The organism is Massilia oculi, assembly GCF_017582745.1.
GTDB lineage: Bacteria > Pseudomonadota > Gammaproteobacteria > Burkholderiales > Burkholderiaceae_D > Telluria > Telluria oculi_A.
This window is the reverse complement of the sequence record NZ_JAFVIM010000012.1, coordinates 114984-171135: the sequence shown is the minus strand read 5'-3', so window position 1 is coordinate 171135 and position 56152 is coordinate 114984. Positions and strand designations below refer to the sequence as shown.

Genomic DNA, 56152 nt, shown 5'->3' with positions numbered 1-56152 from the left:
GCCAGCAGCACCAGGCATACACCCAGCAGCGCCAGCATCACCTTGCCCTTCGGGTGCTTGGAGCTGGGGAAGCGGATGGTCGACACCATCAGCGCGCCGACGCAGACCATCAGCGCGCACACCAGGAAGGCCGGCGCCACCGCGATGACGGGATCGGGCCAGGCCACCACCACCGAGGCGACGCAGGCCGCGCCGGCGGTGATCGGCATGCCGACGAAGTAGCGCGGGTCGGTGCGGCCATGGCTGATGTTGAAACGCGCCAGGCGCAGCGCGCCGCAGGTGACGAACACGAAGCAGGCCAGGCCGCCCATGCGCTCGAGGGTCGGGTGCACGTCGCCCAGCTGGGTGAAGCCATAGCAGTACAGCAGCAGTCCGGGCGCGCAGCCGAAGTTCATCACGTCGGCGATCGAGTCGAGCTGCACGCCGAAGCTGGACTGGGTATTGGTGGCGCGCGCCACGAAACCGTCGAGCGCGTCGAACACGCCGGCCAGCACCAGCAGGATCGCGGCCAGGCGGAAGTCGTCCGGGTCGCCAATGCGTGCGTTGTCGACCGAGATCACGATGCTGGCGAAACCGCAGGCGATCGACAGCAGCGTCACGGAACTGGGCAGGGCGAACTTGGCGCGCGCGAGGCGTTGCTGGTTAGATAGCTTCAATGGTCGACTCGACATGGAAAATGTTGGCTTATTCTACAGGGTGGCTCCCAAGGGTGTTGCGCGATGGTTGCAGCGTCGGCCGCGATCGTCGTTTTTGGCCTAGAATGATGCCCCACGCTTATGTATTGACAGGAGTTGCAAGATGAGCTATACGCCACGCTGGCGGTCGATCGCCGCGATCCTGGGCGCTGCCCTGGCCATGAGTGCATGCGGCGGCGGCGGCAGCAGCCCGACGCCCCAGGCCGGTGGCGGCCTGGCGGTCGCGCCAAGCCCCGCTGCGCCCGCGCCCGCCCCGGCCGCAAATGCCCCCACCTTGACCGGCAATATCGTCCTCGATGGCCGCAACTGGATTAATTATCGGCGCGCCCAGGCCGGCGTGCCGACGGTGACCCAGAACGCGCAGATCGACAATGCAGCGCTCGGGCACTCCGAATACCTGCGCATCAACAACCTGATGAGCCACGACCAGGAGCCGGGCCGCCAGGGCTTCACCGGCGCCACCCTGGGTGACCGCCTGAACGCGGCCGGCTACACGCTGGATCGGACGCGCGGTTTCGCCTATGGCGAAGTGATCTCCGGCAGCAACAACGGCTCGGGCTTCTTCATGACCGAAGAACTGATCACGGCGATCTATCACCGCTTCGTGATCTTCGAGCCGATGTTCCGCGAGATCGGCACCGGCGCCGCCAGCGCCAGCCGCGGCTACCACTATTTCACTGCCGATTTCGCCAGCCGCAGCGGCTATGGCCCCGGCATCGCGAGCGGCACGATCGTCACCTGGCCCTTCAGCGGCCAGACCGGGGTCGCGCCCAACTTCTTCAGCGACACCGAGGAGCCGGACCCGGTCCCCGACCGCAACGAGGTGGGGTATCCGATCAGCGTGCACACCAATCTCGACTCGACGCTGGCGGTCGGCAGCTTCACGGTGCGCCCGCGCGGCGGCGCCGACCTGCAGGTGCTGCGTGTCGATCCGCTCAGGAACGTGACCGCGGCCTCCATCATCCCCGTGCTCCCGCTGCGCGCGGCAACCACCTACGAGGTCAATTTCACCGGTACGGTCAATGGCGTGGCGGTTGCGCGCGCCTGGTCGTTCACGACGCGGTGAGCGGCGCAGCGGCGGCGCCGCCGCATCGGCCATCGACTTCGCGGCCGGATTGGCGCGGGTGATGGATGACCGCGCGCTGTTCCTGCGCGTGCTGGGACGCTTCGCCGGCGACTACCGCGACCTCGCGGCGCGCCTGCATGCGGCGCTGGATGCCGGCGACGCCGTGCTGGCCCACCGCATCGCCCACACGCTCAAGGGCGCGGCCGGGATGATCGAGGCGAACCGGCTGCGCCAGCTGGCGCTGGAGGTCGAGCTGGCGCTGAAGGCCGGCGGCGCAGCGCCGCTGGCGCTGATCGCGGCGCTGGACGAGGAGCTGGCGCGGGTGCTGGCGGAAGTCGACGCGCTGCTGGCCGCGCCTGAAACGCAGACATTCGCGCCGACGCCGGTGCCGACAAAGTCGCCGGCCGCCCGGGACGACCTGGCGCGCCTGCGCGACATGCTCGATATCGGCGATGGCCGCGCACCGGACCTGGCCGTTCAGCTGCGTCCGCGCCTGCTGGCGAGCATGGGAAGCGAGAAGGTGGCGGCGTTCGACGCGGCGCTCAGGCGCTTCGATTTCGAAAACGCACTGGCGCTGCTGGAGCAGGCCGGCCGGCGCTAGCCGTCAGCGCGTGAACTCGGCTTCTTCGTCGAAGGAATCGGCGCAGGACTTGCCGCAAAAGCGCCGCACGCTGTCGAGCGGCTTTTCGCAGTACCAGCACGAGCCCTTGGCCGGAAGACTGGCGCGGGTCGGCATGCTGCCTGTGGAGGCAACTGAGACGGCCACCGGCGGCTCGGCTGGCAGCCCACTGTCCGGAAGACTCTCGTGTGTCGTTTCCAAGATCCACCCCCTGATACGGCAGCCTTTAGTCAGAGAAAGATTACTTCAGCGGAACTCCGTGCGCATGAGAAAGCGCAAGCCGGGCCGCGACAGGCGAACCCATCACGACTTTCGTTGCGTATCAGTGTGCGCCCAATGCCAGGCGGGTGCAATCCCCTGCTGGCTCACGAGGAGCGATTTGACATGCGTGCAACGTTTGTCGCTGCACGAGCTACAGTGCACCGCCAAAAATCGTAGTGTAATGCCAACTGTCGGCGTGCACGCTTGTGTGCGCATGCTTATTTTGCCGGCTCGAGCGTCACGACCAGGCCGGTGCGCGTGGTCTGGATTCGCGTAGGAACGAACTGCACGCCCGCATAGCGCAGGTCTTTCTGCTCGAAGGTGTAGACCGGCATGTCGCGCGCGACGGTCTCGATCAGGCCGTTGGCGACCCGGGTCAGGTGACGCTCGGCTTCGGGGTTGCCGAGCCGCAGGCTGTCGACGCGCGGCTCGGCCATCATGACGGCGGCGCGGCCCGGGTCGACGTACAGGCGGCCGGAGAACGCGATATTGCCGGTCCAGGCGCGCGCGAACGGCGGCGCGACCGAGGCCTCGACCGCCAGCGCGACCCGGTCCTGGTCCGGCTGGATCGCCAGCTGCGGCCTGGTGAGCTGGACGTCGAACAGCTCCAGCAGGCGCTCGTTGACGGGGAAACGCTTGTCCAGGCCGGCCTGCAACTTGTGCAGCGGCAGCTCGACCTGGCGTGGGCCGATCAGGCTGGAGCAGGAGGCCAGCAGGCTGGCGCCGACCGCGATGGCGGCCAGCCTGAACACCGTACGCCGCATTGGCGCGGAGGAATGAGGTGGCTTGTATTTATCCATGTTCCAAGCCTAGCATGAGCCGGCCAGCAGCTTATTGACCGTTACTTGCCGATACAGAAGCTTGTGAAAAACCTCAAAAGCCAGTATCTATCACATTTCTTTAACTTGAAATTGGCCGCGTGTACCTAAGCGTGTACCTTTAGGCTTAAGCAACCCCATCCACCCTGAGCCACCGTTACAACCCTACGTCCAGAATCGGTCTGCGGCGCAGTAATCGAGTCCCGCAACAGTGCGACCGATGTTAAGAAAGCTCCCAAGTCGCTCCTTAGCATATTTTTCCGCTCTGCAATATTTTGCTATCATGCTCAGACTGCCGCAGGTGCGCGGCAACGGGTGAGCCCCGTCCCCCAGATGACTGTATCGCCCAAAGCCGCTGTTCACATACACAAATTGATGGATCGGATGAGATGAAAAAACAAGTTAGGTTTATTGGATGGGCTGCCGCAACAATTGCTTTGGCGACTCTCGTCGGTTGTGGAAACAAGACCCTTGATTTCCGCAACGCCGAAATCTCGAACGGTAAAATTTACGCAACTGGAGCAAACGATGGATTTTCAGGAACCGTTACCAATCTTCCACTGAGCAAACTGCCGACTGGACAACTTTTTCGGCTTATGAGGCTCATGGATTCGCTTAACATTGGAGCCTACTCCGAATATCAACTAAGAAATGTTTTCATGGGTTCAATGCTCGGTACAAACACGCCCGTGGTCCTATGTGACGTGAAGGTTAAAGATGGGAATCTTGATGGCACTGCGCTGTGCAAGAAAAATCCGGGATCTCTGCCAATATTCTCAATTCCTTATAGGGAAAACGTGATCGATGGCGAATTGACAGTTTTCAGCTACGAGAAGAAGGACCAAGTTATCGCGCTTGCAGAATTTTCCAATGGTCAACTAAACGGAAAATCTGAGATTCGAGGCATGAAGACTGGTAAAGTCGTTCATAACACAAGCTGGAAGAATGGGCTTGGCGATGGACTCGAACAGCAATTTGACGAGACGACCGGCAAACTTATTTTCGAAGGAAATTTGAAGGCTGGCGTGTATGACGGAAAAGTATCGCGCTATTCCCCAGATGGTAAACTGATCCTATCCACCGAATACAAAGATGGAGTTGTACAGACAACGCCTAACGCTGCAGCTGCATCTGCTCCAAATCCCGCCCAATGTGTAGATGCATGGATAGCGGCGTATCATAAAGAACAGGGAGCGGATGCAATGGTTACGAACGACCAAACAGGAGAGTGGGAAGCTTGGTGTAAGGAAGGAAAGCTTCCAAACTGAACCCTTATTCTTTCTTATAAAAAGGCACAGCGGCCGTACAATCCGCTGTGCAGAAGAAGTGGTCCGAAAAATCTAATTTCAACGTTCTATTCTTGGTCGCCCCGCCCCGCACGTTCGCTGCCGGGGCATTTCCCCCCTCCCAAATACTCTATTACTGCCCTTCACTCTGAGGTACTGATCCTTTTTAGCAAGGTATTGAAGCGCCAGCAATAAGTTCTCTCTTTTTGCCACCTCAAAATGGCTAATCATTCCAATACCGCAGCGTTTATATTTCCCTTTGCTCGCATTGCAATTGTGAAATAGTCCTCTTTTATCAGATACAAGATCAACCCAATATTTCCCAATTTTATTACCTAAATAGGCGTCTTTATGCACTGCTGATCCATCGTAAAAAAAGGTAAAATGGAAATGATGACCTTTCTCTTCGCCATACTCAAGCTTCCATACGTACCCCAAAAGCGATGCAAATAATTTATTTGAACGCCTATTGTTCAAAAATTTCTCGCGATCTGCATGGGCTTTCTCTGCAGTAATCTCCTTCGCTGCCTCTAAAGTGTAGCCAAAATCAATTCGCAAGACTAGCAATCTTGAATGTTTTTCAAATAGCTCATTAACGTACTCTTTGACGCTTGCAAAATTTCTTACCGAGTTATACTCTCTAGCATACAGCTTTTTTTTGAAATCCGATCTTGCCGCCGCGCTTCTAATTTGACCCACGAATTCGTTAAATAACTCTTCGCCCTCGAATTTGGAATTTGGCATCAATTGACTTCTTCCTTTGAACACATCAAAGGTCAATCTCATTTCCTGACAAGTGGAAAAAAATAGGTTCACCAATTCGCTGTATACGTATTTTTCGTCGTATTGATTGATATATCCGTTAAAACTCGACATGTAATTCCCTAGCCTCAATGGAGTCGCAATTGGTCTTCCATGCGATTCTTCAACAATTTTAAATGCCACCTCGTCTGTGGAAATTACATCCGAGACAAACCTCTCTATTCTACATAGACAATTTTCGTACTTGCGTCCAAGCACTTCCAAATCCTTGTCCTTGAATATATTTGCATCCATGTCCATTTGCCTATAGACATTTTCCATAGAAAGCTCTAGCAATGCGCTTTCCAATGCTTCCTCATTACGATCCTTATCAATCACTCTTTTATCTTTTAATTTTCCTTAATAATACAAATAACCAATATTCAACCATTCAAGATATTGCGTTATAGGCCAAAAAAAAGGATCGTAACCGACGACAAGAACAGCATTAATAACCCTGTCTGACATGCGTAGTTACGTCACTCTAGATTTTTACAAACACATATCACATTTAAAAAAGCATTAAAGTGCAGTTACGCATATTTGCCTTGGCGCAACCCACCGCCTTTTTGTTCAAAGCTATGTAACTTGTGCCTACTACTTGTAACTTGTATAGTAGAAAATGGAACTTGTGCCGCGTACGATAGGATGCTGGCGCTGATCAACGAGAGGCGCGACTCATTCGGATGCGTGAGGCAATCCACGCGTCCACTTCCGACTCAATCCAGCCAACAGCATCGCGGCTGAGCCTAACTTGGGTCGGGAATGTCGGGTCGTAACGTGGAGAACGTCTGTTGATTTTGTCGTAGATCGTAGAGCGCGAGAGGCCAGTACGGGCCTCAACCTGCTTGCGTCGCAGGATGGTAAGCGGAGTATGGAACGATGCGGTCATTGTTAGCCCTCTTGGGGTTGGGTTGGAATGAACGCATGTTGACGGAATGGAGGACGCGGAAACAGCTCAAACGGTTGAAAACGGTTGAATCCAGCCACTGAGACAGCCCGTTCTTCCCGGCCCCTGTGCCGCGCAGAAATAACTACTTAGGGGGCACGGTGGAGCGCTCTGGGGCGTCCACCTTTCGTAGCGGTCTCAGGTCGTATAATCCCTACACCAGCTTCGGCTAAGTATCCAGGAAACTTATGCTTACTTACAAGCCAGTCAACCATTTCTTTATTTTTTGAATAATAATCAGGGCTATCGATATTTAGCCAGTGCAGATCAGCGCAAGCAATTAAGGCCCCGACATATGGAGCAATTAGTTTTTCCCGCTTCTCCTCCTGATCCCATGCAATATGCGACTGCTTGATAAGCATCGCCCCCTTATTGGCAAGATTTTTCGAGAATTCGTACTTCGATCTCAATTTTCCCGCAATAATTTCGTTAGATGGAAGTTGCCGCCCCTCATTTATTCGATCCTCCCATAGATCAAGAAGCAACCTTCGCAAACCAACTAGTTTCGCAGATATATGCTGGGCGTCTGGAATGGGCAAATCCGCTTCGAAAGCGGATACTAGCGCGGGAGTACGGTTCAGCAGATTAAACAGTGTCGGACGAGTAACATACGTCGAATCAGGTGTTACCTCAATGTCCCGAGGATACGAAAAACGATTTCGATTGACAAGCTTGGGTGAAAAATCTATTTCATAACAAGCAAGCAGCCGAACAAGGCTCTCGCCCTCATCAAGCAAATATCTGTTCTTTTTTTTCTCGGCACATGACGTAGATATCGCTTCAAAATTACCGTCGTCACGAATAACAACTGCTCGGCTAAAAACCGATTGACGAGAAGCACCATTGTTCAGCAGCCCACGACACGTAGTATTGCTAAGTTCCAAAAGTTGAGGCGTGGGAACGCGAAATGGCAAAGGTGGCGCAGTCATCATTGCATGATAAAATGATCCCTCCGAGGGAGGAAAAAGTTCGGAGAAATCGACACTAAACAACACCAGTTGCTCAGGCATTGGCGTGTATAGTGGAATTTCACCTTTAGCGCCCTCCCGCAACAAAAACTCAATCGATTGGAAGGTAAGCTTCGCGGCTTCTTTAAGACTATATATCGCCTTCTTTAGCACTGTAATTGAATCGAGCATTCTACGCTCGCTTAAAAATCGAGGTTACGTTTGAACCTGAAAAGTGGACCTGAACGAAATCTGCCCATGCCTGCAATATGAGTCGCCGCTGATCCGCGTATTCAGCACGGTTATAGACACCTTTGATACCAGAGATTTTATGCGCAAGTGCTCTTTCGATGGCATCCGAGGAATGTCCTTGTTCATGTAAATGTGTTGAAGCCGTGCGTCTAAAGTCGTGGAGCACGAAATGCTGAACATCCAGCGAGAGTGCCCGGACAGCTTGATTCAACGTACTCTTGCTTATCGGACGATCTCCATCCCCACGTGACGAGGGGAATAGAAACGCGGAACGGCCAGAATGCTGTTTAAGCTCTTGGAGAAGTTCAAGCGCTTGGCTAGACAAATAAACCCGATGAGGCTTGTCTTTCTTCATGCGTTCGGCAGGCACATCCCATACCCCCTGCTCAAGATTAAATTCATCCCATCTGGCTTCCGTAAGCTCAGCCTTACGTACCATCGTTATCAACAACAGATGTAGAGCGATCTTTAAAGGGCGACGAATGTCCGACGCGTAGATGGCTCGTAGCACAACGCCAATTTCGCTGGGAGCCAGCACACGCGTTCTGCTTTCTTCCGTTGCGATGAATCGTGCGACGAGAGCGGCGGCGGGATTGGTTGTTGCCAACTGCCGCGCAATCGCAAAATCATACATGCGCCTCAACACGTTCCGGGAGAACAAGGCCATCTTTGGAGAGCCGCGAGACTTGATGTGGTCGCACAACCCCATCACGTCAGCGGGAGTGAGTTCGGCAAGGGGGATACGCCCCAATTTGGGAAAAACATCCTTCCTCAGCACACGCTCCACGTTGCGGCTGTAGCTGTCGGATTTGTCACTCATCTGCTCCCGAAACCACTCCTCAGCAAAAGCCTGAACGGTGTTGAGCTTTTCTGCCTTGGATGCTGCAACAGCCTTCTTTGGCGAATCGCCATGCGCCACCAGTGCAGCCCATTCATCCCGCTGCTTGCGGGCGTCAGCCAGACCAATTTCGGGATAGCTGCCAATAGTTAATGCAGGGTGACGCACGCCATGGAGTTGATAACGGTATCGCCAAATCTTCGATCCGCTCGGCATCACCTCTAGCAGTAACCCGCCTGTGTCGCTCACCCGGTAACGGGTCGGCCTAGACCGCAGGGCTTTGATTTTCGTATCAGTCAGTGGTGTTGCTTGACGCGGCATGGCTCTCTCTTAGGTACACAATCCGAGCATTGTACATGCAGCGTATGCCAAAGTGTGTACCTAAGATTGCAGGATTCATGCGGAAATTTTTGGAACGCTTAAGCACCAAAAATGCGCACCCCATAGGAGAAGAGACCTGATTTCGGCAGCCACCGGAACAGTTCGGAACACATTCTATTTTCCGATACAGAAGCGGCTGAAGATCACGCCCAGCAAATCGTCCGGCGTGAATTGCCCGGTGATGCTCGACAAATGGTCCTGCGCCAACCTCAACTCCTCGGCAAACAGGTCGAGCGACTGGTCGTCCTGCATCGCGTGCTGGCGCGCCAGCTCCAGGTGTTCGCGCGCGGCGCGCAGCGCGATCAGGTGACGCTCGCGCGCCAGGTACAGCGATTCGCCGGTCTGCTGCCAGCCGGCGATACGCAGCAGTTCGGCGCGCAGCAGGTCGATGCCGAGCTTTTCGTGCGCCGACAGGTACAGGTGAACTGCGTCGGCGCTCTCGTCCTTCGACGGCTTGTGCCCCGACAGGTCGATCTTGTTCCAGATGCGCACCACCGGCACGTTTGGCGGGAAGGCCGCGACAATGGCCTCGTCGGCCGCGCTCGGGCCGAGATTCGCGTCCAGCAGGTGCAGGATCACGTCGGCCTTGCCGACCTCTCCCCAGGTGCGCTCGATGCCGATGCGCTCGACCACGTCGATCTCTTCGCTCACTGCGCGGATGCCCGCGGTGTCGATGATGTTCAGCGGGATGCCCTCGATCTGGATCGTCTCGCTCACCTTGTCGCGCGTAGTGCCGGCGATCGGCGTGACGATCGCCACCTCGGCCCCGGCCAACGCGTTCAGGAGTGAGGACTTGCCAACGTTGGGTTGCCCGACCAGCACCACGTTCAGCCCTTCGCGCAGCAGCGCGCCCTGCGCCGCCTGGCGGAACACGTTTTCCAGCGATTCGATGATGCCGGCCAACTGGCCGCGCGCGTTCGATTTTTCCAGGAAGTCGATTTCTTCTTCCGGGAAGTCGAGCGTGGCCTCGACCAGCATGCGCAGATTGATCGTGCCGTCGACCAGGGTGTGCACCACTTGCGAGAAGGCGCCCGACAGCGACTGCGAGGCCGACTTGGCGGCGGCTTCGGTGGAGGCGTCGATCAGGTCGGCCACCGCCTCGGCCTGGGCCAGGTCGAGTTTATCGTTCAGAAAAGCACGGCGCGTAAACTCGCCCGGTTCGGCCAGGCGCAGGCCGGACGGCGCCCCGGCTTCCAGCACGCGCGCCAGCAGCATCTGCAGCACCACCGGGCCGCCGTGGCCCTGCAGTTCGAGCACGTCCTCGCCGGTATAGGAATGCGGTCCCTTGAAGTAGATGGCCAGGCCCTCGTCGATGATGTCGCCATTGGCGGCCTTGAACGGGATATAGGTCGCGTGGCGCGGCGCCAGGGTCACGCCGGGGAACAGCGCGTCGACCAGGAAGGCGAGCGATTTGCCGGAGGCGCGCACGACGCCGATGCCGCCGCGGCCCGGGGCGGTGGCGATGGCGGCGATGGGAGATGTGTCGAGTTTCATGGAGCGATTGTAAGGGATACGGGATCTTCAAAAACAAAAAGCCCGCGCTTTCAAAGCGCGGGCTTTTCACGAGAAGCTGCGGATTACTTGGCCGCGCCGGTCTCGAACTTGCGGGTGATGACCCATTGCTGGGCGATCGACAGGATGTTGTTGACCACCCAGTACAGCACCAGGCCAGATGGGAAGAAGAAGAACACCACCGAGAACGCGATCGGCATGAACAGCATCATCTTGGCCTGCACCGGATCGGTCGGCTGCGGATTCAGCTTGGTCGTGATGTACATCGACACCGCGTAGATCACCGGCAGGATGTAGTACGGGTCGGGCTGGGTCAGGTCCTGGATCCACAGGATCCAAGGCGCGCCGCGCATCTCGACCGAGGCCTGCAGCACCCAGTACAGGGCGAAGAACACCGGCATCTGCACCAGGATCGGCAGGCAGCCGCCCAGCGGGTTGATCTTCTCGGTTTTGTACAGCTCCATGGTGGCCTGCTGCATCTTGGCCGGATCGCTCTTGTAGCGTTCGCGGATCGCCTGCATCTTCGGCGTCACGACGCGCATCTTGGCCATGCTGCGGTAGCCGGCGGCCGACAGCGGGAAGAAGGCCAGCTTGATCAGGATGGTCAGGGCGACGATGGTCCAGCCCCAGTTACCCAGCATCGAGTGCAGCTGGGTCATCACCCAGAAGATCGGCTTGGCGATCACGGTCAGCATGCCGTAGTCCTTCACCAGCTCCAGGCCCGGGGTGATGGTTTCCAGGATCTGCTCGTCCTGCGGACCCGAATACAGGCGGGTGTCGGTCGACACGGTCGCGCCGGGCGCCACGTTGCCCAGCGATTGCACGGTGCCGATCGCGTACAGGTTGTTGGCGATCTTCTTGGTGAAGATGTCGCGCGGCGCCTTGTCGGCCGGGATGAAGGCCGAGACGAAGAAGTGCTGCGAGATCGCGACCCAGCCGTTATCCGCCTTGGTCGAGTGATCGGCCTTGCCCTTTTCGATTTCCTCGAAGGTCAGCTTCTGGTACTTGTCGGCGTCGGTGTACAGGGTCGGGCCGGTGTAGCTCGGCATGAACCACGAATCGGTGGCCGGCTTGTTGCCGTCGTGCTGCAGTTGCAGGTACAGCGACGGCTGGATCGGCGCGGCGCTGATGTTGGTGACGTCATGACGCACGCCGACCAGGTAGTCGCCCTTGCGGAAGGTCAGCGTCTTGGTCAGGCGCACGCCGCCCTGCTCGGCTTCCAGCACGACCTGCGCCTGGTTGTTGCCGCCCAGCGTGGTCTGCGCCGATTTGACGGTGAACGGCGTGGTGTGGTTCGGCAGCACGCCGGCGGCGCTGGTGCCGATCAGGCCGGTCTGGCCCAGGTAGACGTTCGGGCCGTTCACATTGAACAGGACCTGGTTCTTGGTCTTGTCGAAGTGATCCGGATAGTGCAGCAGCTCGAGGCGCTTGATGACGCCGCCGACCGAGTCGATGTCGACTTTCACCACGTCGGTGGTGACGGTGACGATCTGGCTGACTGGCGCGGCAGGAGCAGCCGGAGCGCCCGGAACGGCGGTCGCCGCTGCTGCTGGCGTACCCGGCACGGCATTGCTGCCCGGCTGCGGCGCGGCCGGCACGTCCGCCGGTTTATTCTGCTGAGCGACTTGCGCCGGCGGTTGCGGCGAGAACAGCGACTGCTTGCCGTTAGCCACCATCCAATTGTTCCAGAGAACAATCAGGGAGATGGCGAACACGATCCACAGGACAGTACGTTTATTGAATTCCATTGGAGTCTTCAGGAGTGGTTGCAACCGCAAGCGGCTGAATGGGATTCCTTGGGGCCGTCTTTCGGCGGCACCGGGTCGACGCCACCCGCGTTCCACGGATGGCAGCGGCCCACGCGGCGCGCGGCCAGCCAGGAACCGCGTGCGGCGCCATGGACGCGCAGCGCTTCGATTGCGTAATTGGAACAGCTGGGATAGAACCGGCAACGCGGCCCGAGCATCGGGGACAGCAGCAGCTGGTAGCCGCGAAGCAACCAGACGAGCAGCGTCTTCATGGCGAGCTGGCCCGTGCGGGGCGCGGCTTCTGGGAAGCGAACAGGCGCGCCAGTTCCACCTTCAACTCGGCCTTCAGGGCGCGCGTGGTGGCCGGGCCATCCTTGGCGTTGACGGGACGCGACAGGCGGACGATGCAATCGACCGGCGCCAGGCTGCTCGTACGGAACAGCTCGCGCGTCATGCGCTTGATCGTATTGCGGGTCACGGCGCGCGGCGCGAAACGCTTGGCCGCAACGACGCCCAGCCGCGCATGCGGCAGGTCGTTCGGACGCGTGTAGAGCACGAAGTGCGCCGTTTTTTGCGTCGGCCGCAAACGAAAAACGGATGAAAATTCATCCGTTTTAACGATGCGCCGAGCGCGCGCGAAGTCGTGCGAACCTTCGCCTGTCATCACCGACCGCAATCGATCTGCGGTGCGTGGCTTAGACAGCCAGACGCTTGCGGCCCTTGGCGCGGCGAGCGTTCAGGACTTGACGGCCACCACGGGTAGCCATACGTGCGCGGAAGCCGTGCGTGCGCTTGCGACGGACGACGGAAGGTTGGTAAGTACGTTTCATGGTGGTCTCGCTTAAAGCAAAATAAGATGCAAAATCGGGTCTGACGTCGTGTCAGATTCGGCGCCGATGACAGTTTCGCTCGAGGTTAAACCAGCGTCACGCCACAGCAAGTCTTTCGTCGCCCAACCACCAGCCGCTGAAAAATCACAGCCTGGCATGGCGCACGGACGGGGAACCCTGAATTAGACTCTACTTCGCACCTTCATGTCAAGGCAGCTGTTGTTTCGCCAACCGCCATCCAGTGGGCTTTCCAGCTTGGCAAGAGGTCGACCCGGCTCGCCATTTCGGTGGAAAATATGTGCAGCGCCTGTGGATAACTTCGGCCGAGACAGGTAAAATAGCGTGTTACGAATCAAAAGCGAAGTATGGAAAATTTTTGGCAGTCAGCATCCGCGCAGCTTGAGCTCGAGCTCACGCCGCAGCAATTCAGCGCGTGGATCAAACCGCTGGTGGCCCTCGACTATGAAGACGGCAAGCTGCGCATCGCTGCGCCCAACCGCTTCAAGCTCGACTGGGTCAAGACGCAGTTCGCTACTCGCATCACCGAACTGGCGGCCCAGTACTGGGAAGCGCCGGTCGAGGTGCAGTTCGTGCTCGACCCTAAGAACAATCCTGCCCGCAAGCCGGCAGACACGGGCGCATCCGGCAACTCGGCCACGGTCGACTTCAACGCGCCGCGCCCTGCGCCTGGCGCCGACAACCCGAGCCCGTCCGCCAGCCCGAGCCCGACCCAGAACCTGAACATCGCCAACTCGCCCAAGCGCGAGCAAAGCCGGATCAACACCGAGCTTACTTTTGATAGCTTCGTGACCGGTAAGGCCAACCAGCTGGCGCGCGCCGCCGCGATCCAGGTCGCCAACAACCCGGGCGTGTCGTACAACCCGCTGTTCTTCTACGGCGGCGTCGGCCTCGGTAAGACCCACTTGATCCATGCGATCGGCAACCAGGTCATGGCCGACCAGCCGAACGCGCGCATCCGCTACATCCACGCCGAGCAGTACGTGCGCGACGTCGTCACCGCCTATCAGCGCAAGGGCTTCGACGATTTCAAGCATTACTATCATTCGCTCGATATGCTGCTCATCGATGATATTCAATTCTTCGGTGGCAAGAGCCGCACGCAGGAAGAGTTCTTCTATGCGTTCGAGGCGCTGATCGCGGCCAAGAAGCAGATCATCATCACTTCGGATACGTATCCAAAAGAGATCACGGGCATGGACGACCGCCTGATCTCGCGCTTCGACTCCGGCCTGACGGTGGCGATCGAGCCGCCCGAGCTCGAGATGCGCGTGGCGATTCTCTTGAAAAAAGCACAGTCCGAAGACGTCACCCTGTCGGACGACGTCGCCTTCTTCGTGGCCAAGCACCTGCGCTCCAACGTGCGAGAGCTCGAAGGCGCGCTGCGCAAGATCCTGGCCTATTCGCGCTTCCACGGCAAAGACATCACCATCGATGTCGTCAAGGAAGCACTGAAGGATCTGCTGTCGGTGCAGAACCGTCAAATTTCTGTGGAAAACATCCAGAAGACGGTGGCCGACTTCTTCAACATCAAGGTCGCGGACATGTACTCGAAGCGCCGGCCGGCGAACATCGCCCGTCCGCGCCAGATCGCCATGTACCTGGCAAAAGAACTCACGCAAAAGAGTCTGCCGGAAATCGGCGAATTGTTCGGCGGCCGCGACCACACGACCGTGTTGCACGCGGTGCGCAAGATCGCCGGCGACCGCCAGAAAAATCCAGAGTGCAACCACGAGCTGCACGTGCTGGAACAGACGCTCAAGGGTTGATTTCCTGCCCTTGAGCGGAATTTTTGTGTTTGCCTCAGGCAATGGCACAATATCGCTTTAGTAATACATTCAACAAACAAAACTGAGGATAACTATGCAATTGGTCAAATCCACCCGAGATACGCTTCTCCGGCCACTGCAGATCGTGAGCGGTATTGTCGAGCGTCGGCACACTATGCCGATTCTGGCCAATATCCTCATTCGCAAGAACGGCGAGAGCGTGTCCTTCCTGTCGACCGACACCGAAGTGCAGATCACCACGCACGCCAATATCGGTTCGGGCGACGACGTGACCGGCACCACGGTGGCCGCGCGTAAACTGCTCGACATCCTGCGCGCGCTGCCGGAATCGGGCGACGTCACGATGACCCTGCAGAACAAGCGCCTGGCGGTCCAGAGCGGCAAGTCGCGCTTCGCGCTGCAAACCCTGGCGGCCGAGGAATTCCCGACCGTTTCGGTGGCCGACAGCTACAACGCTTCGGTGACCCTGCCGCAAAAAACGCTGAAGCACCTGTTCAATATGGTGTACTTCTCGATGGCCCAGCAGGACATCCGTTACTACCTGAACGGCCTGCTGCTGGTGCTCGACGGCAGCAACATCATTGCCGTGGCAACGGACGGCCACCGCCTGGCGTTCTGCCAGGTGGAGACCGAGCAGCAGTTCGAGCGCCAGGAAGTGATCATCCCGCGCAAGACCATCATCGAGCTGCAGCGCCTGCTGGAAGAAAGCGACGAAACCGTGCGCCTGGACATCGCGGCCTCGCAGGTGAAACTGACCTTCGCCGACATCGAGCTGGTCTCGAAACTGGTCGAAGGCAAATTCCCTGACTACACCCGCGTGATCCCCAAGGGTTACAAGAACGACTTCACGATCAGCCGCGATGAACTGCTGCGTTCGCTGCAGCGCGCCGCGATCATGACCAGCGACAAGTTCAAGGGCGTGCGCTGCATCGTCGAGCCGGGCGTCATGAAGATCAGCTCGACCAATGCCGACCAGGAAGAAGCGGTCGAAGAACTCGAGATCGACTACGGCGGCGATTCGATCGACATCGGCTTCAACGTCACCTACCTGCTCGACGTGCTGAACAACCTGAAGTGCGACCAGGTGAACATCGCCCTGGGCGACTCGAATTCGTCGGCCCTGATCTCGATTCCCGACAATGGCGACTTCAAGTACGTCGTCATGCCGATGCGCATCTGACGCGTCGCGCGGGCCGCTCCGGCGGCCCGCATGCATTTGCCTGAACTAGATAGTCTTATAGAAAGCAGTCCATGTCCGAGAATATCCCAGCAGAAAAGCCCGCCCCACAGGCGGATGAATACGGCGCGTCCTCGATCCAGATCCTGGAGGGTTTGGAAGCGGTGCGCAAGCGTCCGGGCATGTATATCGGCGACACTTCGGACGGCACCGGCCTGCACCACCTGGTGTTCGAGGTCCTCGACAACTCGATCGACGAAGCGCTGGCCGGCTATTGCACCGAGATCCACGTCACGATCCACTCCGACAACTCGATTTCGATCACCGACAACGGCCGCGGCATCCCGACCGGCGTCAAGATGGACGACAAGCACGAGCCGAAGCGCTCGGCGACCGAGATCGCCCTGACCGAGCTGCACGCCGGCGGCAAGTTCAACCAGAACTCCTATAAGGTGTCGGGCGGCCTGCACGGCGTCGGCGTGTCCTGCGTGAACGCACTGTCGAAGCTGCTGCGCGTGACCGTGCGCCAGAACGGCAAGGTGCACCAGCTGGAATTTACCCGCGGCGTGCCGGTGGATCGCCTGATCGAAGTGGTCGATGGCGTGGAAGTGTCCCCGATGAAGGTGATCGGCGAGACCGACAAGCGCGGCACCGAGGTGCATTTCTGGGCTGACGAAGAAATCTTCACGCTGGTGGAGTTCCACTACGAGATCCTGTCCAAGCGTATCCGCGAACTGTCGTTCCTGAACAATGGCGTCAGCATCAAGCTCTCCGACCAGCGCACCGGCAAGGAAGAGCTGTTCGCCTTCGAAGGCGGCACCCGTGGCTTCGTCGAGTACATCAACAAGTCGAAGAGCGTCCTGCACCCGAGCGTGTTCCAGGCGACCGGCGACCGCATGTCGGACCAGGGCACGAATATCTCGGTGGACGTCTCGATGCAGTGGAACGATTCGTTCAACGAGCAGGTGCTGTGCTTCACCAACAACATCCCGCAGCGCGACGGCGGCACCCACCTGACCGGCCTGCGCGCGGCGATGACGCGCGTGATCAACAAGTACATCGACGAGAACGACTTCGCCAAGAAGGCCAAGGTCGAGATCTCGGGCGACGATATGCGCGAAGGCCTGACCTGCGTGCTGTCCGTGAAAGTGCCCGAGCCGAAATTCTCGTCGCAGACCAAGGATAAACTGGTGTCGTCGGAGGTGCGCGGCCCGGTCGAGGAAATCGTCGCCAAGACGCTCACGGACTTCCTGATGGAAAAGCCGAACGACGCCAAGATCATCTGCGGCAAGATCGTCGAAGCCGCCCGCGCCCGCGAAGCGGCGCGCAAGGCGCGCGACCTGACCCGCCGCAAGGGCGTGATGGACGGCCTGGGCCTGTCGTCGAAGCTGGCTGACTGCCAGGAACGCGACCCGGCGCTGGCCGAGCTGTACATCGTCGAGGGTGACTCGGCAGGTGGTTCGGCCAAGCAGGGCCGCGACCGTAAATTCCAGGCGATCCTGCCGCTGCGCGGCAAGGTGCTGAACGTGGAAAAGGCGCGCTTCGAGAAGATGCTGTCGTCGGAACAGATCACGACCCTGATCGCGACCCTCGGCACCTCGATCGGCCCGGACGAGTTCAACGTCGACAAGCTGCGCTATCACCGCATCATCATCATGACCGACGCGGACGTCGACGGCGCCCACATCCGTACCCTGCTGCTGACGCTGTTCTACCGCCAGATGCCGCAGTTGGTGGAACGTGGCCACATCTATATCGCGCAACCGCCGCTGTACAAGGTCAAGGCCGGCCGCGACGAGCGTTATCTGAAGGATGACGTCGAAGAAGCCAGCTACATGATGACCGTGGCGCTGAACACCGCTTCGCTGATTCCGCGCGAAGGCGCCGACGCGGTGACCGGCGAGGCGCTGGCCGAGCTGGCGCGCAAGTACAACCTGGCCAACGCCATCATGATGCGCCTGGCGCGCGTGATCGATCGCGCTGCGCTGACGGCGATCGTCAGCGGTGGCGTGACGCTGGACCTGACCACGCTGGAAGGCGCGGAAGCGTCGGCCAAGGCGATGGAAGCGGCGATCAACGATCCGGTGGTGAAGGTCAAGGTGAAATCCGACGAGCTGTCCGAGAAGCACGGCCTGCGCATCGAACGCATCTACCACGGCAACGTGCAGGTGACCGCGATCGACGCCGACTTCGTGGCGGGCGCCGACTACACCGTGCTGGCCGATTCGGCCGCCACCTTCCAGGGCCTGATGGGCGAAGGCGCGATCGTGCGCCGCGGTGAAGGCGAGCGCATGAAGGAGTTTGCTGTGCGCGACTTCCACGCGGCGATGGAGTGGCTGCGTGAAGAGGCGGAGCGTGGCGTGAACAAGCAGCGCTACAAGGGTCTGGGCGAGATGAATCCGGAGCAGCTGTGGGAGACCACGATGGATCCGACCGTGCGTCGTTTGTTGAAGGTGCAGATCGAGGATGCTATTGCGGCGGATCAGATCTTTACGACGCTGATGGGGGATGAAGTCGAGCCGCGTCGTAACTTCATCGAGACTAATGCTCTGCGCGCTGGCAATATCGACGTCTGAGCGTATTGCGCTTCAAGTCAAAACGGCCTCTTCGTGAGGCCGTTTTTTATTGCTGCTCAATCCTGCTCGGGTATCGGGCGAACCACCAGGAACTGATAAGACATCGCACCAAGGAAGGCAATGCCGGCGCCCGTCAGCAAGGCCGGCACGAACGACCAGCCCTGTGCGATATAGCCGGTAAAGATCGGCGCCAGCGCGCCGCCGATAAAGCCGCCAAAATTCTGAATCGCCCCAAGCGAAGCGATACGGCTGCGCGGCGCCACCGCCGTCACCAGCGACCACGAACAGGCCGACGCCGCGTTGGCCAGGAAGATCACGACCGAGATGCAGGCAATTGCCGCGGTATTGCTCTCGACCAGCGCGGCAGGAATCGTGAACGCCACCATCCCCAGCATCGACAGCACCACCGCCGTACGCCGCCCGGTGACGACCGATTTCGCACGGCGTGTGATCTGGTCCGACGCCCAGCCGGCCGACAGCGCGCCCAGGAAGCCGCACAGGAAGGGAATCGTCGCCGCCACACCGACATAGGCCACGTCCATATGACGTTCAGTGCGCAGATACCCCGGCAGCCAGGTGAGGAAAACCCAGTTCAGATAGACCGAACCGAAGAAGCCGAGCAGCATGCCCCAGGTGGCGCGCTGGCGGAACAGCGCACTCCAGGACGCGAAGCCCGTCTCCGGCGCGGCCTCCAGGGTCTGACCTTCATCCAGGTAGGCCCGCTCGGCGTCGGTCAACTCTTCGCGCACCGGGTCGCGATACAGCATGACCCAGACGATGGCTGCGACGATGCCCAGCGCGCCCGTGATGAAGAAGGCCCAGTGCCAGCTGGTCGCGGCGATCAGCGGCGACAGGCACAACGGCGCCAGTGCGAACCCCAGCGGCGATGCCGAGTTATAGATGCCGGTCGGCGTGCCGCGCGCACGCAAGGGGAACCAGTTGCTCACCACCCGCGCCGCGGCCGGGAATTGCGGCGCTTCGCCGATGCCCAGCACGACGCGCGCCAGCACGAACCAGCCGAAGGTGGAGACGAGTCCACCTGCAGCCTGGGCCAGCGACCAGATCACCAGTCCCGCACCGAGGAGCCAGCGCGGTCCGATCTTGTCGACCAGGGCGCCAACCGGCAGCTGGCACAGCGCATAACTCCACGAGAAGGCCGACAGCAGCAAGCCCATCTCGCCGAGCGAGAGGCCAAGGTCGGCGCGGATGAATTCATTGGCGACGGCCAGCGTGGCGCGGTCCAGATAATTGATGACGCCGGTGACGACCAGCAGCGTCAGCGCCAGATTCTGGCGGTAGCGGATACGCGCTGTCGCGGTCAGGTGAGTAGAGGTAACGTTCATTTCGGGATGGTACCAAACGGCACCAGCCACCAGTTACGCCTTTTTTGCCATGGCATGTTTGCAACACAGCGACAACAAGACATAAAACTCGTGCTACCATCCGCTCCGGGCTGTGCAGGACGCCCACTCTCGCGAAAGCCAGCGCACCTGCCAACGTCCATGACGTGACCGTTTTCCAGGAGTTCGATCCCTGTTCATTCACAGATGCCGTAGCGAGAGCGGCCAATACCATGTGAAAAGGACTTGGCATGCGCCTCCACCGAAACACCCCTCCAGACACCAATACCGATTTCCTGCGCCGCTACGCCCGCGGCATGCTGCGCAGCGCCCACTCGGACCAGCCAAGCAAAGCCTTGCCGATCTTGCGTCGCGTGCACGCGGCTGGAACGACAGCAGACGCGCGCGTCACGCAGCTCTACCACGCACGCACGACGCTGCAGCTCAAGCACATGTTCCGCACGCTGGCCGCAGAGCTGGGCTACGCGACCTGGGATGCGTGCAAGCGCGATATCGACCGCCGTCCGCCGGAAGTGCTGGACCGCTTCCGGCTCGATCTCGGCGCGTTTGGCGACCATGAGCAGATCTGGTTTGCGGACCAGCCGACCGCCGCGGCCTGGCAGCGCGAACATGGCGGGCGCATGATCGAGTATGGGAAGCAGGCTGTCGTGATGCCAGCCTGATTACTGCGAGGCCGGCACCCGCCGCAACACATCGTCATACGGCGCCAGATCGAGATAGGCCGTCACCTCGGTCGCGCGGCCGCCCTGCATGCGGAAGATCCACAGATAGCTGTTGCGGTATGGCTTGCCATCCTTCGCCACCGCTTCGCCATCCCACTCGATGATGACGTGATCCCCATCGGCCCACAGGTTGCGGATCGTGGGCCGGATCTGGCGTTGCAGGCGGGTCGACAGCGGCGTGACCGCGCCGTCGATCAATTCCTGCTTGCCGCGAAGAACGCGCGCGGTCGGGCTGCTGCCCTTGATGGTCCAGACCACATTCGGCGCCAGCATGTCGTCGAAGAAGGTCTTCCCGCCGGCGGCCCAGGCAGCGAATGCTTTATTAACCGCTTCCTTGTTGGCCTGCGCTTGCGCCGAGCCGCTGTCGGCGCGCGCCGAAGACGCGGACCACACCAGCGCAGCCATCAACACCCAGGCAGCCACCCAGCGTGACGAAGCACCCGAACCCGATCGAGAGAATTCCATATCGCACTCCTTGATGATCGTTGAATGGGAAGGCCATCCCCGGCTCTTCCGCTTCCGGCTAGTGTGCAGCGCACGCGCTGGCGCACGGTAGCTCGATCATCCGGGAAGCTTGCACGATCATCCGAAGATGCGGGTCAGCGCCTACGGCAGCCTGATCTTGACCACCGCATTGCCGGACGTGACATACAGATTGCCTTTGCCGTCCGTGACGATGCCGCGCACGTCAGCCAGGCTGCCCGGCAGGTCGCCGGTGCGCAGGGTCGTCGACCGTGTCGTTCCCGCCACGGTCGTGACCACGCCTTCCGGCGTGATCCTGCGTACCAGGTTGTTGATCGCATCGGCCGCATACACATTGCCGCGCGGGTCGACCGTCAGCGCCACCACCTGCTCGAAGCGCGCGGCGGTGCCGATGCCGTTGATTGACCCCCGTGCATTCGCCGCGCCGGCCAGGAAAATCATGTTGTTAACGCCGATCACGCCGTTCGGGTTCCAGCGGCTGATCTCGCGGTCCAGGTCGAACACGAACAGGTTATTGTTGTTGTCCACCGCCACGCCGCGCGGCTCGAACAGGCTCACACCGGTCAGGTTGTTGACGACGGATTGGCCTTCCAGCATCAGCGTATTGTCCCCTGCAATCCTGCGCGTACTGTAGCTATTGGTGATGAACAGGTTGTCGCTGGCATCGACCGCGATCGCGCCAGGCATCACGGAAGCCATCCGGCCCGCGGCGACATTGCTCCCGATCGGAATCGTGGCCGTCGTGCTGACGCGTCCAGCTGAGGTAATGCTCCGGATGCGCAGATTATCGGCAACATAAATGGTCCCGCGCCGGTTCACCGCCACGGCCACCGGATTGCCGAAGCGGGCATTGCCCGTGTCACCATCGACAAAGCCGCTGGTGCCGGCCGCCCCGGCCACCGTCGTGACCACGCCTGCCGGCGTGATCTTGCGAATGACGAAGTTGCCGGTGTCCGCGACATACAGATTGTCATCGGCATCGATCGCAATGCCTCGCGGCGATTTGAAGCGCGCGGCCGTACCGGTGCCATCCATCGTGCCTTCGATCGTCGGATCGCCCGCCACGATCGACAGCGCGGCCGCCGGCGCTGGCGGCGGTTCACCGCCGTCTTCGTCGTCCTGGCCCTTCGGGATGCCGTCGCCGCAGGCGGAGCACAGCAGCATCAGGGCGGCGGCGCCGCACAGCTTGAGGCGAAGTCGGGCAGTGTCGGTCACGGAACGGCGGGTCATGAATCTCTCCAGAAAGGTCCGTATTCGATGCTACCACGCAGCAAGCTATCGACCGCTTTCCCAGCCATGGTAGCTGCATAAACTGCATCGCCACTCCGCCGCCACGGCGCTGAAGTAACACTTTCGCCGAGCAATCCGCCCTAGCGTCGCAACGAATTTCCCGTACTTTCTTTCCCACAATTGCCAATTGCCCGCTTGACATACGGCCAAGAGTTCCTTAAAGTCGAAATTATGTCTTTCACCCTGCATCTGTCGACCACCCTACCAGCCGCCGGCGCGCTATCGCTGGCTGCCCTGCTACTACGCGCGTAACTCTCCGCCGTACGTCCCGGCTCCGCCGGCCCCAACAGCAGTAGGATTCGCACCGATGTCTACCACGCCATTTTTCGCACCATCGATTTTCCTCACCGGGTTCGTCCTGGCGGCCGGCTTGCGCGCACCGACTCGTGCGCTGCTAAAGCTACCGATCGGTTGCCGGGCCTAGCGTTTTCGTGGCCCGCCCGGCAGCCTGTCGCCACCTCTCAGACCCACAAGGTCGCCCAGTGACCACCCCATCAGGAGCCCCGATCATGCTGAACAACCCCGCCACCAAATACCGTCCCTTCCCCGCCGTCCCCTTGGCCGACCGCCAGTGGCCGAGCCGCAGCATCACCACGCCGCCGATCTGGATGAGCACCGACCTGCGCGACGGTAACCAGGCATTGATCGAGCCGATGAGCGTGGAGAAAAAGCTGCGCTTCTTCAAGATGCTGGTCAAGATCGGCATCAAGGAGATCGAGGTCGGCTTCCCGTCCGCCTCGCAGACCGATTTCGATTTCGTGCGCATGCTGGTGGAAGACAAGCACATTCCGGATGACGTCACCATCATCGTGCTGACCCAGTCGCGCGATGAGCTGATCCGCCGCACGGTGGAATCGGCGGTCGGCGCCAAGCGCGCCATCGTCCACGTCTACAACTCGGTGGCGCCGGTGTTCCGCCGCGTGGTGTTCGGCATGGAGCGCGACGAGATCGTGCAGATCGCGGTCAAGGGCGTCCAGCTGATCAAGGAACTGGTGGCCCAGCATCCGCAGACCCAATGGGGCCTGGAGTATTCGCCGGAATCGTTCTCGACCACCGAACTCGATTTCTCGAAGCAGATCACCGACGCGGTCAGCGCCGTATGGCAGCCGACGCCGGATAACAAGATGATCGTCAACCTGCCGTCGACGGTGGAAGCGGCGACGCCGAACGTCTACGCCGACCAGATCGAATGGATGTGCCGCCACCTGAACAACCGCGAGTCCCTGGTCATCAGCGTCCACCCGCACAATGACCGCGGCACCGCCGTTGCCGCCGCCGAGCTGGCGGTGATGGCCGGCGCCGACCGCGTCGAGGGCTGCCTGTTCGGCAACGGCGAGCGTACCGGCAATGTCGACCTGGTCACCCTGGCGATGAACCTGTACACGCAGGGCGTCAATCCTGGCCTCGACTTCTCGGACATCGACGCCGTGCGCCAGCTGGTCGAGGACTGCAACCAGCTGCCGGTGCATCCGCGCCATCCATATGCGGGCGACCTGGTGTTCACCGCCTTCTCGGGCTCGCACCAGGATGCGATCAAGAAGGGCTTCGCCAAGCAGCAGCCCGACGCGATCTGGGAAGTGCCGTACCTGCCGATCGACCCGGCCGACCTGGGCCGCAGCTACGACGCCGTCATCCGCGTCAACAGCCAGTCGGGCAAGGGCGGCATGGCCTACCTGCTGGAACAGGAATACGGCCTGCAGCTGCCACGTCGCCTGCAGATCGAGTTCTCGCGCGCCGTTCAGCGCGTAGCCGACGAGAGCGGCCGCGAGATCAACGCCGGCGACCTGCATGCGCTGTTCGCGCGCGAATACCTGGAGCAGGACGAGCCGTATCACTACATCTCGCACCGCATGGTCGAGGACAGCGAGCATGAGGTGCAGCTGGACGTGAACGTGGCGCGCCACCATGCACAGCAAGCCTTCGCCGGCACCGGCAACGGTCCGATCGACGCCTTCGTCAATGCGCTGGGCCTGGAGATTCGCCTGATGGACTACCACGAGCACGCGATCGGCTCGGGCGCCGATGCGCGCGCGGCCTGCTACGTCGAACTGCGCGTGGGGAATGGTCCGACATTGTTCGGCGTGGGCATCGACAGCAATATCGTGACGGCGTCGTTCAAGTCGGTGTTGTCGGCGGTGAACCGCCATATGGCTGCAAGCGGAGAGGGTTCGGCCGCGCTCGCGGCCTGACGCCCACAATGGGGCGCGGGGCGCCCTGCCGCCGGCGCTCGATCAGCGGCGGCGCTGCGGCGCGCGGCGCGGGCCGGCCGGTCCGCGCGACTCGAGATGGCGGAACACGATGCGGCCCTTGGTCAGGTCGTAGGGCGACAGCTCGAGCGTGACACGGTCGCCCATCAGGATGCGGATGTGATTCTTCTTCATGCGGCCGGCCGTATAGGCGATCATCTTGTGGCCGTTTTCCAGCTCGACGCGGAAACGCAGTTCGGGCAGCACTTCCGACACGAGGCCGTTCATTTCGATCAGTTCTTCTTTTGCCATGCGGGTTCTCCTCAGGTGTGCGGCGCCGGCGGGAGCCAGGCGTCGTCGATGCGGGGAAGCGTTGGGCCCGGCATGCAGCGCCAGGAGAGAGGGATGAAAAAAAAGCCCGCATCCTGCGGGCTTCGTTTCAAAGCATTACCGATTTATCGCCGCTCCCGCCCATGCTATCTGCGTGGTGCCGGAGCTATGGACGCCCGCGCTATCTGCGTGGTGCGTCCGCTGTACAGGCTGACTGACATACCGAAAATACGTCCTCCGGAAAGTCGCGCACTGCACAGGCGCGGTCACGGATCGGAGGACTTTCGACCGGGCGTGGCCTGATCGAGAAGTCGAGTATAACAGCATTGTTTGTGCGGCGCACAAATTAATATTGTCCACCGTATTAATGCGGCATCGGCTCGTCGCCGTCGTCGCGGTCGGCCATCATGCGTTCGGCGGCGGTCGACGCATCGTCGTCGACCTGGGAAGCGGCAACTGCCTCAGGCGGATCGAGCATGTCGGCTAGCATGGCCTGCAGTTCCGGCGTGTCCCACTCCTTGCCGGCGCGCTGCCGCCGGTGGATGTAGTGCTGGATCTCGCTATGCTGTTCAGGGGTCAAGGGCAAGCCGTGGAACGTGGTGCCCGGGGTCGCTTCGCGCATGCTGCCTCCTGTGCCCCGCCGATGTGGCCGGGTACACCGACTATACGCCGACGCGCACCGGGCGGCGCGCGCTTCACGCCGCGGCCCCAGTCCCGCTCATCCGGTCGAGCATCTGCAGCGAGGCGCGCTCGCTCATCACCAGCACCAGTTTCAGGCGCGCACGCGTCATGCCCACGAAAAGTTTGCGCAGCGCGCGCTCGTCCAGCTCCTCGAAATCGATCTCGGTGAAGATCAGCGCCGGCGCCGACTGTCCCTTGAAGCGGTACACCGACTCCGCCAGCAATCCCCCTTCGCGGAACACCGGGTTGCCGAACAGATCATAGGCGCCGGTGAACGAGCGCAGCGTGTGCGCATCGCTCAGGCGGTCGAGCTTCAGGATCGCCGACTTCTCCCGCCCGCGAAACGCGCAGATCGCGATGTCCTGGCGCCCGAAGCCGGCCGCCAGGCAGGAAGTCACGGCGCGCCGGGTCTGCGCCAGCATCGCTTCCTCATCTCCCTCCGGATAGATCATCTCCTCGATGTCGGCGCCCTTGAACGGGCTGCCCGCCTCCACCGGCTGGCGCGCGGCGCCGATCTTGGTCAGCATGTCGACGATCTGGCGCGGGCTGCGGTAATTGGTGTGCGAATGCAGGGTCACCCAGCCCGGCAGCGGCACCATCGCGCGGCCGTACAGGTTCTGGTCCGGGTCTTCCATCCAGATCGCGCGCCCGCCCGGCTTGAGCATGCGCAGCACGATGTCGCGCCAGGCCACCGAGAAATCCTGGCCCTCGTCGACGATCACCACGTCGAACTGCCAGGTCTCGGGCAGCTCGGCGTCCGTCATCGAGTATTCGATCCGGTCCCAGACGTCGGCCGCGCCGTAGTCGGGCGTGACGTCCTGAGCGCGCAGCCAGGCGTCGGACAGCATGTGGAAGGTGGCCACCCGTCCGCCGGCCGGCACCAGGCGTTCGATGTGGTCGGCCAGCGGCCGGTTAAAGCAGACATAGAGCGGACGCAGGCCGGCGTCGAGCGCGGCCGTGTATTCGGCCAGCGCCAGCTGGGTCTTGCCGCTGCCGGCGGTGCCGATCACGTGCAGGCGGAACGGAGAAAATTCCAGCCGCCGGGCCCAGGTCGCCAGGCCGCCCGACAGCCGCGTCACCATGTTTACCGCGTTGCCGATCATGGCGCTGGGGTCGGGCCGCAGGTTCAGCGTGTCGCCCAAAAAGCGCGTGACCTTGTCGAAGTCGTCGGTGCGGTCCGTTACCGGCAGCGACTCGCGGATCACGCGCGCCAGCTTGGGCTTGTTGGTGGCGTCGATGATGTGGTCGGGGTCGATCCCGGCCAGCTGCTGGTCGCGCACGATGTAGTCGGGGCAGTACAGCAGATAGTCGACCGACAGCGTGCCGTGGTAGCGCTTGGTCAGCCCCTCGATGGTCGCCAGGATCTGGCTGCGGATCTTGCGCGGCTTGCCCTGGTAGTTCTTGACCAGGCCTTCCGGGGTCTCGTTCAGGAAGCCGGCGACCTGCTCGATGACCAGGATGCGGCCGTTCGGGGCGAGCACGATGAAGTCGACGTCGCCATACACCGAGTAACCCTGCTCGACATTGGTCCAGTGCACGCCGTGGTAGATGACATAGGGGGTGTCGGCCAGGCGCTCGTCGAGGTAAGCCAGGGTTTCGATCTCGCGCGCGGCGGCGCCGGTGACGGCCATCTCGCGCCAGCCGGCAGGTTGGATATGGGCCATGGTGTCCGCAAGCGTTAGTAAGGTGGAAACTATTGTAAGTCTGTTTCCATGATAGTCACACACCGTTGTCGGGGGAACGCATTATTGGGACGAAATCCACTTGGATCGTTGCCGAAGTGAAAAACTTATTGTCGCCTGGCGGCAATCCGGTGCACACTTTCGGCCATTACGCATAGCGTCAAGGTTCTCCGTGCACTTACCATTTACCCTTAAGGCAATTTCGCTTCCGGCACTGCGCCTATGGGGGTGGCTGCTGTGTGTCCTGTGCCTGCTACCGGCACCGGCGCTGGCTGGACAGATATATACCTTCGATGGCGGCAAAGTCCGCGGTTGCCAACTCGACGGCAAGGCGTACACCTGCGGCAACCTGCCGTCATCCGCTTGGGACGATTCAATGGCGATCGTCGACGGCTACAGCGTCCATGTCAAATCCACGGTCAGTCCGGGCTGGGACTATGGCTTGTCGATGTCCGGCACTGCGCGCATGACCAGTGACGGTTCCATCAACCTGAACGGAATCAACCCGGCAAAAATCAGCATTTCCGGCGGTTCGTTCGACGCGGCCGGCGAGTTCACCTTGACCAGGCCGATCCGCGTGACCGCAAATGTGACGGCCGGCTCCATGACGCTCGGCGGCGAAGCGGGTTTCCAGATCACCGGCAATATGGTGTCGAAAGGCGCGGTATCGATCGCCACCAGCGCCATCGTCAACGGCTCGGTCAGCGGCACCCAGGTCACCACCGGTTCGTCGGTCAAGATCAGTGGTAGCCTGAACGCGACGGGGGCGGTGTCGATCGGCTCGAGCAGCAGCGTCGGTGCAGGAGTCACCGGCGCATCCATCACCGCCGACTCGTCGGTCAAGATCGGCGGCAGCCTGACCTCAGCGGGGCGGGTAACGATCGGCTCCAGCAGCAGCGTGGGCTCGGATGTCACCGGTACTTCCATCACTCTCGACGCTTCGGTCACGATCACCGGCGCGGTGAAGGCCAGCGACGTCCTGACGGTCGGCTCGCATTCGACGATCCGCGGACCGATTAGCGGCACGACGTCGATCACGCTCAATTCGCCGTCGACCATCGTCGGCACGGTGACCTCGAAAGGGCCGATCACCATCGGATCGCATGCGAACATCGATGGCACGATCAGCGGCACCATTGTCTCCACCGGTTCGCCGGTCACCCTGAAGGGCAATATCGTCGCCACCAGCCGCTTTACGCTGGCCTCGGGCAGCACGGTCAACGGCGACATCACCTCACCCGAGATCGACATGTATGCGTCCAGCAGCGTCGTCACCGGCAATGTCACGGCGTCCAAATACCTCACCATGGGCCACGCCGTGCGCATCAACGGCGACGTCGATACCGGCCAGCTCAAGCTGGAAGCTTCGGACGCGATTGTCAACGGCAATGCGGCCGTGGACTTCGCGACCCTGTACTGGCATGGTCGCGTGAGCGAGAAAATCTTCTGCAAGAAGGGCACGCGGCCGGGATATTGCGACTGCGTCGACAACCAGAGCGATTATCCGGTCAATACCATCAATGGGCCGCGCTGCGAGAGTCCAAAACCCGTAGGGGGCGCGTTCAGCCACTTCCTCATCGAACACGACGGCAACGACGTCGCTACCTGCTCCACCAAAAACGTCACGGTCAGCGCATGCGCCAATGACAACTGCAGCCAGAAGCTCGCCACTTCCACCAAGGTGATCATGCAGCCGGGCGGGGCCAGCGCCAGCTTTACCGGTTCCGGCACGGTCCAGGTATCGAGCGCCCGCAAGGGCGTCAACAAGCTGTCGCTGACGCTCGACGGCGCGGCCACGCAGTTCAAGTGTTACAACACGAAGAGCAAATCGTCCAACTGCGACGTCAACTTCACGGGCGACGTCGGTTTCCGGATTACCGTGCCGAACCACAAGGCCGGCAACTGGGTGACGGCCGAACTGCAGGCGCTCAGGTCGGACGGCTCCCAATGCAAACCGGCCTTCGTCAATGTCAGCAAGCAGGTCCAGTACACCTGCAGCCATAGTGAGCCGACAAGCGGCGACCTGCCGGTCATGCTCGCCCGCACGAAAACGAATCGCGCCAATCCTGTTGAACTGATGTGCTCAGCCTATAAGCTGGTCCTGTGGGACACCACTTTCGACGACTTCGCCAAAGCGGCGATCGACCTGACCTACACCGACGCCGGCCAGGTGACGCTGAGCGCCAAGACCGATGAGATCAGCGGCGCCGGCAAGTTCACGGTCGCACCGGACCATTTCGACATCGTCACGCCGAGCCCCTTGCGCGCTGGCCTGGACTTCGAGGCGAAGCTCACCGCACGTAACGCAAACGGCGCCACGACACCCAACTTCAACAAGGCCGGCTATCCCGCTACCCCCAATGCGACCCTGACCAAGGTCAGCATGAGCTGTCACACAGGCAGCGGTGTCATGTCGTCTGTCGACACCGAGTTCACCGGTGGCGAGGCGAAGGTCGCGCTCAATTTCCCCGAAGCCGGTTGGATCAATCTGCAGGCAGATTTGCAGAAATTCCTTGGTAGCGGCGAGACGACGACCAGCGCCACCGGCAGCAACGCACCCTGCACGCCCAAGGTCGGTCCCTTCGTGCCGATGTATTTCCAGGTCGAGCTGAACGACACGACCCGCATCCTGAGCAAGGATGGCAAGGACCTCACCTATTACTATTCGCGCGAGCCCATACCGCTCAAGATCACCGCCATGAACGCGAAAGGCGAGCCGACCACCAATTATCCGTCCGCATATGGGTTGGATCACGCGTTTTCGTTGAGCGCCGTCGGCGTCGACGGCGCGCCGCTCAAGGCCGGCCTCGGCGCCCTGGCTGGGACGCTCGCCGCCAGCGACTTCGACAAGGGTGTCGCCAAGCCGACGGCTTCCACGAAGTCGCCCCAGGCGACCTTCCAGTTCACGAATGCGCGTACCGCCCCCACGCAGATCCGCCTGCGCGTGGAGAATAAGGCCGCCGCCGGCGCCCTGCCGGCCGGCCATGTGATCAAGTCGGCGGACGACCCGGCATATGCCGGCCTGGCTCCCGAAAAAGCGCGTCCGGAGATTCGCAGCGGGCGCCTGCGCATCGCCAGCCGCTTCGGCCGCGTCGGCGCCCCCCTCGTGCTGCCGGTCACGGCAGAATACTGGACCGGCCAAAGCTGGGTGCTCAACGACCGCGACGGCTTCTCCCTCGTCCCCACTGGCGCCATCGCGCAAACCGCTTTTGCCGACACCAACGGCAATGGCGTCAAGCCCGAGATCCGCGTTCCCGGCAACGTCCAGCTCAGCGGCGGCAAGGCCGACCTGCAGGTAACCGGCAGCGCGGCGGGCTGGATCGACATCGCCTTCAATCTCGGCGCTGGCACCGCGCAAGACCAGTCCTGCCTGAAGGTCACGCCGGTTCCCGCTACCAGCGGCGCCGGCCTGCCCTGGCTGCAATCGACCGCGGGCTGCGTCGATCCGTCGGGACGCGCCACCTTCGGTATCTTTGCCCCAGAAAGCCGGCGCATCATCCACGTGCGCGAGGTGTTCAATTGATGCCATCGGCGTGGCGGCAGGACGGCTTCACGATGGTCGAACTGATCACGGTGATGGTGCTGATCGGCGTGCTGGCCGCGATCGGCATCCCGCGGCTGATGGGCGAGAACAGCATCAATGCCGTCGTCTTCGGCGACCAGGTGGCCAGCGCATTGCGCACGGCGCAGAAGAGCGCGGTGGCCAAGCGCCGCATCGTGTGCGTGACGACCTTTGAACGACGCGTCGAACTGCGCATCAGCACGGCTGCCGGCACGGCCGGTTGCGAACTGCAGCTCGACGGCGCCGGGGACGGCACGTTCGACAGCCAGGATGACAAGGTCAGCATGAACAACCCGCAGCCCGCCCTGTTCTTCCGTCCCGACGGCACCGTCGCCGCCAAGGCCGGCGATGCACCGCTCGCGGGCTTCGACATCACGGTCAGCGATTCCAGTGGCGTACGGCGCACGATCCACGTCGATGGGAGGACCGGCCTTGTCAATTAAGCGCATGGCCGGGATGACCCTGGTCGAGCTGATCATCGCCATCGTGATCGTGGGCACGGCGCTGGCCGGCCTGGTCGCGGTCTACAACCGCGCCAACGTCGCCAGCGCCGACCCGCTGATCACCCAGCAGATGCTGGCGATCGCCGAGACGATGATGGAAGAGGTCATGCTCAAGCCCTATATGACGGACGGCGGCAACGCTGCACAGCCCGCAGACCGTGCCGCCTATACCGAGATCGAACACTACAACGGGTATGCGACCGCCGGCGGCATCGTGGCCGTGGACGGCAGCGCAGTCGCGGGCCTGGACCGCTACGACGTCGCGGTCAGCGTCACACCGACAACGATGACGAACATCGCCGATACCGCCGATGGCCGGCGGATCCAGGTGGTGGTGACGGAACGCGGCGGCCAGCAATTACAGCTCACCGGATGGAGGACCAGGCCATGGCAGCCAACAACACCATGAAGCGCCTGCCTGCGCGCGGCTTCTCGCTGGTCGAGCTGATCGTCGTCATCGTCCTGATCGGCGTCATCGGCGGCGTGCTGGTCCTGCAGCTGCTGCCGGCGATCCGCAGCTATCTGCTGGTCGGGCAGCGCGCGGCGCTGACCAACCAGGCCGACACTGCCCTGCGCAAGATCGTCGGCGAGGTGCGCAGCGCGGTGCCCAATTCGCTGCGGCTCGGGTCGTCCACGTGCATGGAACTGGTGCCGACCAAGGATGGCGGCCGCTATCGCATGGGTCCCGATACCCAAAACAATAACGCGCCCGGCGACTTCCTCGACGATACCGAAACCAGCAACCGCTTCGACGTGCTGACCGGCTCCGTCAATGCGCCCGTGCCGGGCGACGCCATCGTGATCGGCAACCAGAACACGGACGACGTCTACAAGCCGGTGAACGTCGGCATCGTCAATGCATCGGGCGCCCCCACGAACGCCGCCACCGGTGTCTCCAGCATCACCCTCGATGCCCCCATCCGGGTCCCGCCGGGCTACGATGGCGGACGTTTCGTGGTCGTGCCGAAGGACGAAAAAGTCGTCACCTACCTGTGCCTGGGCGCGCAGATGAACACCGACACCAGCACCGGCGCGGGCAAGCTGTATCGCCTCGCCGACGCGGCCTTCCATCCCGACCCGACCTGCCCGGCCGCAGCGCCGGCCGGCGCCGCGCTGGTGGCCGACAAGGTATCGCATTGCGCCTTCATCTATTCCCCCAACCAGGGCGCGACCCAGGAAAGCGGCTTCATCCAGCTGCAGCTGACCCTGAGCGACAAGGGAGAGTCGGTCCCGCTCACCATCGGCGCCCACGTGGACAACGTGCCATGAGCCAACCGCGCCCACAATCCGGCTTCGCCTATATCGCGGCGATCGTGTTCCTGGTGGTGGTCGCCGGGATCGCGGTGGCCCTGCTGCAGCTGACCAATACCCAGCAAACCACCGTCAACCAGGCCCTGCTCGGCGCCCGCGCCGGCCTGGCCGCGCGCGGCGGCATCGAATGGGTTTACCAGGACCTCGGCAGCCGTTGCACGCAGCCGGGCACCATCACCGACCTCGGCGATTTCGTCAACGACACCGGTTTCCGGGTCAGGGTCACCTGCTCCTACCGCATCTTTCGCGAAGGCGAACACGCCGGGGCCAACGGTGAGCCGGAAGCGACCGTCAAGCATATCTACACGATCCAGTCGGTCGCCTGCAATCGCAATGGCCCTGGCGCCTGTCCGGACGACGTAAGCGTCCCACGGGCCGACTACGTGGAACGGAAACGGATCGCCACCGTCTGCATGACTGCCAACAACCAGTTCTGCTACTAGGATTGTTATCCGCACCGAAACAATGATCTCAGTTTCCCGGAAATGATCTTTTCGCGATAACAGCGCATCATGGACTCTTCAACCAACCCGAGGAGCATCCATGACCCCATCCAGAGTTGCCATCGTCACCGGCGCCTCGCGCGGCATCGGCGCCGCCGTCGCCCGCCGCCTGGCCGAAGACGGCTACCGCATCGCCATCAACTATGCCAGCAATACCGGGGAAGCCGAGAACACTGTCGCCACCCTGTGCGCCGCCGGCCACACGGCCATCGCGGTCCAGGCCGACGTCGCCCAACCCGATCAAGTGCGCGCGCTGTTCGACACCACCGAGCGCGAGCTGGGCAAGGTCGACGTCCTGGTCAACAATGCAGGCATCCTCAAGACGGCGCCACTGGCCGACACCTCCGACGAGCTGTTCGCGCGTACCTTCGCCATCAATGTGCAGGGCAGCTTCAACACCATGCGCGAAGCGGCCGCCCGCCTGAACGAAGGCGGCAGCATCGTCAACTTCTCCAGCAGCGTGGTCGGCCTCAAGCCGCCCGGCTACGCGATCTACGGCGCCACCAAGGCGGCGGTCGAGACGATGAGCCAGATCTTCGCCAGGGAGCTGCGCGGCCGCCGCATCCGCGTCAACGTGGTGGCGCCGGGCCCGGTGGCGACCGAGCTGTTCTTCGACGGGAAGACGCCCGAGCAGATCGCCCATTTCGCCGGGCTGCCGCCGCTGGAGCGCCTGGGCGAGCCGGAGGATATTGCAAGTGTCGTCGCCTTCCTGGCCGGTCCCGACGCCGGCTGGGTGAATGGCCAGGTCTTGCGCGCCAACGGCGGCGTGGTCTAGCCAACTCCGGAGGATTGGGCAAGTCTTGCGGAACATCGTACCCGATGAATGAGGTGTAATAGGGGCACCAATCACCACGCCAAGAGGAGGCCGACAATGCAAGCGATCCGTGACCTCGCCAACCTGATCGCCCGCCATGCGCCCGACGAAGGCATGCACCGGAGCCAGGTGCCGGGCATGTGGCTGATCCGCAGCGACCGCACCACCGAACCGCTGCACGTGGTGCATGCGCCGGCGGTCTGCATCATCGCCCAGGGAGCCAAGCTGGTGTCGCTGGCCGGCAGCGATTTTCATTACGATCCGGCCAAGTTCCTGGTGGTGTCGGTGGACCTGCCGGTGACCGGCTGCGTCACCCAGGCCAGCGCAGAAGAACCCTATCTGTGCCTGCGGGTCGACCTCGACCCGCAAATGCTGGCCGCGCTCGACCTCGAACTGCCGGGACGCTCCCTCCCGCGCGCACGCGGAGGGGCATCGTCGCGCGGCCTGTTCCTGAGCGAGACCACGCCCGGCCTGGCCGACGTCGCGGCGCGCCTGGTGCGCCTGCTGGAGGCGCCGCAGGACATCCCGGTCCTGGCCCCGCTGCTGCTGAAGGAGCTCCACTATCGCCTGCTCACCGGCAAACACGCCGACGTGGTGCGCCATATCGCTCGCGGCGAAGGCCGCATGGCCCAGGTGACGCGCGCGATCTGCTGGATCAAGGACAACTTCAACCGCCCGCTGAGCGTGGAGCGCCTGGCGGGCGACGTGGGCATGAGCTCATCGACCCTGCACGAGCACTTCAAGTCGGTGACGTCGATGAGCCCCCTGCAATACCAGAAGCAGCTGCGCCTGCAGGAGGCGCGGCGCCTGATGCTCACCGGCGCCAAGGACGCGGCGCGCGCCGGCCATGCGGTCGGCTACGAGAGCAGTTCGCAGTTCTCGCGGGAATACGCGCGCTTCTTCGGCCTGTCTCCGGGGCGCGACTCGACGCGGTTGCGTCAGTCGCTCGATGGCGCCAGTCTGCTGCAGGCGATGCGCTAGGCAGCCACCGGCGCGCCGCAGACCCGTTCCAGGATGCGCTGCGCGCTGAGCTCCTGGATCAGCAGCTCGCCGCCGTTCGCCTTGATCAGGCTGGCCGCCAGCGCGGCGTCGTCGCCTGCCAGGCCGATCGGGGTCGACGCCGTCGGATCGAAGCGCTGCACCGAATGCACGTCGTCCACCAGCAGGCCGACCGTGGTGGCGCCGTGGCGCACGAGAATCACCTGCCCGTCCGCGCGCGGCGCATGCGGGCGGCTGGAGACCAGGCGCGCCAGGTCGAACACCCACACGAAGCCTGGTCGTCTTCCTTGGCCAGCAGGCTGCCCAGGCTCGGCCTCGACGTCCAGCATGCCGATGCGCGCGCCGTCCGTCGGCGGCGTGCGCTTGACCCGGCAAAAAGGCAGCGCCTCGATCACGGCCGCGGCGTCCAGCGCCATCAGCGCGCCGGCCACCTGGAACAGCGCATAGTCGCGTCCATGCTCGTGCTCCGACCTTACGCGTTCGGCGCCGGCCAGCGCCGCCAGCTCGTTCTCCTCGCGCACCGGCCCGAAGGATTGCAGCAGCACCGACAGCACCGGCTCCTCGCGGCTGGCGCCGGCGCGGAACTCGCGGTAGCCCGCGGCGCGCGCGCAGGCCGCCACGCAGTAGTGGCCGGCATGTTCCACGATGCGGCGCGCGGCGCCGTGCCGCGCCGCCGCGTCCAGCAATGAACGATCGAGCGCCAGCCGCGTCCCGGCCGGCCAGGCCGGGTCGGTGCCGCACAACACGCGGCCGTCGGGGCTGACCAGGAAGGCCTGCATGTCGGCGCGGCCGGCGACGCCGCTGTCGAGCATATTGCGCAGTTCTACCGCGCTGTCGAACACGATGCCGATGCCGCCCACCACCGTCGCGTCGCGCTCCGGATGGCGGATCGCCGCGTGATAGACGAAGGTCGGCCGGCCGTCGTACAGCGCCGATGCGCCGAACGGTTCGACGTAGTGGTCCATCTCGCTGCGCAGGCCGCACACGGCGCCCAGGGTATCGCCGGCGACGTGGCTGCCCACCACCTCCTGCGAACCGGTGGCGGCCACGATGCGGCCGCTGCGGTCGTACACGAACAGGCGGCTGTAGACCGTGTACAGGCCGTTGATGTGGCCCAGCAGCGCGCCGATCGCCTCGGCCTGCCGCGGGTCGTCGCCGTCGGCCAGCGCCTGGCGCAGCTGGCCGGCCAGGGCCCACCAGCGGCAGTCGTTGGCGCGCTCGTACAGGCTGCGGTCCAGCATGTCGACCAGCAGCTGGGCGGTGGCGCCGGCCTCCTGCAGGCTCGACGCCAGCACGGTCTGGTACAGGCCCTGGATCGACTGCGAGAAAGCCTCGTCGCTGCGCTCGCCCGTTTCGGTGATCTGGTCGAGCACCGGATCCAGGCGACCGCTGCTAATACCTGCAGCGGCGCCGCTGCTGGTCACCTTGCCGTTCCAGACGATGCGCTTGATCGCCTGGGTGGCGCCAAGCACCGACGACATCAGCGCATGCAGCGCCGGGCTGAAGGTGTGGGCATGCGACAGCAGTCCCTGCAGCATGCGCGGCGCCAGCTGCGCCGCCGCGTCCGGATGCGCGCCGCGGAAGGCCAGCTCGAGCGGCACCATCACTTGCGCCTTCCAGCCGGGCGGGCCGGGATAGCCCTGGTAGCCCTGCGAGATGCCGGTGGCGACCAGGTATTCGCGGCCGGCGAACAGGCGCGGCGCCAACTCGCCGTCGAGATTGACCGGCACCTGCACGCCGGGCGCGATCCACAGCGGATCGAGGCTCTTGACGACGCGGTCGTCGGCATCGAGCAGCAGCATATTGGCGCGCCGGTCGGCGCCGCCGTAGGCCTTGAAGATCGCGTCCAGCTCGTGTTCGAAAGAAAAACTCAGGCACAGCACGCCGAGGATGGCGCCGCTGTCGGGATCGCGCATGGCCTGCGAGTACAGCAGCGCATGCGGCGCAGCGGGACGCAGGTCGCTGGCGCGGAAGGTCTCCACATAGCCCGATGCCGCCAGGGTGGCCGCTACCAGGGGATCGCTGCTTCGCTCCAGCGTGGCGCCGGCATCGGCCCGCAGCAGCACCGCGCCGTCCGGCGCCAGCAGCACGATGTCGTCGTACACGGTGTACTTGTCGCGATAGGCCACCAGGCGCCGGCGCACCGCCTCGCGGTCCGGCGCCTCGCCGGCGGCCAGGCGCGCCAGGAAGCGGCACAGATCGAGGTCGGCCGCCAGGAAGCCCACGTCGGCCGTGCGTTCGAACAGGTTACGCACCAGCAGGTCGAGCGCGTACTGGGTGCGCGTGGCGGCCTCGCGCATTACCTGGCGCACCTTTTCGGACACCATATTGGCGACCAGGTCGCGCTCCAGCTGCACCAGGCCGGTGCGCGTGGCCAGCACGGCCGGCAACAGCAGGCGCGCCTCGAGCGGGCAATTCATCTTCGCGGACGCCTCGATCAGGCGCCATGTCTGGTGCAGCTCATGCAGCGCCGCCTGGCGCTTCACGACATCCTGCATGTAGGGCAGGAAGTTCTCCACCAGATCGGTATCGGGTTCTTGGTTCATGGGAGGAAGGGTTAAAATCTACTTCCCGTTAAGCAAGACGCATGCCATTCGGTTTCGATGGCGTCGTCCCATGGCCGCCCTCTCCTATAATCGGGCCATGACCACTTTTTCCCGGCTCCCCGCATGAGCTACCGCCTGGCGATCTTCGACTTCGACGGCACGCTGGCCGATTCCTGGCCCTTCTTTTTGAGCGTGTTCAACGATATCGCCGACCAGCATGGTTTCCGGCGCGTCGACGCCGAGCAGGCCGAGCGGTTGCGTCACTACGGTCCGCGCGACGTCATGCGCCACGTCGGCATGCCGGCCTGGAAACTGCCGTTCGCCTCGCGCTCCTTCATCGACCACATGCGCGCCGTCACCGGTTCGGGCCGCATCCCGCTGTTCGACGGCATCGGCCCGACCCTGCACGCGCTCGACCGCGCCGGCGTGCGGCTTGCGGTGGTGTCCTCGAATGCCGAGGAAAACGTGCGCGCCGTGCTCGGCCCCGAGCTGGCGGCCCTGATGCGGCAGTACGAATGCGGCATGTCGATCTTCGGCAAGGCCGCGCGCATCCGCAAGGTGGTACGGCGGGCAAGCACGCCGCCCTCGCAGGCGCTGTACGTGGGCGACCAGACCACGGACGCCGACGCCGCGCGCCGCGCCGGCATCGCCTTCGGCGCGGTCAGCTGGGGCTATGCGCCGATCGAGACGCTGCGCCGGGTGGCGCCGGAGCGCGAGTTCGGCGCGCCGGCCGACCTGCTGTCGCTGGCAAGACGGTAGGTATCGGCCTTCAGCTGCCGAAGTCGGCGTTGCGTTCGACCGCCTTGCGTACCGCCGTGACGAGGCCGGCATAGCTGCCGGCGCGGCACAGGTTGTCGGGCGGCGTGGATGGCGCCGGGTTGCGCTCAAAATCGCGCTCCGGATCGCACACCTCGGCGCGTGGCGCAACCGGCGCGTTGCCGGGACGGGCAGTCAGGCTCTGGTCTTCAGTCATGGACAGGCTCGCTTGTGGAAGATGGGGGCGTTATCCCTTCACGCAGACCACCTGCTTGAGGGTATGGACCACGTCGACCAGCTCGCGCTGGGCGTGCATCACGGCGTCGATGTCCTTGTAGGCCATCGGGATTTCATCGATCACGCCTTCGTCCTTGCGGCACTCGACCCCGCGCGTGGCGCGCTCCTGGTCGGCCACCGTGAAGCGGCGCTTGGCTTCGGTGCGGCTCATCACGCGTCCCGCGCCATGGCTGCAGCTGTTGAAACTTTCTGGATTGCCCTTGCCGCGCACGATGAAGCTGCGCGCGCCCATCGAGCCGGGGATGATGCCCAGCTCGCCTTCGCGCGCCGACACCGCACCTTTGCGCGTGATCAGGACGTCCTTGCCGAAGTGTCGCTCGCGCTGCACATAGTTATGGTGGCAATTGACTGCTTCCACATGCGTCTCGAAAGGCTTCCTGATCACGCTGCGCACCGCGCCGATCAGGTTCTGCATCATGACTTCGCGGTTGATGCGCGCGAACTTCTGGGCCCAGCCGACCGCCTCGACGTAGTCGTCGTAGTGCCGGGTGCCTTCTTCGAGATAGGCCAGGTCCTGGTCCGGCAGGTTGACCATGTGGCGCCGCATGTCCTGGCGCGCCAGCTCGATGAAATGGCTGCCGATCGCATTGCCCACGCCGCGCGAGCCGGAATGCAGCATCAGCCAGACGAAGTTTTCCTCGTCCAGGCAGACCTCGACGAAGTGGTTGCCGCTGCCCAGGGTGCCCAGGTGCTTGTAGTGGTTCGCATGGCGCAGCTTCGGCGTTTTGCGGCAGATCTCGTCGAACTCATCCTTGAGCCTGGCCCAGCCGGCATCGACGGCCGCCGGCGGCTTGTCCCAGGAACCGGTGTCGCGGCCCCTGGCGTTGCGTGTCTTCGGCGACATGCCATGCGGCACCGCCTGCTCGATGGCGCTGCGCAGCTTGCCCAGGTTGTCGGGCAAGTCGTCGGCGCGCAGCGTGGTCTTGGCGGCCATCATGCCGCAGCCGATGTCGACGCCGACCGCGGCCGGGATCACCGCCCCCAGGGTCGGGATCACGCTGCCGATCGTCGATCCCTTGCCAACATGGACGTCGGGCATGACGGCGACGTGGTGGAAGACGAACGGCAGTTGCGCCAGTTTCGACAACTGTTCCTTCGCTTCAGGCTCGACCGGCACACCCCGGGTCCACATCTTGACGGGGCGACCATCCGCGGGGCGCTCCCCTTGGCCAGTGCCGAGCACTTCGTAGTCGTTCTGTTCCATGCGGCGCATGATGGCGCAAAACGCCGATCCATGCTGTCCGCCTGAATTGGCCCCGCCCTTATCGCTATTGCTATACTCGGCACACCACACTGTTGCATGAATGAACAATGACTCTGCCGATGCGTCTTCCCCTCATCCTCCTGGCTCCGCTGCTGCTGACCGGCTGCTTCATCGAGACGGCCACCTATTCCATCGATCCCCTTACCGATCATGCGATCACGCTCAGGGTCGAAAAGGAAAATTTCTGGACCAAGGAAGGAACACTGCGCGTGACCATGTCGCGTCTGCCGGAATGCCAGCGCCAGCTCGAGCTGGGTTCGGTATGGCTGTCGGGTCTGCAGGTCGAGTTGTTCGGCAACGGCAACAACGTGTATACCTTGCGCGCCGACGATCAGGCCTGGCAGATCGACACCACGGACTGCACCGGCCAGGAGGCGCCGGATGCCGACGCCATCACCGGCCTGCCGCTGGGGATTTTCGAACTCGGCGAAGACAACAAACTGACCTTCGAAAAGCCGGAAGCGTCGAGCGGCGAGTAATCAGCTGGTTCCGACAATTCAGGGCCGCAGCCAGCCGCGCCCGATCGGCAGCGCCAGCAACCGGTGATAGACCAGCTCGAGCGCCGGCAGCGCCCGCGCGCAGGCGGCCTGGGCCAGCGGCGTATAGGCCAGCAGCGCGAAGCCGCCCGACACCAGCAGCGCCCCGATCATGTCTTTCGGCCAATGCACGCCGAGATAGACGCGCGACCAGGCCACGATCAGCGACAGCGGCAGCATCACCAGTCCCAGGCTGCGCGCCAGCGGCACGCGGCTGAAGGCCAGCACCAGCGCCACCGAAAAGATGCTGGTCGCGTGGTCGCTGGGGAAGGAGCTGTCGGGAGCATGCAGCAGGAAGGTATGGCCGACCTCGGCCACGAAAGGACGCGGGCTGTACCACAGGTGGCCGATCATGGCGTTCAGGGTCAGCGCACAAGCCGCCGCCAGGAAGGCGCGCAGCGCGACCTCGCGCCGCGGACCCGTTCCGCTGGCCCACAACAGCACCAGGGAAAACGGCACCAGGAAAATCAGCCATTCGGCCGCAAACATAGCCCCCAGCAATTGCCAGCCAGTCAGATCAGCATGGGCATTCAGGACGGAAAACAGGATGAGGTTGACGTGCTCGATCATGGCGCGGGACTATTGATGAAAAATTGATAACTTTTTCCATAGCTTAGCCCATCCATTCCTGCGCACCTTTGGCAAAGTGCAACAGAATGTGACAAAAAGGTGACAGCCTTGAGGCGGTGCCTAGCGTTTGTGCAGCAAGGAGCGTAGTTGGGTGAGTTCGGCCTGCCTTCCCGCTTTCTCCAGCACACTTTCGAGCAGCGACTGGCCGTTCTCGCGCTGCATGGTCCACTGGGTGAAATATTCGTGCACGGTGCGCCAGGGTGGGTAGCCGGGCGGCATCGCGCGCCAGGTGGTGCCGGTGTGCAGGAAGTACAGCACGGCGCAGAACACATCGTACAAATCATGCTTGCGCGGCCGCGTCTTGCGCCGGGCTGCCTCGAGCATGGCGCGTATCGCCTCGAACTGCTCGCGGGGAATATCGCTGGGATAGGCTGGACGATCCATACTGACCTCCAAAACAACTTGGAGGTCCTGATCTGGAACAGGTTCCCGTTGTATTTACAAGGTAACCTATTCCCGGGATCTCAGTCGCGCGCCAGTGCGAGGAACTCGGTGCGCAGCGCCAGGTTCGGTTGCAGCTCGCCCAGCAGGGTCGAGGTGATGGTTTCTTCGCCGATGGCGCGGATGCCGCGGCTTTCCATGCACATATGGCGGCACTTGACGACGACGCCGACGGCCTTCGGTTCCAGCACTTCCATCAGCGCATTGGCGATCTGCATCGTCATGCGTTCCTGCACCTGCAGCCGCTTGGAGAAGATATCGACCAGGCGGGTCAGCTTGGACAGGCCCACGATCTTCCCGTTCGGCAGGTAGCCGACGGTGGCCTTGCCGAAGAACGGCGCCAGGTGGTGTTCGCAGTGGCTGTAGACCGGGATGCCGCGCACCACGATCAGTTCATTGTATTCCTCGGCGCCATCCTCGAACGCCTTGAGCACTTCCACCGGATCCTGGTCATAGCCCGAGGTCCAGTGTTTCCAGGCTTTCGCGACGCGCGCCGGCGTTTCGACCAGGCCCGGACGTTCCGGATTTTCGCCCAGGCTGGTCAGGAGACGACGCCAGTCGTGTTCGGTGAAAGCTTCTTTGTCAGACATGGTGCACCTTAAAAAAACGATTGCCGCAAGTATATAGGGAAGCACTGTCGCCGGCTGGCGGCCGCCCTATTCTTGAGGAAAATTAAATCCGATACGACACAGATCGCTTAGCGTTGAGCGTGGTTCCAGCCTGGGAGAGCGCTATGTTCGGCAGCACGGTTCTGGAAGTCGCCATCGGCCTGGCATTTTGCTACGGCACCCTCGCGCTGGTCGTCACCACGTTGCAGGAGGCATTGGCAGCAAGCTTCCACCTGCGCGCCGGCATGCTGCAGGACGCCGTCAAGCGCATGCTGAACGATCCCCGCTTCGAGGCCACGGCGCGGGTGCTGTACGCGCATCCGCTGGTGAACCCGCGCGCCGGCGGGCTCGATCCCGGTGCGCGCCTGCCCGCCAGGCTCCGCCCATCCTACATCGAACCGGCAAACTTCGCGATCGCGCTGGTCGACGCCATCCGCGGCAGCCAGGGCTCGCTCGAGGCCGACATCGCCGCCGTTCCCGATCCCCAGCTGCGGCGCACCCTGCAGACCCTGTACCAGCAAGCGGGTGGCGACCTGCAGCGCTTCCAGGCGGCCCTTGCCGGCTGGTTCGAAACCGCCATGGAACGCCTGTCCGGCGTCTACAAGCGGCGCCAGCTCTTGATCTCGTTCCTGGTCTCGCTGCTGCTGACGATCCTGTTCAACATCGACAGCATCCACCTGTTCCAGACCCTGTGGCAGCATCCCGCCATGGCAGCCCACATCACCGCCGTGCCCGACGGGCTGGACGCCGAGGTGATGGCGCAGCTGTGGGTACTGCCGATCGGCTGGCAAACCTTTCCGCCGGTGCTCGATGCCGGCTTCGCGCTGCAGGCCTCGGGCTGGCTGGTCACCGCCAGCACCACCCTGTTCGGCGCGCCGTTCTGGTTCGACATCCTGCAGCGCGCGATCAACCTGCGCAGCACCGGCGCCAAGCCGGCTCCGCTCAATGTCGAACAGGCCATGGCGCCCACGCCGGCGCCGGCCGCCGCGCGTGCGCCGGATGGCGTGACCGTGGTGGTGGCGCCGGTCCAGTCCTGAGCGCGCTGCCCTGGATGTGCCGTTCCTTCAAACTTGCGCAAAGCTATTCATAGTTCACTTTGCTGTTGAATTCCTGCTTCACAGGGGCCGGTTTCACCTCGCACTTGACGCGCGAGGCCAGCGCCTGCCCCTCCACAGGCCGATGCGGTGGAACTCACCGCCATGTTTTTCAGGTTGATTGCTGCGTTCACGTCCCGGTCGTGCAGTGCGCCACAGCCGGGACAACGCCAATGGCGAACCGTCAGTGGGAGCACATCCATCCGGTAGTCACAGCACGAGCATGTCTTGCTGCTCGGGTACCAGCGATCCACCACAATGACCTGACCGCCGCGCTGCGCCGCCTTGTATTCCAGCTGGCGGCGCAGTTCACGAAATCCCATGTCAGCGATCGCCCGGGCCAGGCAACGATTTCCGAGCATGCCCTTCACGTTCAGGTCTTCGATACCGATGGTGTGGAAATGGCGGGTGATATACGTGCTCAACTGATGCAGGCCATTGCGCCTCAAATTGGCGATCCGGGCGTATAGCTGGGCAAGCCTGGCTTTCGCCTTCGCACGATTGCGCGATCCTTTAACTTTGCGTGAGACCTCGCGCGACAGGCGTTGCAGCCGGGCGAGCAGTGTGCCCAACGCTTTCGGGCCTGTAAAAAGTTCACCGGTCGATAGCGTGGCCAGCGCCGAGACACCGAAGTCGACTCCCACCGCGCCTTGGGTTTCGGCTGGCGATTGAGGTTGATCCTTGATGTCAACGGTGATGCTCGCGTACCAGTGACCCGCAACCCGGCTGATCGAAGCCGAGATGATGCGCCCGGAGAAACGCAGGGATTCGTGCATGCGGACCCATCCCAGTATTGGAATGTGGATGCGCTTCTCCTCGACACGGAACTGGTCATTGCTTAATGTAAATCGATCGTCACGGCCCTTGCGGCGAAAGGTGGGATAGCGGGCACGACCTTTGAAGAAATTCTTGAATGCTTGACCCAACTGGATGATCGCCATCTGCGGTGCGTTCTTGGTCACCTCCAGCATCCAGGGGAATTGCTCGCGCTTGATCGCGTTGAGCTGGCTCCGCAAGGCCGCCTCGGTTGGCTTGTCCACCGCAGGATCGACCTTGCTGGCCTCGTACTGCCGCTTCCACTGAACCAAGGCCCAGTTATAGGCGAAACGTGCAGTGCCGGCGGCACGCGCCAGGTATGTCGCCTGGACATTGTTCGGATCGAGTCGGATGCGATGGGCTAGGTACATTGCGACTCCTTGACTGCTGCGCGCACGCCATCGATCAGTTTCTGGTTTCGGTGACTTCGGCTTCCATAGAGACGGACCGAGAAGACGGTGATGATCTCGAGTACATCGCTGGCTAGCTCCTCTTCGAAATTGGTGTCCTCGCCCTGATTGATGATGACCACTTCGACCTGCCTTGCCTGGCACAGGGAGAAAATCAGCTCTGCGCCAAAACGCAGCAGCCGGTCCTTGTGCGTCAAGACCAGGCGTCCAACCTCATCTTCGACAATCCCATCGAGCAAACGTTTCAAGCCCTTCTTGCGATAGTTCATGCCCGACCCAAGGTCGGCAATCATATCGAACGCCCATCCATGACTGGCGCAGTACAATTCGAGTACGCGCTTTTGCCGCTCCAGGTCCGCCTTTTGATCATGACTGGACACCCGAGCATAGGCGACAGTCTTGCGCACCGCCGACGCATCGCCTTGCACTACAGGACGCAAGGCGGCCAAGTCATACCGGCGCTGTCCTCCTTCTGTTCGCGCAGGGGTGAGCCGACCGCTGGCCTCCCACCGACGCAAGGTACTGGTCGAGACACCGAGGGCTTGCGCAGCCATGCTGATGGAAACGAACTTGTTCATAATGCATAAGACTGCATAAAATTAAACAAGTTCTCGTCTAACTGTTAAAACCCCGTGAGTTAACGGCCGGGCGGGCGATGGGCGTCCACCAGGACGCTCGAGATCGACATCTGCGGCACCCGCTCCGGCCATTCGTCGTCCGGGCCGAACCAGCGCGCTTCCGCGATCTCGCTGGTGTCGACCCGAATCTCGCCCTCGAGGTAGTCGGCCGTAAAGGCCAGCATCAGCGAATGCGGGAACGGCCACGACTGGCTGGCGAAGTAGCGCAGGTTGTGCACACGCAGGCCCACCTCTTCGAACACCTCGCGGTGGATCGCTTCCTCGATCGACTCGCCCGCTTCCAAAAAGCCGGCCAGCGGCACGAAGCGCTGCGTCGCATGCTGCAGGTGCTTGGCCAGCAGCACCGAGTCGCCCTTGCGGATCAGGACCATCATGGCCGGCGAGATGCGCGGATAAGCCATGTGGCCGCAATTGACACACTTGAAGCAGCGCTCGCCGACGGCCAGCACGGTGCCGCTGCCGCACACGCCGCAGAAGCGGTGGGTGCGCGCCCACTCGGCCACTTGCGCCGCGCGTCCGGCGACGCCCACCAGCGCCTCGTCGATCACCCCGAACAGCGCACGCAGGCCGCGCCAGGCATGGCCTGGCGGCAGCGCGGGTTCCAGGTCGAACCAGCCGGCCTGGCAATACCGCCCATCCAGCAAGCCCAGCGGCTGCAGCGTGTCGGGCGCCACGCCCATGCGCTCCAGCGCCGCCGCGTCCGGCAATGCCGGCCCGTCTTCGCGCACCAGGAGCTGTCCCTTGTGGAACATGAAGTTCAGGGGTTCCGGATCGGGATGCGGCGCGAACAGCGGCGTGAAGGAGGCGGGCGTCTGGAGCATGGTCGGGAGGATGGTGGCCGGGATCCAATGATGATACCGCCTTTCCCGGCAACGTACAGGCGCCGGCCCGGCGCGCTTGGCCGGATTCGCCGCGTGGCCGCGAACTAATCCTGAACGGTCGCGCTCAAAGAATGGCTGACCACCGCATGTCGACCGTTGCATGCCGCCCGCTGCTTGCGATCCGGCATGCGACACCGGCTTTCGCCCCCGGTGTTCAACCCACCGATCCGCCGCTGCGCTAACCAGGAGAAGACGATGGACGATACCCCCGTTGTGCTCGGCATAAACCGCGACCGGCATGCGAGCGTCTGCCTCATGCACGGTTCGCACGTGCAATGGGCCATCCAGAAAGAGCGCCTCACGCGCCACAAGCACCACCCTGGAGAACCGGGCGACATGGACGCGTTCTACCTGCCCCACCTGTCCGGTCTCGAGCGACCGCTCGACGTGCTGGTCGAATGCCATGCATCCAGCGGGATTGCCGACGAGCCGGCCGGCGAGGTGGCCGGCGAGGGGGCCAGCGAGGGGGCCAGCGAGGTGGCCAGCGAGGTGACCAGTGAAACGAGCTGCAGCGACGGCGACCCCGCGCTCGTCTTCGCCCGCGGTGCGCGGCGCGCCCGTATCCCGCAGCATCTGGCGCACGTGGTTGGCGCCTTCCATCCGTCTCCGTTCCGCGAGGCGGCGGTGATGGTCGTGGGCGGCCAGGGCAGCCTGGGGGCCGACGGGCGGCGCGAAGTCGCCTCCTGCCATCGCGTCGACCGCGAACGCATCGCCCCCATCGGCCGGCAACTGAGAGGCGATGGCGACCAGCATGCCGCCGGGCTCGGCATGTTCTACGCCAGGCTCACCCAGGCGCTGTTCCCGGGCCAGGGCAACGAGGGCAAGGTAACCGACCTGGCCCCCTACGGCGATCCGCACGCGCTCGGCCTGCCGCCCCTCGCGGTCGAAGGCATGCAGGTCGCCATCCCGCACGCCTGGCCCGTGCTGCTTCAAGAAGCCGAGCGTTTCCGCTTCGGCTCGCCCAAGGCCAGCTTCACCGATTGCGCCAACCTGGCGGCGGCCGGCCAGCGCGCTTTCGAAGAAGCGCTGCTGGCGCTGGCGCGCTGGCTGCACGGGCGCACCGGCCTGGACGACCTGTGCCTCACCGGCGGCGCCGCCTTCAATGGCGCGGCCAATGCGCGCCTGCTGCGCGAAGGCCCGTTCCGGCGCGTGTTCGTGCCGCCGGCGCCGGGCGCGGCCGGCGCTGCCCTCGGCTGCGCCATCTACGGCCTGCTCGAGCTGGCCAGCCGCAGCGTCGACTTCCGCTGGACCCACGACTATCTCGGTCCGGCGCCCCAACTGGCCGACATCGAGGCGGCGCTCGATGGCGCGAGCGACCTGATCGTCGAGCATCCGCGCGGGCGCGACGCCCTGTGCGCGCGCATGCTCGACCTGCTGTGCTCGGGACGGGTCGTCGGCCTGTACCAGGGCCGCAGCGAATTCGGACCGCGCGGGCTGGGCCATCGCAGCATCCTGGCCGATCCGCGCCGCGAGCGCATGCGCGACTGGATCAATGTCCGCGTCAAGGAACGCGAGTGGTTCCGGCCCTTCGCCCCCATCGTGGCCGAAGAGCGCGCGTCCCAGTATTTCGACCTGCAGGCGCCATCGCCCTTCATGCAGTTCGCGGTCCCGGTGCGCAGCAGCGTGATGCCGCTGCTGGCGGCGGTCACCCACGTCGACGGCAGCGCGCGCCTGCAAACGGTCGGCCCCAGCGACGATCCGGTGCTGCGCGCCCTGCTGGCCGGCTTCGAAGTACGCACCGGGGTGCCGGTGCTGCTCAATGCTTCCTTGTGCGACAGGCACGAGCCCCTGGTCGAGACGCCGCAAGAGGCGGTCGCCACCTTCCGCCGCCTGCCCCTGCACGGCCTGGCCATGCCGCCCTACCTCGTCATGAAGCGCCACGAACCCGGGCTGCCGGCATGATCCGCGGCTATCCACGCCATGCCAGCATCTGGCCCGGCGAACGCCTGCAACTGCACGTGTCGACCGACCGGCCGCGCTTTCGCACCGCACTCTACCGCTGGGGCGACGGCTTCAAGCCCGTCATGCGCAGCGACTGGCTGCCCGGCAAGCATGCCCTCGATGCCGGCCCGGCCGACGACTGGCACTGGCCCCACTACTCACTGGCGCTGGGCCCGCCCCTGCGCTCCGGCGTCTACCTGGCCCAGCTCGAAGACGCCGGCCCACGCCCGCCGCGGCTCGATCAGGATGCCGGCGCGGCCCTGTTCGTGGTGCGGGCAGAACCCGATGCCGTGCCCCCGCCCCCATCCGACGTGCACCTTGCAGGCGCCCCGGACGCCGGCCGCCGCCCCACGCGGCGCCTGTTGTACAAGCTGCCGCTGGCCACCTACCACGCCTACAACCGCAGCGGCGGCGGCTATTACGCGACGGCGGCGCAGCGCGCCGGGATGCCGCTCGGGGCCCGCGTCTCGCTGCGCAGGCCGGGCGGCGGCATCGGCGGCCCGGTCTGGGGCGCCCCCGACCACTACGACTGCCGCTCGCCGCGCCAGACCTTCGCCCACTGGGACGCCCGCTTCGTACGCTGGCTCGAGCGCAGCGGCTACGCGGTCGACTATTGCACCGACCTCGACATCCATGCCGATCCCGCCCTGCTCGGCCGCTACCGGCTGCTGGTCGGCGCCGGCCACGACGAATACTGGACCGAAGCGCGCCGCGACGCCGTCGAAGCCTTCGTCGAAGGCGGCGGCAACGTCGCCTTCTTCGGCGCCAAGCTGTGCTGGTGGCGCATCCACCTGGTCGACGGCGGCACCGCCCTGGTCTGCCGGCAAGACGGACCGCAGGATGCGCATGACCACTGGTGGCAGCCGGACGGCGCCGCCCGGCCAGAAGACAGCCTGAGCGGCGCCAGCTACCGCCACGGCGGCGGCTGGCGCGACGGCCCGCGCCAGACCGGCGGCTTCCGGGTCCAGGATGCCAGCCACTGGGTATTCGCCGGCACCGGCCTGGCGCAGGGCGAGCGCTTCGGGCACGACACCTGGCCGCCCCTTGCCGGCCATGCCTGCGACGGCGCCCCGCTCGCCGCCTTCGACCACGACAGCGGCAAGGCGACCCTGTCCGCCTGGTGCGACCGCGCCGGCACGCCGCACGGCTACCAGGTGCTGGCGGCCTGCCACCTCGACCGCCACTGGCAAGATCTTCCGCCGCGCGAGCGGCACGCCGCCCGCGAAGGCATCCACGCCGCCACCCTGGGCATCTACCAGCGCGGCGGCACCGTGTTCTCGGCCGGGACCACCGACTGGGCGCAAGTCATCGACGGGCCGCGCGACCGCCGCGTCGAACGCATCACGCGCAATGTGCTCGACCGCTTGCTGGCATGAGGCAAGTCCGCTGGCGCAGGCATGGGCCGGCACAGCTAACGCAACAAGATGGAACATCGGCGAACGACAAGAATTCGCGACGATGAAAAACGAGAGTGAGAGGAGAAAACCATGCTCCGGCGACCTTTGCTGCATCGTCTTCCGGTCCAGTCCGTCGTGGTATTCCGCGCGCTGCATCTTGGCGACATGCTGTGTGCGATTCCGGCGCTGCGCGCCCTGCGCACGGCCTTGCCCAAGGCCCATATTTCCCTGGTCGGACTGCCTTGGGCAGCGCAGTTCGTCCACCGGTTTACCGCCTATTTGGACGAATTCCTGCCGTTTCCGGGCCACCCCCTGCTGCCCGAGCAAACCGTCCACCATGACGACCTGCCCCCGTTCTATGCGACGGTGTGCGCGCGCGAATTCAGCCTGGCCGTGCAGCTGCACGGCAGCGGCGACATCGCGAACCACATCGTTTCCGGCTTCGGGGCGACCGCGATGGCGGGCCACAGCCGCGGCAAGCCATTGAGCACCGAAAAGACCGTCCTCGTCCCCTACCCCGAGACGGGCGCCGAGCCGGAACGCCTGCTGCACCTGGTCGGCCATCTCGGGGCGCCGGTGGCCGGCACGCACCTCGAGTTCCCGATCCTGCGCGAAGACGAGGACGAGCTTGCCGCCAGCGGCCTGGCGGCAGGGCTCGAGCCGGGCAGCTATATCTGCGTGCATCCGGGAGCGCGCCAGCGCGACACCTGCTGGCCGCCGGAACGCTTCGCTAGGGTGGCCGACCAGCTTGCCGACGAGTTCGGCATGCGCGTCGTCCTGACCGGATCGGCGGACGAGGCGCCGCTCGCCCAGGCGGTGGCCGATCGCATGCATGCGCCCGCCATCGTCGCCGCCGCCCCGATCTCGATCGGCGCCATGGCGGCCCTGATGAGCCGCGCGCGCCTGCTGATCTGCAACGACACCGGGGTGTCGCACATCGCAGCCGGGCTGGGGCTGAACAGCGTGGTCATTTTCAGCAAGGCCGACATCGCGCGCTGGGCGCCGCTCGACCGCCTGCGTCACCGCTGCATCTGGGATCCCGGCGCCGAGCGCGCCACCGTCGTGCTGCAGCATGCGCGCACCTTGCTCACTGGCGCCGAACCCAGCAGGCAACGGGCGGCGGGGATGTGGCCATATTGGTGAGCGAGGCCGGCTTCGACATGCCCAGACAACAGGTATGGCCAAGCCGCCAACATAGTTATTGAACTGGCTATGAACCGATGTCCTGCCCCATCTGACACCACGCATTGCCTTTTCGGGTTATGTTGCAGGGCTTGCAAGGCATGCCCATCCGTTCACAGGCGTCGCGGGTTGCCCTCCGGTGAACCAAGTCGTTCACTTGTCGAGGAAAACCGGGAATATCAAGGTTGCCAGAAAGCGTTGTATTCGCACCCTGAATCTCACCAATTCCCACACAGCAAACTATTTTTTCGTCCAGAATACCTGAATCAACTCGATATCCTCATCGTCATGGACAAACTGTCATTATTGGTCGGCCGCCATTCGTTCAATGCGCGCATCTTCTATAACGGGATGTTTTGCGACGCCAATCAATTCGCCGAAGACGGCGTATCCGGCCAGCTGCATGTGGTGCGCGCGGGCTCGGTGGACTTTATCCATGACGACGGTACGGTGGTCCGCGTCACCGAGCCCAGCCTGCTGTTCTATCCGCGCGGCACCAGCCACCGGCTGCAGGTGCAGGCAGGCCACAGCGCCAACCTGCTGTGCGCGCACATCGTGTTCCAGGACGGGATGAGCAATCCGCTGGCGCGCATCCTGCCGGAATGCCTGGTGCTGCCGCTGCGCGAGATCGCCGGACTGCAATCGACGCTCGACCTGCTGTTCGACGAGGCCGTCCGCAACGAACCGGGACGCGAAGTGATCCTGGACCGCCTGTGCGACGTCCTCCTGATCCAGGTCATCCGCCGCGAGTTCGATAGTGGCAGGCTGTCGGTGGGCTTGCTGGCCGGGCTGTCCGACCGCCAGTTGTCGCTGGCGCTGGCCGCCATCCACGAGCGTCCCCACGAACCCTGGAGCCTGCAGTCGCTGGCCCAGGTTGCCTGCATGTCGCGCGCCGCCTTCACCGAACGTTTCCGCGACGTGATGGGCATCCCGCCGGGCGAATACCTGACACGCTGGCGCATCGGCGTCGGCAGCCGCCTGCTGCGCCAGGGCATGCCGGTCAAGCAGGTCAGCAGCCGCGCGGGCTACACCAGCCCGTCCACGTTCACGCGCGCCTTCACCATGATGATGGGCGCCTCGCCGCGCGAGTGGCTCAAGCAGGTGGCCGGCTAATAGAAAACGCAGACGCTCCTTGCGGATGCGTCTGCGTCGTGAACTACTACAAGGCGGCCATCGAGGCCGCCCTCTTGCTCACTTCAGCAGGCGGGTGCGGCACGCCACCATGGCGATCACCAGGGACAGGCCACCGACGTAGGCGATGGCTGCCTGCATGCCGATGAAGTGGGCGACGGCGCCGATTGCCGGCGGCCCCATCAGGCTACCGCTGTAGGCCATGCTGGCCACTGCCGCCAGGGCAGCCGGGCCCTGCGCGCCGGCGGCGCTGAACACGAACGGGAACACCAGGGCCAGGCCGACGCCGGCGATCGCGAAGCCGCCCAGGGCGACGTAGGCGTTCGGCGCCAGCACCGCGAAGAACAGGCCCGATGCGGCGACCAGTGCGCCCAGGGTCACCAGGCGCTTGGCGCCGTAGCGTTCCTTCAGCTTGTCGCCGACCATGCGCGACATCAGCATCATCATCGAGAACGAGGACAGTGCCAGCGGCGCCAGGCCGTCCGAGGCGCCGAAGTGCTCTTTCAGGAACACGCCGCTCCAGTCGGCGATGCTGCCTTCGGCCATCGAGCCGAAGAAGCCCAGCAGACCCAGCAGGACCAGCGGACCGCGCGGCAGCGCGAACTTCTTCTTCTCGACCTTCTCGCCGACCTCATCCGCTTCGAGCAGGTTGACGGCGAGCCACAGCACCACGGCCAGCGGACCGGCCAGCATCAGGAAGTGGGTGGCCGGTGCGATCTTCATGCTGGCCATCAGGCTGCCGAGGGTAGCGCCCACCAGGCCACCGGCACAGCACAGGCCATGCAGGCGCGACATTTCCGACTTGCCGCTCTGCTTTTCGCGGCGGGCGGCGGCCGAGTTCATGGCGACGTCGAAGGTGCTGGCCGTGATGCCCAGCATCAGGACCGCCATCATCAGGCGCGACACGTCCGGCGCCATGCCGATCGAGACCAGCACGCACAGCAGGGCCAGGCCCGCGATCATGATGGTCTTGCGCGCGCCGAAGCGGCCCATCAGGAAGGACGAGATCGGGTACGAGATCACGGCGCCGAGGCCGCCGCACAGCAGCACCATCGACAGCGCCGCGTGCGACACGTTGACGCCGGCGGCCAGGGCCGGGATGCGGCCGGCCCACGAGCCCATGATCAGACCGAACAGGGCGAACACGACCGGCAGCGAGAACAGCTGGGCTTGCGCGAGTACGGAAGAAGAACGACGTGGAACGGAAACAGTGGTTTGCATGAAAGCGCGAAATGTTAAATTGTTTGAGGTGTAAATTAATTGCCGGAGTACTGATTACAGCCCGAACGTGTCTGAAATATTTACGTCAGGAAGCTGATGGACGGCAATTCTAACGACCTTTTTTCGCTTTGGTTTTCCGTGCGGAAAAATATTTCGGGACGTTGTATTGCGCTGACGCAAAGAAGACAACTTACTTGGCAGGCATATACGAAAACTTGGCAAGCCGGCATGAAACCAGGAGGCAGAAGTGGACAAATAGCGGAAGATGTAAGCAGTTATTGCTGAGTTTTCTGCGCCCGGCATCGATGCTCGTCTCACCCGCAAATTGATGCGGCGCAGCAATTTCTGAACAAAAAGCGCCCGTTTTATTTAAGGATCAGCAACTCATCAGCGATGGATTCCAGCCCGCGCCATCGCGCGGCGTTTCGTGATTTCCAATGCACTGTTTACGGTCGAGTTCGCTTGAAAACGCTCAGCCAATTGTTAAATCCGCCGAATGACGGCGACACCGAATGAGCGGATCGCCGCGCGTGACGATAAAAAAAGGGCCGCCCTCGGGCGGCCCAAACAGGGAGCAGCAAGCTTACTTGGCCAGGTGTTTCTTCAGTTCGGTGCCGGCCTGCAGCACTTGCGAACGCACACCCGGCACGGTGGCCAGCGGGTTGAGCAGGCCGAAGTCGTGGATCATGCCGTTGTAGCGGGTGACGGTCACGTCGACGCCGGCCTGGTCCAGCTTGCGGCCATAGGCTTCGCCTTCGTCACGCAGCACATCGTTCTCGGCGACCTGGATCAGCGCCGGCGGCAGGCCCTTCAGTTGCGGCAGGGTCGCTTGCAGCGGCGAGGCGTAGGTCTCCTTGCGCTTGGCGGCGTCCTTCGTATAGCTGTCCCAGAACCACTTCATCATATTGCGGGTCAAGAAGTGGCCTTCTGCAAACTGCTTGTACGAACCGGTCTCGAAGTTGGCGTCGGTCACCGGCCACATCAGCACCTGGTAGCGCAGTTTCGGTCCGCCCTTGTCCTTGGCCATCAGGGTCAGCGCGGCCGCCATATTGCCGCCGACGCTATTGCCCGCCACCGCCAGGCGGCTGCCGTCGATATTCAATTCCTTGCCATGTTCCGCCACCCACTTGGTCGCGGCATAGATCTCGTTGATCGCCACACCATAGCCGGCCTCCGGCGAGCGGGTATAGTCGACGAAGACCGCCACCGCACCCGAGCTCTCGACCACGTCGCGCACCAGGCGTTCGTGGGTCGGATAGTCGCCCAGCACCCAGCCGCCGCCGTGGATGAACATGAAGGCGGGAAGCACACCCTTGACGCCGGCCGGACGCACGATCTTCAGCTTGATCTGCTTGCCGTCGACGGTGATCACCTTGTCCGAGACGTCGGCCGCAGGCAGGTTGACCTTGACGCTTTTTTGCGCGCCTTCCAGCACCTTGCGGGCGTCCGCCGGCGACAGCTGTTCGATCGGCTTGCCGCCGCCGGAGTTGAGCGCCTTCAGGAATTCGGCGGTACGGCGTTCCACGGTGGGCTGGATGTCGGCGGCCGCGGCGGCGCCGTAGGTCAGGGCCAGGGATGCGGCGACGAGGGCTTTGCTCAGGGTGTTCATGATGCTTCCTTTCTTGTTGGGTTCGATTGGATCGGGCGGGGGCCGTCTGCCACATTAGCAGCGCGCCGCAAGCCTTGATTGCATAAACGGATCATTCGGTGGTGGCGGTGGACTAGTGATTATATTCACGATTAAATCGCACACTACCTATTCATTCTGGCTACTTGCGTATTAACCTGGTTCCGTCCCCCGGTTTCCCGGGGGAGCGGTGCATCACACCAGTTGCAGGGTCACGTCGATATTGCCGCGGGTCGCGTTCGAGTACGGGCAGACGATGTGGGCGCGGTCGACCAGGGTTTGCGCTTCATCGGCCGGCACGCCCGGCAGGCTGATTTTCAGGGTGACTTCGATGCCGAAGCCGGTCGGGATCGCGCCGATGCCGACGCTGCCTTCCACCGACACGTCCGGGGAGATTTTCAGCTTGTCGCGGGCCGCGACGAATTTCATGGCGCCCAGGAAGCAGGCCGAGTAGCCGGCCGCGAACAGCTGTTCCGGGTTCGTGCCTTCCAGGCCAGCGCCGCCCAGTTCTTTCGGGGTGGTCAGTTTCACGTCAAGCACGCCGTCGGAGGAAACGGCGCGGCCTTCACGGCCACCCGAGGCTTTTGCGCTTGCACGGTAGGGGACTTGTTCGATTGCCATGATGAGACTCCTTGTCTTGGTCGGCGGCGCTTGCCGCCCGATTTCATTAAATCGCTATTTAATAGCGCGCTATTTAAATGGTTTGCTGCCTTGGCCCGCCGACCCGTTTGCTTGTCCGTTCGGCGCTGCCATGGAAAGCATATTACATAGCTCGCGATTTAATTGCAAACGATTTGCTCAGCCAACTTGTTACCAGATGTAACTGCGCGCCCCATGGACTCACAGCAGTCTGACGGATTCCCTCACGATCAGGCTCAGCTGTGGCACCTCGCCTTCCGGCTGCTCGTGCGCCAGCATCGCCAGCATCCGGCGTCCGATGCCGATCCCGGCGTCGTACAGCGGCTGGCGCACCGTGGTCAACGGAGGCGTCGTATACATCGAGCTTTCCAGGTCGTCGAAGCCGACCAGGGAGATGTCTTCCGGCACCCGGATATTGCGCCGGTACAGGGCCAGGCGCGCGCCATACGCCGTCAGGTCGTTGGCTGCGAAGATCGCGGTGAAGCGCAGGTTGGCGGCCAGCAGCCCGTTCAGCGCCAGCAAACCGCCGGATTCGCTGAAGTCGCCCGCCACCACCAGCCGCGGATCGGCCTCGATCCGGTGCCTGGCCAGGGTGTCGTGGTAGCCCGCCAGGCGCGCCCGCGCATCGCGGTGGTCGTCCGGGCCGGCGATGTGGGCGATGCGGCGGTGGCCTTGCGCGATCAGGTATTCCACCGCCTCGCAGGCGCCGCGGTAGTTGTCGAGGCAAAAGCCGTGGGTGCGCGCGCCCTGGACGTCGCGCCCGAAAGCGACGATCGGCACCCGCTTCGAGAAATCGAGGATCTGCTGGTCGCTCATATTCCCGGTCAGGATGGCCACGCCGTCGACCCGGCGCCCGATCAACAGCTCGACCCGCTCGGCTTCTTCGTCGGCATGCCAGTGCCCGCTCATGATCAGGAGCGCATAGCCGGCCGCCTTGACCGCATCCTCGATGCCGACCATGGCGCGGTTGAAGTAGCCGCTCTCGAGCGACTGGGTCAGCACGCCGATCGTGCGGGTGCTGCCGATCTTGAGGCTTTGCGCCAGGCGGTTCGGCTTGTAGTTCAGTTCATCGATGACGCGCTCGATGGTACGGCGCTTGTCCTCGG

52 protein-coding genes and 1 pseudogene (2 of these 53 only partly in view) are annotated in these 56152 nt (G+C 63.3%); 22 read left to right on the top strand and 31 right to left on the bottom strand.

The features are described 5' to 3' along the window. On the bottom strand, positions 1 to 656 hold the 5' portion of the coding sequence (pssA, locus tag J3U95_RS15665) for a CDP-diacylglycerol--serine O-phosphatidyltransferase (protein ID WP_109345945.1). It extends 124 nt beyond the left edge of the window; 656 of the gene's 780 nt are visible here — the first part of the coding sequence; the start codon lies at positions 654 to 656; the stop codon falls past the left edge of the window. A gap of 142 nt (positions 657 to 798) precedes the next feature. Between pssA and J3U95_RS15660 the strand changes: the two genes are divergently transcribed. After that, positions 799 to 1761, top strand: coding sequence for a CAP domain-containing protein (locus tag J3U95_RS15660; RefSeq protein ID WP_208279521.1), 963 nt, complete (start codon positions 799 to 801; stop codon positions 1759 to 1761). Next, positions 1718 to 2362: an Hpt domain-containing protein gene (locus J3U95_RS15655; protein ID WP_229519868.1), complete on the top strand. Its 645-nt coding sequence runs from the start codon at positions 1718 to 1720 to the stop codon at positions 2360 to 2362. Before J3U95_RS15660 ends, J3U95_RS15655 begins: the two co-directional genes overlap by 44 nt. 3 nt (positions 2363 to 2365) lie before the next feature. Here the strand turns inward: J3U95_RS15655 and J3U95_RS15650 are convergent, their stop codons facing one another. Both J3U95_RS15650 and J3U95_RS15645 read right to left on the bottom strand, forming a co-directional pair. Then, positions 2366 to 2581 carry a hypothetical protein gene (locus tag J3U95_RS15650; RefSeq protein WP_109345944.1) on the bottom strand — a complete coding sequence of 72 codons (216 nt, stop codon included), beginning with the start codon at positions 2579 to 2581 and terminating at the stop codon, positions 2366 to 2368. Positions 2582 to 2859: 278 nt separating this feature from the next. Beyond that, the gene (locus J3U95_RS15645; RefSeq protein ID WP_208279520.1) at positions 2860 to 3441 is read right to left on the bottom strand and encodes a DUF1439 domain-containing protein; all 582 of its coding nucleotides are present in this window, start codon (positions 3439 to 3441) and stop codon (positions 2860 to 2862) included. A 407-nt stretch (positions 3442 to 3848) separates the two neighbouring features. On the opposite strand from J3U95_RS15645, the gene J3U95_RS15640 reads away from it, so the two are divergent. Beyond that, complete coding sequence (locus J3U95_RS15640) at positions 3849 to 4727, top strand: toxin-antitoxin system YwqK family antitoxin (RefSeq protein WP_208279519.1); 879 nt, start codon at positions 3849 to 3851, stop codon at positions 4725 to 4727. Positions 4728 to 4805: 78 nt separating this feature from the next. Here J3U95_RS15640 and J3U95_RS28750 read toward each other — a convergent pair whose 3' ends face one another. The 9 genes from J3U95_RS28750 to rpmH all read right to left on the bottom strand — a co-directional run bounded on the left by J3U95_RS28750 (position 4806) and on the right by rpmH (position 13003). Further along, positions 4806 to 5885 carry a YagK/YfjJ domain-containing protein gene (locus J3U95_RS28750; protein ID WP_208279518.1) on the bottom strand — a complete coding sequence of 360 codons (1080 nt, stop codon included), beginning with the start codon at positions 5883 to 5885 and terminating at the stop codon, positions 4806 to 4808. A 322-nt stretch (positions 5886 to 6207) separates the two neighbouring features. Next, a complete protein-coding gene (locus J3U95_RS15630; protein ID WP_208279517.1) occupies positions 6208 to 6438 on the bottom strand; it encodes a helix-turn-helix transcriptional regulator in 231 nt (76 codons plus the stop codon). Positions 6439 to 6584: 146 nt separating this feature from the next. Continuing rightward, positions 6585 to 7634, bottom strand: a complete 1050-nt coding sequence (locus tag J3U95_RS15625; RefSeq protein ID WP_208279516.1) for a hypothetical protein — start codon at positions 7632 to 7634, stop codon at positions 6585 to 6587. 1 nt (position 7635) lies between these two features. Then, positions 7636 to 8853: a tyrosine-type recombinase/integrase gene (locus tag J3U95_RS15620; protein ID WP_208279515.1), complete on the bottom strand. Its 1218-nt coding sequence runs from the start codon at positions 8851 to 8853 to the stop codon at positions 7636 to 7638. A gap of 174 nt (positions 8854 to 9027) precedes the next feature. Beyond that, positions 9028 to 10407 (bottom strand): tRNA uridine-5-carboxymethylaminomethyl(34) synthesis GTPase MnmE, encoded by a 1380-nt coding sequence (mnmE, locus tag J3U95_RS15615; protein WP_208279513.1) that lies wholly within the window; start codon positions 10405 to 10407, stop codon positions 9028 to 9030. An 83-nt stretch (positions 10408 to 10490) separates the two neighbouring features. Continuing rightward, positions 10491 to 12173, bottom strand: a complete 1683-nt coding sequence (gene yidC / locus J3U95_RS15610) for a membrane protein insertase YidC (protein ID WP_208279511.1) — start codon at positions 12171 to 12173, stop codon at positions 10491 to 10493. An 8-nt stretch (positions 12174 to 12181) separates the two neighbouring features. Next, positions 12182 to 12445, bottom strand: coding sequence for a membrane protein insertion efficiency factor YidD (yidD, locus tag J3U95_RS15605; protein WP_123067961.1), 264 nt, complete (start codon positions 12443 to 12445; stop codon positions 12182 to 12184). Further along, positions 12442 to 12837 carry a ribonuclease P protein component gene (gene rnpA, locus J3U95_RS15600; RefSeq protein WP_208279567.1) on the bottom strand — a complete coding sequence of 132 codons (396 nt, stop codon included), beginning with the start codon at positions 12835 to 12837 and terminating at the stop codon, positions 12442 to 12444. Before rnpA ends, yidD begins: the two co-directional genes overlap by 4 nt. Positions 12838 to 12868: 31 nt before the next feature. Then, the gene (gene rpmH / locus J3U95_RS15595) at positions 12869 to 13003 is read right to left on the bottom strand and encodes a 50S ribosomal protein L34 (protein ID WP_040378179.1); all 135 of its coding nucleotides are present in this window, start codon (positions 13001 to 13003) and stop codon (positions 12869 to 12871) included. A 365-nt stretch (positions 13004 to 13368) separates the two neighbouring features. Between rpmH and dnaA the strand changes: the two genes are divergently transcribed. The 3 genes from dnaA to gyrB all read left to right on the top strand — a co-directional run bounded on the left by dnaA (position 13369) and on the right by gyrB (position 18564). Further along, entirely contained in the window at positions 13369 to 14790 is a 1422-nt protein-coding gene (gene dnaA, locus J3U95_RS15590; RefSeq protein ID WP_208279509.1) for a chromosomal replication initiator protein DnaA, read from the top strand. Positions 14791 to 14884: 94 nt separating this feature from the next. Beyond that, positions 14885 to 15991: a DNA polymerase III subunit beta gene (gene dnaN / locus J3U95_RS15585; RefSeq protein WP_208279507.1), complete on the top strand. Its 1107-nt coding sequence runs from the start codon at positions 14885 to 14887 to the stop codon at positions 15989 to 15991. Positions 15992 to 16062: 71 nt separating this feature from the next. Further along, positions 16063 to 18564 (top strand): DNA topoisomerase (ATP-hydrolyzing) subunit B, encoded by a 2502-nt coding sequence (gyrB, locus tag J3U95_RS15580; RefSeq protein ID WP_208279505.1) that lies wholly within the window; start codon positions 16063 to 16065, stop codon positions 18562 to 18564. A gap of 56 nt (positions 18565 to 18620) precedes the next feature. Here gyrB and J3U95_RS15575 read toward each other — a convergent pair whose 3' ends face one another. Beyond that, on the bottom strand, positions 18621 to 19907 hold the full coding sequence (locus J3U95_RS15575; protein ID WP_208279503.1) for an MFS transporter: 1287 nt from the start codon (positions 19905 to 19907) through the stop codon (positions 18621 to 18623). A gap of 248 nt (positions 19908 to 20155) precedes the next feature. On the opposite strand from J3U95_RS15575, the gene J3U95_RS15570 reads away from it, so the two are divergent. Then, entirely contained in the window at positions 20156 to 20587 is a 432-nt protein-coding gene (locus J3U95_RS15570) for a hypothetical protein (RefSeq protein ID WP_208279501.1), read from the top strand. Here the strand turns inward: J3U95_RS15570 and J3U95_RS15565 are convergent, their stop codons facing one another. Together J3U95_RS15565 and J3U95_RS15560 are read right to left on the bottom strand one after the other, a co-directional pair. Beyond that, positions 20588 to 21112 carry a nuclear transport factor 2 family protein gene (locus tag J3U95_RS15565; RefSeq protein WP_208279499.1) on the bottom strand — a complete coding sequence of 175 codons (525 nt, stop codon included), beginning with the start codon at positions 21110 to 21112 and terminating at the stop codon, positions 20588 to 20590. It lies immediately after the preceding gene. Between the two features lie 141 nt (positions 21113 to 21253). Further along, complete coding sequence (locus tag J3U95_RS15560) at positions 21254 to 22360, bottom strand: NHL repeat-containing protein (RefSeq protein WP_208279497.1); 1107 nt, start codon at positions 22358 to 22360, stop codon at positions 21254 to 21256. A gap of 566 nt (positions 22361 to 22926) precedes the next feature. Here J3U95_RS15560 and leuA point away from each other — a divergent pair. Further along, positions 22927 to 24609, top strand: a complete 1683-nt coding sequence (leuA, locus tag J3U95_RS15555) for a 2-isopropylmalate synthase (protein ID WP_208279565.1) — start codon at positions 22927 to 22929, stop codon at positions 24607 to 24609. Positions 24610 to 24651: 42 nt separating this feature from the next. Here leuA and infA read toward each other — a convergent pair whose 3' ends face one another. The 3 genes from infA to J3U95_RS15540 all read right to left on the bottom strand — a co-directional run bounded on the left by infA (position 24652) and on the right by J3U95_RS15540 (position 27281). Next, complete coding sequence (infA, locus tag J3U95_RS15550; protein WP_005664553.1) at positions 24652 to 24918, bottom strand: translation initiation factor IF-1; 267 nt, start codon at positions 24916 to 24918, stop codon at positions 24652 to 24654. 382 nt (positions 24919 to 25300) lie between these two features. Continuing rightward, positions 25301 to 25558: a hypothetical protein gene (locus J3U95_RS15545; RefSeq protein ID WP_208279495.1), complete on the bottom strand. Its 258-nt coding sequence runs from the start codon at positions 25556 to 25558 to the stop codon at positions 25301 to 25303. 73 nt (positions 25559 to 25631) lie between these two features. Beyond that, the gene (locus tag J3U95_RS15540) at positions 25632 to 27281 is read right to left on the bottom strand and encodes an ATP-binding domain-containing protein (RefSeq protein ID WP_208279493.1); all 1650 of its coding nucleotides are present in this window, start codon (positions 27279 to 27281) and stop codon (positions 25632 to 25634) included. Between the two features lie 394 nt (positions 27282 to 27675). On the opposite strand from J3U95_RS15540, the gene J3U95_RS15535 reads away from it, so the two are divergent. From J3U95_RS15535 to J3U95_RS15505, 7 genes are all read left to right on the top strand, one after another. Further along, a complete protein-coding gene (locus tag J3U95_RS15535; RefSeq protein WP_208279491.1) occupies positions 27676 to 30822 on the top strand; it encodes a polymer-forming cytoskeletal protein in 3147 nt (1048 codons plus the stop codon). Further along, positions 30822 to 31304 (top strand): GspH/FimT family pseudopilin, encoded by a 483-nt coding sequence (locus J3U95_RS15530; RefSeq protein ID WP_208279489.1) that lies wholly within the window; start codon positions 30822 to 30824, stop codon positions 31302 to 31304. The genes J3U95_RS15535 and J3U95_RS15530 overlap by 1 nt, the downstream gene beginning before the upstream one ends. Further along, positions 31294 to 31773 (top strand): type II secretion system protein, encoded by a 480-nt coding sequence (locus tag J3U95_RS15525; RefSeq protein WP_208279487.1) that lies wholly within the window; start codon positions 31294 to 31296, stop codon positions 31771 to 31773. Before J3U95_RS15530 ends, J3U95_RS15525 begins: the two co-directional genes overlap by 11 nt. Next, a complete protein-coding gene (locus J3U95_RS15520) occupies positions 31752 to 32633 on the top strand; it encodes a prepilin-type N-terminal cleavage/methylation domain-containing protein (RefSeq protein WP_208279485.1) in 882 nt (293 codons plus the stop codon). The genes J3U95_RS15525 and J3U95_RS15520 overlap by 22 nt, the downstream gene beginning before the upstream one ends. Further along, a complete protein-coding gene (locus tag J3U95_RS15515; RefSeq protein WP_208279483.1) occupies positions 32630 to 33118 on the top strand; it encodes an MSHA biogenesis protein MshP in 489 nt (162 codons plus the stop codon). Before J3U95_RS15520 ends, J3U95_RS15515 begins: the two co-directional genes overlap by 4 nt. A gap of 100 nt (positions 33119 to 33218) precedes the next feature. After that, complete coding sequence (locus tag J3U95_RS15510) at positions 33219 to 33953, top strand: SDR family oxidoreductase (RefSeq protein WP_208279481.1); 735 nt, start codon at positions 33219 to 33221, stop codon at positions 33951 to 33953. Positions 33954 to 34049: 96 nt separating this feature from the next. Further along, on the top strand, positions 34050 to 34973 hold the full coding sequence (locus tag J3U95_RS15505) for an AraC family transcriptional regulator (RefSeq protein ID WP_208279479.1): 924 nt from the start codon (positions 34050 to 34052) through the stop codon (positions 34971 to 34973). Here the strand turns inward: J3U95_RS15505 and J3U95_RS15500 are convergent. Then, entirely contained in the window at positions 34970 to 37537 is a 2568-nt protein-coding gene (locus tag J3U95_RS15500) for a chemotaxis protein CheW (RefSeq protein ID WP_208279478.1), read from the bottom strand. The two genes, J3U95_RS15505 and J3U95_RS15500, sit on opposite strands and share 4 nt — an antisense overlap. 123 nt (positions 37538 to 37660) lie before the next feature. Between J3U95_RS15500 and J3U95_RS15495 the strand changes: the two genes are divergently transcribed. Then, the gene (locus J3U95_RS15495) at positions 37661 to 38296 is read left to right on the top strand and encodes an HAD hydrolase-like protein (RefSeq protein WP_208279476.1); all 636 of its coding nucleotides are present in this window, start codon (positions 37661 to 37663) and stop codon (positions 38294 to 38296) included. Between the two features lie 10 nt (positions 38297 to 38306). Here the strand turns inward: J3U95_RS15495 and J3U95_RS15490 are convergent, their stop codons facing one another. Both J3U95_RS15490 and J3U95_RS15485 read right to left on the bottom strand, forming a co-directional pair. Then, positions 38307 to 38510, bottom strand: a complete 204-nt coding sequence (locus J3U95_RS15490; protein ID WP_208279474.1) for a hypothetical protein — start codon at positions 38508 to 38510, stop codon at positions 38307 to 38309. A gap of 30 nt (positions 38511 to 38540) precedes the next feature. Further along, entirely contained in the window at positions 38541 to 39794 is a 1254-nt protein-coding gene (locus J3U95_RS15485) for an RtcB family protein (protein WP_307728393.1), read from the bottom strand. 119 nt (positions 39795 to 39913) lie between these two features. On the opposite strand from J3U95_RS15485, the gene J3U95_RS15480 reads away from it, so the two are divergent. Continuing rightward, positions 39914 to 40333, top strand: a complete 420-nt coding sequence (locus tag J3U95_RS15480; RefSeq protein WP_229519866.1) for a hypothetical protein — start codon at positions 39914 to 39916, stop codon at positions 40331 to 40333. A gap of 18 nt (positions 40334 to 40351) precedes the next feature. Here J3U95_RS15480 and J3U95_RS15475 read toward each other — a convergent pair whose 3' ends face one another. The 3 genes and pseudogenes from J3U95_RS15475 to folE form a co-directional block, all read right to left on the bottom strand. Beyond that, complete coding sequence (locus J3U95_RS15475; protein WP_208279471.1) at positions 40352 to 40960, bottom strand: phosphatase PAP2 family protein; 609 nt, start codon at positions 40958 to 40960, stop codon at positions 40352 to 40354. A 168-nt stretch (positions 40961 to 41128) separates the two neighbouring features. Further along, positions 41129 to 41404, bottom strand: a pseudogene (locus J3U95_RS15470) (transposase); the annotation flags it as partial. A gap of 80 nt (positions 41405 to 41484) precedes the next feature. After that, positions 41485 to 42051, bottom strand: coding sequence for a GTP cyclohydrolase I FolE (gene folE / locus J3U95_RS15465; protein WP_109345918.1), 567 nt, complete (start codon positions 42049 to 42051; stop codon positions 41485 to 41487). 143 nt (positions 42052 to 42194) lie between these two features. Between folE and J3U95_RS15460 the strand changes: the two genes are divergently transcribed. Continuing rightward, positions 42195 to 43106 (top strand): hypothetical protein, encoded by a 912-nt coding sequence (locus J3U95_RS15460; RefSeq protein WP_208279467.1) that lies wholly within the window; start codon positions 42195 to 42197, stop codon positions 43104 to 43106. A gap of 47 nt (positions 43107 to 43153) precedes the next feature. On the opposite strand, the gene J3U95_RS15455 is transcribed toward J3U95_RS15460, so the two are convergent. From J3U95_RS15455 to nudC, 3 genes are read right to left on the bottom strand one after another with little or no spacing between them, the layout of a single operon-like run. After that, positions 43154 to 44350 (bottom strand): RNA-guided endonuclease InsQ/TnpB family protein, encoded by a 1197-nt coding sequence (locus J3U95_RS15455; protein WP_208279466.1) that lies wholly within the window; start codon positions 44348 to 44350, stop codon positions 43154 to 43156. Next, complete coding sequence (locus tag J3U95_RS15450) at positions 44341 to 44967, bottom strand: IS607 family transposase (protein WP_208279464.1); 627 nt, start codon at positions 44965 to 44967, stop codon at positions 44341 to 44343. The genes J3U95_RS15455 and J3U95_RS15450 overlap by 10 nt, the downstream gene beginning before the upstream one ends. A 59-nt stretch (positions 44968 to 45026) precedes the next feature. Next, on the bottom strand, positions 45027 to 45848 hold the full coding sequence (gene nudC / locus J3U95_RS15445) for an NAD(+) diphosphatase (RefSeq protein WP_208279462.1): 822 nt from the start codon (positions 45846 to 45848) through the stop codon (positions 45027 to 45029). A gap of 255 nt (positions 45849 to 46103) precedes the next feature. Here nudC and J3U95_RS15440 point away from each other — a divergent pair, with 255 nt between their 5' ends. From J3U95_RS15440 to J3U95_RS15425, 4 genes are all read left to right on the top strand, one after another. After that, complete coding sequence (locus tag J3U95_RS15440; RefSeq protein WP_208279460.1) at positions 46104 to 47810, top strand: carbamoyltransferase C-terminal domain-containing protein; 1707 nt, start codon at positions 46104 to 46106, stop codon at positions 47808 to 47810. After that, positions 47807 to 49225 carry a N,N-dimethylformamidase beta subunit family domain-containing protein gene (locus tag J3U95_RS15435; RefSeq protein ID WP_208279459.1) on the top strand — a complete coding sequence of 473 codons (1419 nt, stop codon included), beginning with the start codon at positions 47807 to 47809 and terminating at the stop codon, positions 49223 to 49225. Before J3U95_RS15440 ends, J3U95_RS15435 begins: the two co-directional genes overlap by 4 nt. 111 nt (positions 49226 to 49336) lie before the next feature. Next, positions 49337 to 50389, top strand: a complete 1053-nt coding sequence (locus J3U95_RS15430; protein WP_208279457.1) for a glycosyltransferase family 9 protein — start codon at positions 49337 to 49339, stop codon at positions 50387 to 50389. A gap of 327 nt (positions 50390 to 50716) precedes the next feature. Next, positions 50717 to 51541 carry an AraC family transcriptional regulator gene (locus J3U95_RS15425; protein WP_208279455.1) on the top strand — a complete coding sequence of 275 codons (825 nt, stop codon included), beginning with the start codon at positions 50717 to 50719 and terminating at the stop codon, positions 51539 to 51541. Positions 51542 to 51619: 78 nt separating this feature from the next. Here the strand turns inward: J3U95_RS15425 and J3U95_RS15420 are convergent, their stop codons facing one another. The 4 genes from J3U95_RS15420 to J3U95_RS15405 form a co-directional block, all read right to left on the bottom strand. After that, positions 51620 to 52780, bottom strand: coding sequence for an MFS transporter (locus J3U95_RS15420; protein WP_229519865.1), 1161 nt, complete (start codon positions 52778 to 52780; stop codon positions 51620 to 51622). Between the two features lie 583 nt (positions 52781 to 53363). Then, the gene (locus J3U95_RS15415) at positions 53364 to 54389 is read right to left on the bottom strand and encodes an alpha/beta hydrolase (protein WP_208279454.1); all 1026 of its coding nucleotides are present in this window, start codon (positions 54387 to 54389) and stop codon (positions 53364 to 53366) included. Positions 54390 to 54602: 213 nt separating this feature from the next. Next, positions 54603 to 55028: an organic hydroperoxide resistance protein gene (locus J3U95_RS15410; protein WP_208279453.1), complete on the bottom strand. Its 426-nt coding sequence runs from the start codon at positions 55026 to 55028 to the stop codon at positions 54603 to 54605. Positions 55029 to 55247: 219 nt separating this feature from the next. Beyond that, positions 55248 to 56152 carry the 3' portion of a LacI family DNA-binding transcriptional regulator gene (locus J3U95_RS15405; RefSeq protein ID WP_040775722.1) on the bottom strand. It continues 106 nt past the right edge of the window, so 905 of the gene's 1011 nt are visible here — the last part of the coding sequence; its start codon lies beyond the right edge, outside the window; the stop codon is at positions 55248 to 55250.

Bases quoted from the DNA above. Each gene is read 5' to 3' on its own strand.
- J3U95_RS15480 (WP_229519866.1), top strand. From the start codon at position 39,914: ATGCGTCTTCCCCTCATCCTCCTGGCTCCGCTGCTGCTGACCGGCTGC.
- dnaA (WP_208279509.1), top strand. From the start codon at position 13,369: ATGGAAAATTTTTGGCAGTCAGCATCCGCGCAGCTTGAGCTCGAGCTC.
- J3U95_RS15500 (WP_208279478.1), bottom strand. From the start codon at position 37,537: ATGAACCAAGAACCCGATACCGATCTGGTGGAGAACTTCCTGCCCTAC.
- J3U95_RS15430 (WP_208279457.1), top strand. From the start codon at position 49,337: ATGCTCCGGCGACCTTTGCTGCATCGTCTTCCGGTCCAGTCCGTCGTG.
- J3U95_RS15565 (WP_208279499.1), bottom strand. From the start codon at position 21,112: ATGGAATTCTCTCGATCGGGTTCGGGTGCTTCGTCACGCTGGGTGGCT.
- J3U95_RS15575 (WP_208279503.1), bottom strand. From the start codon at position 19,907: ATGAACGTTACCTCTACTCACCTGACCGCGACAGCGCGTATCCGCTAC.
- J3U95_RS15450 (WP_208279464.1), bottom strand. From the start codon at position 44,967: ATGAACAAGTTCGTTTCCATCAGCATGGCTGCGCAAGCCCTCGGTGTC.
- J3U95_RS15490 (WP_208279474.1), bottom strand. From the start codon at position 38,510: ATGACTGAAGACCAGAGCCTGACTGCCCGTCCCGGCAACGCGCCGGTT.
- yidD (WP_123067961.1), bottom strand. From the start codon at position 12,445: ATGAAGACGCTGCTCGTCTGGTTGCTTCGCGGCTACCAGCTGCTGCTG.
- J3U95_RS15640 (WP_208279519.1), top strand. From the start codon at position 3,849: ATGAAAAAACAAGTTAGGTTTATTGGATGGGCTGCCGCAACAATTGCT.
- J3U95_RS15530 (WP_208279489.1), top strand. From the start codon at position 30,822: ATGCCATCGGCGTGGCGGCAGGACGGCTTCACGATGGTCGAACTGATC.
- J3U95_RS15540 (WP_208279493.1), bottom strand. From the start codon at position 27,281: ATGGCCCATATCCAACCTGCCGGCTGGCGCGAGATGGCCGTCACCGGC.
- J3U95_RS15655 (WP_229519868.1), top strand. From the start codon at position 1,718: ATGGCGTGGCGGTTGCGCGCGCCTGGTCGTTCACGACGCGGTGAGCGG.
- J3U95_RS15440 (WP_208279460.1), top strand. From the start codon at position 46,104: ATGGACGATACCCCCGTTGTGCTCGGCATAAACCGCGACCGGCATGCG.
- J3U95_RS15515 (WP_208279483.1), top strand. From the start codon at position 32,630: ATGAGCCAACCGCGCCCACAATCCGGCTTCGCCTATATCGCGGCGATC.
- yidC (WP_208279511.1), bottom strand. From the start codon at position 12,173: ATGGAATTCAATAAACGTACTGTCCTGTGGATCGTGTTCGCCATCTCC.
- J3U95_RS15420 (WP_229519865.1), bottom strand. From the start codon at position 52,780: ATGCAAACCACTGTTTCCGTTCCACGTCGTTCTTCTTCCGTACTCGCG.
- J3U95_RS15425 (WP_208279455.1), top strand. From the start codon at position 50,717: ATGGACAAACTGTCATTATTGGTCGGCCGCCATTCGTTCAATGCGCGC.
- J3U95_RS15410 (WP_208279453.1), bottom strand. From the start codon at position 55,028: ATGGCAATCGAACAAGTCCCCTACCGTGCAAGCGCAAAAGCCTCGGGT.
- folE (WP_109345918.1), bottom strand. From the start codon at position 42,051: ATGTCTGACAAAGAAGCTTTCACCGAACACGACTGGCGTCGTCTCCTG.
- J3U95_RS15625 (WP_208279516.1), bottom strand. From the start codon at position 7,634: ATGCTCGATTCAATTACAGTGCTAAAGAAGGCGATATATAGTCTTAAA.
- J3U95_RS15620 (WP_208279515.1), bottom strand. From the start codon at position 8,853: ATGCCGCGTCAAGCAACACCACTGACTGATACGAAAATCAAAGCCCTG.
- J3U95_RS15495 (WP_208279476.1), top strand. From the start codon at position 37,661: ATGAGCTACCGCCTGGCGATCTTCGACTTCGACGGCACGCTGGCCGAT.
- J3U95_RS15460 (WP_208279467.1), top strand. From the start codon at position 42,195: ATGTTCGGCAGCACGGTTCTGGAAGTCGCCATCGGCCTGGCATTTTGC.
- J3U95_RS15570 (WP_208279501.1), top strand. From the start codon at position 20,156: ATGCGCCTCCACCGAAACACCCCTCCAGACACCAATACCGATTTCCTG.
- J3U95_RS15475 (WP_208279471.1), bottom strand. From the start codon at position 40,960: ATGATCGAGCACGTCAACCTCATCCTGTTTTCCGTCCTGAATGCCCAT.
- J3U95_RS15415 (WP_208279454.1), bottom strand. From the start codon at position 54,389: ATGAACACCCTGAGCAAAGCCCTCGTCGCCGCATCCCTGGCCCTGACC.
- J3U95_RS15455 (WP_208279466.1), bottom strand. From the start codon at position 44,350: ATGTACCTAGCCCATCGCATCCGACTCGATCCGAACAATGTCCAGGCG.
- J3U95_RS15535 (WP_208279491.1), top strand. From the start codon at position 27,676: ATGGCGATCGTCGACGGCTACAGCGTCCATGTCAAATCCACGGTCAGT.
- infA (WP_005664553.1), bottom strand. From the start codon at position 24,918: ATGGCAAAAGAAGAACTGATCGAAATGAACGGCCTCGTGTCGGAAGTG.
- rpmH (WP_040378179.1), bottom strand. From the start codon at position 13,003: ATGAAACGTACTTACCAACCTTCCGTCGTCCGTCGCAAGCGCACGCAC.
- J3U95_RS15645 (WP_208279520.1), bottom strand. From the start codon at position 3,441: ATGGATAAATACAAGCCACCTCATTCCTCCGCGCCAATGCGGCGTACG.
- mnmE (WP_208279513.1), bottom strand. From the start codon at position 10,407: ATGAAACTCGACACATCTCCCATCGCCGCCATCGCCACCGCCCCGGGC.
- J3U95_RS15485 (WP_307728393.1), bottom strand. From the start codon at position 39,794: ATGGAACAGAACGACTACGAAGTGCTCGGCACTGGCCAAGGGGAGCGC.
- J3U95_RS15520 (WP_208279485.1), top strand. From the start codon at position 31,752: ATGGCAGCCAACAACACCATGAAGCGCCTGCCTGCGCGCGGCTTCTCG.
- J3U95_RS15630 (WP_208279517.1), bottom strand. From the start codon at position 6,438: ATGACCGCATCGTTCCATACTCCGCTTACCATCCTGCGACGCAAGCAG.
- gyrB (WP_208279505.1), top strand. From the start codon at position 16,063: ATGTCCGAGAATATCCCAGCAGAAAAGCCCGCCCCACAGGCGGATGAA.
- rnpA (WP_208279567.1), bottom strand. From the start codon at position 12,837: ATGACAGGCGAAGGTTCGCACGACTTCGCGCGCGCTCGGCGCATCGTT.
- J3U95_RS15505 (WP_208279479.1), top strand. From the start codon at position 34,050: ATGCAAGCGATCCGTGACCTCGCCAACCTGATCGCCCGCCATGCGCCC.
- J3U95_RS15660 (WP_208279521.1), top strand. From the start codon at position 799: ATGAGCTATACGCCACGCTGGCGGTCGATCGCCGCGATCCTGGGCGCT.
- J3U95_RS15435 (WP_208279459.1), top strand. From the start codon at position 47,807: ATGATCCGCGGCTATCCACGCCATGCCAGCATCTGGCCCGGCGAACGC.
- dnaN (WP_208279507.1), top strand. From the start codon at position 14,885: ATGCAATTGGTCAAATCCACCCGAGATACGCTTCTCCGGCCACTGCAG.
- J3U95_RS15510 (WP_208279481.1), top strand. From the start codon at position 33,219: ATGACCCCATCCAGAGTTGCCATCGTCACCGGCGCCTCGCGCGGCATC.
- J3U95_RS15545 (WP_208279495.1), bottom strand. From the start codon at position 25,558: ATGCGCGAAGCGACCCCGGGCACCACGTTCCACGGCTTGCCCTTGACC.
- J3U95_RS15560 (WP_208279497.1), bottom strand. From the start codon at position 22,360: ATGACCCGCCGTTCCGTGACCGACACTGCCCGACTTCGCCTCAAGCTG.
- nudC (WP_208279462.1), bottom strand. From the start codon at position 45,848: ATGCTCCAGACGCCCGCCTCCTTCACGCCGCTGTTCGCGCCGCATCCC.